We start from the raw sequence: 55,455 nt of genomic DNA on the forward strand, positions 1-55,455 counted from the left end.
ACCGCATGCGAGTCTTCGGTCACCAGCTCCAGGACCAGCACGTCACCGTCACCGGGGCGCAGCCGCACGTCACCGAGCCCGGCCGGCGCCAGCACCCCGTCGGCGAGCAGCTCCCGGCCGACGAGCCAGGTGGACTCCTGGTCGCGGGTGTGGAACCGCATCGTCACCGCGTGGGGGTCGTCCGTGCGGTAGTGGAGGTCGACGTCCATGGGTTCGACCGTGCCGTCCGGCCGGATGAACTGGACAACGGTCGCCGTCCCGACTCGGGTCTCGTTGTACATCGCCGATCCTCCTCAGCTCCGAGGTGCTGACGTGGACACGGACGCCGGCCGGGATCGGTTCAACGCGCCCGCCGGGAGTTGCCGCCGAAGCGGAGGTTGCCTGGATCTTCGTCCTGGGTACCGATGTCGCATGACCGTTTACGGCGTCCATGCGTCACATGAGCAGATCCACCCCGCCGAGCTGCTGACCGCGGTGCGCAGGGCCGAGGAGGCCGGCTTCACCGCCGCGATGAGCTCCGACCACTTCGCGCCGTGGAGCGAACGGCAGGGCCAGTCCGGGTACGCGTGGTCGTGGCTCGGTGCCGCGCTGCAGGCGACCGAGCTGCCGTTCGGCGTGGTCACGGCACCGGGGCAGCGCTACCACCCGGCGATCACCGCGCAGGCGATCGGCACGCTCGCCGCCATGTACCCCGGCCGGTTCTGGGCCGCGCTCGGGACGGGTGAGGCGAGCAACGAGCACATCACCGGTGACGGCTGGCCGCGCAAGGACGTCCGCACCCGGCGGCTGGAGGAGTGCGTCGAGGTGATCCGCGCGCTGCTCAACGGCGACGAGGTCAACCACGACGGCCTGGTCTGCGTCGACCGCGCCCGGCTGTGGACCCTGCCCCGCGAGGTGCCGCAGCTGATCGGTGCCGCCGTGAGCCCCGAGACCGCGCGGTGGTGCGCGTCGTGGGCGGACGGGCTGATCACCGTCAACGCCGCACCGGAACGCCTGCGCGAGGTCGCGGGCGCCTACCGGGACGCCGGCGGGCGCGGCAAGCTGCACCTGCAGGTGCACCTGAGCTGGGCGCAGGACCTCGACACGGCCCGCGCGATTGCGCATGACCAGTGGCGCACGAACGTGTTCCGTCCACCGGTGTGCTGGGACCTGGAGCTGCCGGAGCACTTCGACGTGGTCGCCGAGAACGTCACGGCCGAGCAGCTCGAAGGCGTCGTCAACATCTCCGACGACCTCAAGTGGCACGCCGAACGCCTGCACGACTACGCCGAGCTGGGCTTCGAGGAGATCTACCTGCACCACGTCGGCCAGGACCTGGTGCCGTTCATCGACGCGTTCGGCGAGCACGTGCTGCCGGAGGTGACGGCATGATCCGCACCTCGGACGTGTGGTGGAAGAACGCCGTCCTCTACTGCCTGGACGTGGAGACCTTCTCCGACAACGGGTTCCGCGGCGCCACCGAACGACTCGACCACCTGCACGCGCTCGGCATCACCTGCCTGTGGCTGATGCCGTTCTACCCCACGCCCGAGCGCGACGACGGCTACGACATCACCGACTTCTACGCCGTCGACCCGCGCCTCGGCTCGCTGGGCGACTTCGTGGAGTTCGTCCGCGCCGCACGGGACCGCGGCATGCGCGTCATCGCCGACCTCGTCGTCAACCACACGTCCGACCAGCACCCGTGGTTCCACGACCCCGACAAGCGCGACTGGTACGTCTGGGCCGACGAGCCGCCGGAGGACGGGCCGAAGGGCATCACGTTCCCCGACAAAGAGGACTCGCTGTGGGAGTACTCCGAGGAGGTCGGCAAGTACTACCTGCACCGCTTCTACAAGCACCAGCCCGACCTGAACGTGGCCAACCCCGCCGTGCGCGACGAGATCGCGCGGATCATGGGCTTCTGGACGGAGCTGGGTCTGAGCGGTTTCCGCGTCGACGCCGTCCCGTTCCTGCTGGAGCACCAGGAGCGGTCCGACGCGATCGAGCTGCCCGACCCGCACGACTACCTCACCGACCTGCGGGCGTTCCTCAACCGCCGCAACGGTGAGGCCGTGCTGCTCGGCGAGGTGAACCTGCCGTACAAGGACGCGATGGCCTTCTACGGCCAGGGCGTCGGCGACGAGCTGACCATGTGCTTCGACTTCGTCGGCATGCAGGCGATGTACCTGGCGCTGGCGCGGCAGACGAGCGGGCCGCTGACGAAGGCGCTGCAGGAACGCCCGCAGCCACCCCGTGACGGGCACTGGGCGACGTTCGTCCGCAACCACGACGAGCTGACGCTGGACAAGCTGCCGGTCGACGAGCGCCAGGAGGTCTTCGACGCGTTCGGGCCGGACCCCTCGATGCAGCTCTACGGCCGGGGCCTGCGCCGCCGCCTCCCCGGGATGCTCGACGGGGACCAGCGTCGCATCCGGATGGTCTACAGCCTGCTGTTCACGCTGCCGGGCACGCCGGTGCTCTTCTACGGCGAGGAGATCGGCCTGGAGGAGGACCTGTCGCTCGAAGGCCGGCTCGCGGTGCGCGTGCCGATGGACTGGGAGGAGGCGGGCAAGCAGCGCCACGACCCCGACTCGTTGCTGACGTGGATGCGCAAGCTGGTCGAGCTCTACCGCGAGGCCCCGGAGCTGGCGTGGGGGACCGTGCAGGTGCTCGACGTCGGCGATCCGACCGTGTTCGCCCACCGCGCGGACTGCGACGGTGGCGCGGTGATCGCCCTGCACAACTTCGCCGACCGGGAGGTCACCGTGCGCGTCCCGGTCGACGGGGTGCTCACGGACCTGGCGACGGGCGGCACGGTGAAGCCGGCCAAGATCGGTGCCAAGGTCGACCTGGCGCCCTACGACTGCCGCTGGTTCCGCGTGAATCCTGAATGATACTTGCGGGATCTTGACGCCTCACGTGAAGATATCTTCGAGACAGCGTCGTCGACCGAAGGATTTTCAGGTGAGCGCGTACGGACTGCACCGTGTCCTCGAACCTGCGGGCGTGTTGCCGCAGCAGGCGTGGCGGCTCGACGCGGCACCCGTGCCCGCTGACGACGAGGTCGTCGTCGCGGTCGAGCGGCTCAACCTGGACGCGGCGTCGTTCCGGCAGCTCAGGGAGGCGCACCGGAGTCCGGACGCGGTGCGGCAGGCGGTGCTCGACATCGTCGCCGAGCGCGGCAAGATGCAGAACCCGGTCACGGGCTCGGGCGGCATGCTGTTCGGGACGGTCCTGGAGGTGGGACCGTCCTCGCCGCTCGGGCTCAAGGCCGGTGACCGGATCGCGACGCTGGTCAGCCTCACGCTGACGCCGTTGCGGATCACCGACGGGCTGCAGGACTGGAGCGGCGAGGACGAGCAGGTGCCGTGCCGGGGGACCGCGGTGCTGTTCGGGCGTTCGATCGCGGCCGTGCTGCCCGACGACCTGCCCGCCGGGCTCGCGCTGTCGGTGCTGGACGTGTGCGGTGCGCCCGCGTTGACCGACCGGGTCGTGCGCCGGCACCCCGGCGGTTCCGTGCTCGTGCTCGGGGGCGGGGGCAAGTCGGGGTCGCTCTCCCTCGCCGCCGCGCGTCAGGCCGGTGCGTCGCGTCTGGTCGCTTTGGTGCCCACGGAACGTGAAGCGGCACAGGTCCGTGCGGCAGGTCTCGCGGACGAGGTCGTGATCGCGGACGCACGCAACCCCGTCGCCGTCGCCGAAGCCGTGGGCAAGCAGGTCGACGTGACGGTCGTGTGCGTGGACGTGCCGGGGTGCGAGCACGGCGCCATCCTCGCGACCGCCGACGGCGGCACCGTGATCTTCTTCTCCATGGCGACCTCGTTCAGCGCCGCCGCCTTGGGAGCGGAGGGTCTGGCCGCGGACGTCGAGATGCTGGTCGGCAACGGCTATGTGCCAGGTCACGCCGCGTTCGCGCTCGACCTCGTCCGCACCCAGGCGGGTGTGCGGGCGTTGTTCGAGCAGAGGCAGACTGCGTGACGTGAGTACGCAACTTTTGGTCGGCGGCCGCATCTACGCACCGGATGCGACGGCGATGGCCGTCACGGACGGCGTGGTCGTCTGGATCGGACAGGACTCGGTCGGGCGCGCGCTGCACCCGGACGCCGAGGTCGTCGAGCTCGGCGGTGCCTTCGTCGCGCCCGCGTTCGTCGACGCCCACGTCCACGCCACCTCGGCCGGTCTGCTGCTGACCGGTGTCGACCTGACCCGCACGCCGTCGCTGGAGGCGTTGCTGGACCAGGTCCGCAACGCCGAGGGCCCGCTCGTGTGGGGTCATGGCTGGGATGAGACGCGGTGGCCGGAGAACCGCCCTCCGACGCGTGCGGAGATCGACGAGGCGGCGGGCGACAAGAGGGTCTACCTGTCACGCATCGACGTGCACTCGGCACTTGTGTCGTCGAACCTCGTCACGGACGAAACGCGCGCGGCTGACGGCTACTCCGCCGAGGGCCCCCTCGCGCGCGCCGCACACCATCACGTCCGACGCATTGCACGCGACGCCATCACGCCGGAGCAGCGCCGCGAGGCACAGCTGGCGTTCCTGCACCACGCGGCGTCGATGGGCATCGCGTCCGTGCACGAGTGCGCCGGCCCGGACATCTCCGGCGAGGACGACCTGCGCGAGCTGCTGGCGCTGGGCGAGGGCCCGCAGGTCGTGGCCTACTGGGGAGACCACGACCTGCCCGGTGTCCCCGTGCAGGGCCTGGCCGGTGACCACTTCGTTGACGGCGCGATCGGCTCCCGCACCGCCGCGCTGGTCGAGCCGTACGCCGACGCGGACACGTCCGGTGCGCTGTACCTGACCGGCCGGCAGGTCGCCGACCACCTGGTGAAGTGCACGGAGCTGGGCATCCAGGCGGGTTTCCACGTCATCGGCGACGCGGGCATGGCCGCCGTGGTCGAGGGCTTCGCGATCGCCGAGAAGACGCTCGGCACCTCGGCGCTGGCGTCGGCCCGCCACCGCCTCGAACACGTCGAGATGGTCTCGGCCGAACAGGCCCAGCAGCTGGCCGGGTGGGGCGTCATCGCCTCGGTGCAGCCGCTTTTCGACGCCGAATGGGGCGGCCCGACCGGCATGTACGTGCAGCGGCTCGGTGCCGAGCGCGGAGTGGGGCTCAACCCCTTCTCGCGCTTGGCCGCCGCGGGCGTCGTGCTGGCGTTCGGCTCCGACACGCCGGTGACCGCCATCGACCCGTGGGCAGCGGTGAAGGCCGCGGTGCACCACAGGACCGAGGGCTTCGGTGTGTCCCCGCGCGCCGCTTTCACCGCCCACACGCGCGGTGGCTGGCGTGCGGCGGGCGTGGACGACGGCGTGACCGGCACCTTGCAGCCCGGTGCGCCCGCGACGTACGCCGTGTGGGAGACCGGTGACCTCGTGGTGGCCGGGTCCGACGCCCGCGTCCAGCGCTGGTCCACCGACCCGCGGTCGGGCGTGCCCGGCCTGCCCGACCTCACCGGGCCCGCCCCGGTGTGCGTGCGGACCGTGCTGAACGGCCGGACGATCTACGAGAGGAAGTGACTCGATGGCGTTGCTCGACCTCGACCCGAGGGTCGTCGCCACCGCGCGCGAGCTCGCCGCGCGGGCGGCCGAACCCGTGGTGTCCATCGCGAAGGCGCACACCACGGTCGCGGTCGAGCGCGCCACGCTGCGGCTGGCCGGCATCACCGGCGCGGACTCCACCCACCGCGCCGGTGACGTGCCGTGGGTCAACCGCGTGATCGACACGGTCCGCGAGCAGTGCGGCCTGGAGCACGGGGTGGTGCTGCCCGCGTTCCACGCCCTGCGGCAGCACAACCTCGCGAGCCTGACCGAGCTCGCCGAGGCCACGGCCGCCGGGCAGGTCCAGTTCACGGTCCCGGAGGGCAGGGACCGGACCGCGGCCAAGAAGGCCGCCACCTCCGCCGTCACCAAGGGCCTCAAGACGGTCGACCGCAACCGCGTCCAGCGCGAGAAGCTGGTGCAGAAGTGGGGCGACCCCGCGCAACGCCCGTGGATCTACCTGATCGTCGCGACCGGTGACATCGACGAGGACGTCGTGCAGGCGCAGAACGCCGCCCGCGCCGGCGCCGACGTCATCGCCGTGATCCGCTCCACCGGCCAGTCGCTGCTGGACTACGTCCCGGAAGGCGCCACGCACCACGGGTTCGCCGGCACCTACGCCACGCAGGAGAACTTCCGGATCATGCGCGCGGCGCTGGACGACGTGTCGAAGGAGGTCGGCCGGTACGTGCGGCTGACCAACTACGCGTCCGGCCTGTGCATGCCCGAGATCGCCGTCCTGGCCGGGTTGCAGCGGCTCGACATGATGCTGAACGACTCGATGTACGGCATCCTGTTCCGCGACATCAACCCCATCCGCACGTTCGTCGACCAGCGGTTCTCCCGCCAGGTCCACGCGCGCGCCGGCATCATCATCAACACCGGCGAGGACAACTACCTCACCACCGCGGACGCCGTCGAGGCCGCCCACACCGTGACGGTGTCCCAGCTGCTCAACGAGCACTTCGCCCACGAGGCGGGACTGCCCGACCACCTGCTGGGCCTCGGGCACGCGTTCGAGATCAACCCGAAGGTGCCGGACTCGTTCCGGCTGGAGCTCGCGCACGCGCTGCTGGCCCGCGAGCTGTTCCCGGACGCGCCGCTCAAATGGATGCCGCCGACCAAGCACATGACCGGCGACGTGTTCAACGGCTACCTGCTGGACGGGTTCTTCAACCTCGCGGGTGTCCTCACCGGACAGTCCATCCTGCTCGTCGGCATGATGACCGAGGCGGTCGTGACGCCGTTCCTGTCCGACCGCGACCTCGCGCTGCAGAACGTCCGGTACGTGCTCAACGCGGCCGGCAGTCTCGCGGAGGACTTCCGGCCGGCACCGGACGGGTTGATCGTCAAGCGCGCGCACCAGGTGCTGGGCGAGGCGGTGGACCTGCTGGAGCGCATCGTCGGCGACGGGCTGCTCAACGCGATCGCCGACGGCACGTTCGGCCTGATGAAGCGCCCGGCCGACAAGGGCAAGGGCGCGGACGGCGTGGTCGAGAAGGCTCCCGAGTACTTCAACCCGGCTTCGGACCTGCTGGAGGCCTCGAATGTCTGACGCCAAGAGGTACGTCCGGCCCTACGGCGACACGACCGGCGACGGCATGGTCCAGACGTCGTTCACGCTGCCGATCCCGTTCGGTTCCAAGGCGGACGGCGCGGCGCAGCAGCTCGCGAACAGGATGGGCATGGACCCCGCGATGGTGGTCCACTCGCACCCCATCGGTGACGACTTCACGTTCTTCGTCGTCTACGGCTCGGTCAAGCACCTCGTGGACCTCGACGAGGTCAAGGTCGTCGAGCGCGAGTACCCGCTGCTGTCACCGGCCGAGGTGAACACGACGCTGAAGAAGGTGTTGCGGCGCAAGCTGGTCGTCGTCGGCGGCTGCATCGGCACGGACGCGCACACGGTCGGCATCGACGCGATCCTCAACATCAAGGGCTTCGCCGGCGAGAAGGGCCTGGAGTACTACCGCGAGCTGAAGGTCGTGAACCTCGGCGCGCAGGTGAGCGTTCCGGAACTGGTGCGGTCCGCCCGCGCCGAGAAGGCCGACGCGGTGCTGGTCTCCCAGGTGGTGACGCAGCGGGACGCGCACATCCTGAACACGCAGGAGATGTCGGCGGCGTTCCGCGAGGCGATGGGGGACCGGCGGCCGCTGCTGGTGGCGGGCGGCCCGCGGTTCGACCCGCTGATGGCGGCCGAGCTGGGGGTTGACCGGGTTTTCTCCCGGGGTACCACTCCGGGCGAGGTCGCGAGCTACCTGGTGCACGCGATGCAGGAGAAAAAGGGGGTCGCCGCGTGAGCGGGGCTTTGGTCGAAGGTTTCACCGTGGCACACCGGCGTTACGTGCCGCACTCGCACGCGCATTACGGCGGCAGCCTCGTCGACGGTGCCTACGGGCTCGGCATGTTCGGTGACGTCGCCACCGAGATGCTCATCCACACCGACTCCGACGAGGGCCTGTTCGCGGGTTACAGCTCCGTGGAGTTCGTCGCGCCCATCCAGGCCGGCGACGTCATCGAGGCCGTGGCGACGCTGGTGCGCATCGGGAAGCGATCGCGGGAGATCGAGTTCGAGGCCCGCGTGGTGTGCCGTTCGGCGCCCGAACGCGGCCCTTCCGCGGCGGACGCGCTGGCTGAGCCGATCGTCGTAACGCGCGCCCGCGGCACCGTGGTCGCGCCGAAATCCGCGGAATAGCAACAAGAACCGCGGGTGTGGACCGACATCGAACGCCCGCACGCCCCAGCTCGACCCGGCAAGACGGCTCCTGTCCCGGCGCCGCCTTGCCGGGTCTGTCCGGCCGTCGCTCTCCGTGAAGATGAGAGCGGTCCAGCCCAATTCCGGTTCGGCCTGAATTAAACCCGCAACCTCTGCCGCCCTCGCCCGTTGGTCAACACAGAGGTAGCTACAAGCGGGGAGGAACGGCGCAGTGAAGATCGACCACCACGGGGAGACACCCCCGTACGAGCAGGTGCGTGTGCACTACGCACACGCCATCGCAAACCGCGAACTGCCGGTCGGCGCCAAACTGCCCACAGTGCGCGCGCTCGCGAAAGACCTGGGCCTTGCGGTGAACACTGTCGCTCGCGCCTACCGCGAGCTGGAGGAAGCGGGCCTCGTGGAAACGCGAGGCCGGGCGGGCACCGTGGTCAGCGCGAACGGTGACAGCAACCGCGAGCGGGTGCGTTCGGCAGCGCACGCCTATGCGTCGATGTCGGCCGAGTTGGGACTGTCGAGAGAAGAGGCGCTGGAGATCGTGCGGGCGGCGTTCCGGGCCTGATGGGGCCGGACGTGCCGGTCGGGCCACCGGCGTCGGGGTAAGGGGCCACTGGCCTCGGGTGCGGATGCCACGCGTCAGGCGGGACCTTGAGTGTCTGAAAGGACGTCAGGAGCCTAGATGCGGGTCGTGGGCAGCGGCAGTGCGCTCATCGCGTGAACGACGCGAGCGCGGGGCCCCGCCCACCCTGGGGGCAGACCGCCCACCTCCACCCACCATAGCGAGAGTCCGCGCGTGTCAAGCCCGCGGCTCGCGAACCTGTGGACAACCGAAGCCCTGTGGACAAGTCGCGAGCCACGCCCGAATCGTGCACCGGGCGTTCGGCGAGGTGTCGCCACGGGCCCGGACGAACCGCCGTGCCCGCCCGAGTCAGGGCGGGCACGGACGCCGGCGTCGACAACGCGGTGGCCGCTTGGAATGACGACATCGCGCTCACCCAGTTGAGCCGCGATGCGCCCGTCTTGCTCGACACCGCGGGTCTGGCCAGAGGTGGAACACCGCCGTCACGGCCAGTTCATCATGCTGCGGGCGCCGCGTGGCCGAGTAGTCGTATCTGTATGCCTGCCTGCTCCAAGCAGGTGATCAAAACCGCCACGAACGTGCATGCCACTCACCCGTTTGCGGACCCTCTTACCTGCCCTTATGCGGTTAGGCTGCCCCGTGAACCGCAGATAACTGACTCATCAGTCAACTTAGGGGTGGGAGATGGTGCGGACCGTCCGGGACGGCCTGCGGCGCACGGCTGAACAGGACCAGTTCGTCGAGCTCGCCAGGCGGTTCGCGGCGGAGGAGATCCGCCCGCGGGCCCGCGCCGTGGACGAGGCGGACACCGAGTCGCCGCTCGACCTGTGGGAGAAGGCGTCGCGGCTGGGGCTGACGACGTTCATGATCCCAGAGGAGTTCGGCGGCGGCGGGATCACCGACCTCACCACTCAGGTGCTCGTCCAGCAGGAGCTGTGCCACGGCGACATCGGCATCGGCAACCTGCTCACGTCCAACGGCTTCTTCAGTGCTCCGATCGACCACCTCGGCACCCCTGAGCAGCAGAAGCGCTTCCTCGGTCCACTCGGGACGGACCTGCCGCCGTTGACCGCCGTCGCGGTCACCGAGCCGGGCGCCGGCTCCGACGCGGCGAGCATCCGGACCTCGGCGCGGCGCGACGGCGACTCCTACGTCCTCAATGGACAGAAGACCTGGATCTCCAACGCCCCGTACGCCGCGATGTTCGTGATCTTCGCGACCGTTGACCCCTCCTTGCGTTCCCGTGGTGTCACGGCATTCGTGGTGCCGCGCGACACGCCCGGCCTGACCGTCGGGCCGCCGTTCCGGAAGATGGGGCAGCGGGCGATCGTGAACGCGGAGGTGTTCCTCGACGACGTGCGCGTGCCCGCCGAGAACCGGCTCGGCGAGGAGGGGCAGGCGTTCCCGGGCCTGATGCGGACGTTCGACGCCTCGCGAATCCTGATCGGCGCCGCCTGCACGGGTCTGGCACGGGCGGCGCTGGACTTCGCTTCCGCTTATGCCGCTGAACGCGTGCAGTTCGGCGTTCCGATCCTGCGGCACCAGGCCGTGGCGTTCCGGTTGGCCGAGATGGCCACGCGCGTCGACACCGCGCACCTGCTGACGCTGCGGGCCGCTGCGCTGTACGACGCGGGGGAGGCGGTCGCGCAGGAGTCCGCGATGGCGAAACTCGTCGGTTCCGAGAACGCGATGTGGTGCACGCACGCGGCCGTGCAGACGTTGGGCGGCTACGGCTACTCCCGCGAGTACCCCGTCGAGCGCTGGATGCGCGATGCCAAGCTGGAGGAGATCGAGGAAGGCACCTCGGACATCCAGCGCCTGATCATCTCGCGCGGGCTGGGTGCCAGGTGATCTTCTCCGATCCGTCGTCCGTCGCGGTGGTGGGCGCGAGTGACGACCCGGCGAAGTGGGGGCATTGGCTGGCGCGCGGTGCGTTGACCGGCAGCGACCGCCGGGCCGTGCACCTGGTGAACCGCGGTGGCGGGGCGGTGCTGTCGCGGCCGACCGTGCGGACGCTGTCGGAACTGCCAGAGGCGCCGGAGCTGGTGGTGCTCGCCGTGCCTCCCCAGCACGTCGCCGCGGTGGTGGACGAGGCTCTGGCGTTGGGAACGCGCGGTTTCGTCGGGATTCCGTCGGCGATGGACGAGTGCGTGGTCGCGCGCATCCGTGCGGCGGGGGCGCGGCTGCTCGGGCCGAACTGCCTGGGCGTGTACGACGCGGCGACGTCGCTGCACCTGGCGTGGGGGCGGTTCCAGCCCGGTTCACTGGGGGTGGTGTCGCAGAGCGGGCAGGTGGGCCTGGAGATCGCCGGACTCGCCGCGGCCGCCGGGCTCGGGGTGTCGCGGTTCGTGTCGGTCGGCAACCAGGTCGACGTGACGGCCGCGGAAGCGTTGCTGGACCTGGTTGCGCATGAGTTGACCGCTGTGGTCGGGGTGTACCTGGAGAGCTTCGGGCCCGGGATGCTGACCGCCCTGTCGGAGCTCCGGTCGGCCGGGAAACCCGTTGTGCTGCTGACGGTCGGTGCTTCCGCTGCCGCACGGGACGCCGCACTGTCGCACACCGGCGCACTGGTGTCCTCTTTGGACGTCGTGGACGCCGCGTGCCGCCGGTCCGGGGCCGTGCGGGTGGCGACGCCGGCTGCCCTGGTGGACGTTGCCGCTGTGGTGACGCGAGGGGTGCCGCGCGGAACGCGGGTCGGGATTCTCGCGGACTCCGGCGGTCAGGGGGCGATCGCGGCGGATCTCGCGGTGGGTGCGGGGCTCGTGGTGCCTGCTCTGGCCGCCGTGGGCGGGCTGCCGGCCGGTGTGTCGGCGCGCAACCCCATCGACCTGGCCGGGGCGGGGGAGCAGGACCTGGAGAACTACGCCCGTGCCGTCGAGGTGCTGGTGCGCGGTGGTGAGGTCGACTCGGTCGTGTTGTCCGGCTACTTCGGCAGTTACGGTGCGGACACGCCTTGCCTGGAGTCCACCGAGGTCGCCGTCGCCGCCCGGATCTGTTCGCTGGCAAGGGAGACCGGCGTTCCCGTGGTCGCCCACTGCATGTGCACCGACTCCGCCGCGGTTCGTGCTCTGCGAGCTGGTGGCGTGTCCGTTCAGCACACGATCGAGCGCGTTGTGGGTGCTCTCGGTAACGCTGCTCGCTTCGGCGCCTCCGCCGCAGCCGGGGCCGGGCCGTTCAGCGGTCCGGAACTGTCGGTGCCGGCTGGAAGAATTGAAGCTGGGGGACCCCCTGCAGGGGACCCCTGCGTGAGCACGCGCGAGAGACCGGGGATCGCGTACCGGCCAGGCTACCTGGCAGCTCGTGAGCTGCTGGACTTCGTCCGCTTCCCCCGCGCCCACGCCGTGACCACAGCCGCAGAGGCCCGCGCCACCCCGCTCACCGCCCCGTTCGCGCTCAAGGCCGACTGGCTGGCGCACAAGACCGAGCACGGCGGCGTTCAGACCGGTCTCACCGACCCGGCCGCCGCCTTCGAGGAGATGGAGGCCCGCTTGGGCCCCGGCACGTACGTCCTCGAAGAGATGGACACCCGCCCGAACACCGTCGAGCTGATCATCTGCGCCCGGCGTGACCACTCGTTCGGCCCAGTGGTCCTCGTCGGTGCCGGCGGCATCCACGCGGAGCTGCACCGCGACACCGCCCTCGAACTGGCACCCGTCACCCCGGCCACCGCTCACACCATGCTCAACCGCCTGCGGTCCGTACCGCTGCTGCGCGGCTGGCGCGGCGCACCACCCGTCGACCTCGTCGCTCTGACCCAGGTCATCGCGTCACTCTCCCGGCTCATCGCCACCCGTCCCGACCTGGCGGAGATCGAGCTGAACCCGGTGCGCGTCGGCCCGGACGGCGTGGTGGCCGTGGACGCGCTGATCACCCCCGCCGATGCCGCGCTGACCGAGTCAGGCGACCAGCAGGTGGCCTGATCGCCCTGTCCTGTCCGGAAATGCCGGGAGGACGCGCGGGAACAGCAGAGGTGTGGCGCGGAATAAGCGGCGCGTCGGCGACGTTGTCTGCTACAGTCCGGGTAGGCAGTGCGCCGCAGAGCGCATGTAAGCACCTACCAGCTGCTGGACCATCCGAAGTCCGCAGCGAACCAGCCCCCAGCTTCTGAACGCTGGCGGACTCACATCTGCAGCGCTTTCCCACGCACACGAGGCGGGGCGGACGAGCGCATCTGCACGCAACCCTCCCGAAAGGACAGACCGATGCACATCGGTGTACTCGACGTACGCAACAACAAGGCTTTCCTCCTCGACGGACCGGTCGTGCCGCAGCAGCTCGTGCGGCAACACGACCTGCGCAGGGGCGACCGGGTCACGGGGGAGGCGCACGACGGCAAGCTCACGTCGGTCGACACGGTCAACGGGCGCAAGCCGCACCGGCGGCCCAGGTTCGAGGAGCTGACGCCGCTCTACCCCAACGAGCGGCTGCGGTTGGAGCACGACCCCGAGGAGCTCACCAGCAGGGCGATCGACCTGGTCATGCCGGTCGGCAAGGGGCAGCGGGCGTTGGTCGTGGCGCCGCCCAAGGCCGGCAAGACGATGGTGCTGCAGCACATCGCGCAGGCGGTGGCCAAGAACAACCCCGAGTGCCACCTCATGGTCGTGCTCGTCGGGGAACGGCCGGAGGAGGTCACCGACATCCGCACCACGGTGCCGGGGGAGATGTTCACCTCGACGTTCGACGAGCACCCGCGGGAGCACATCGCCACGGCGGAGCTCGCCATCGAGCGGGCCAAGCGGCTCGTCGAGGACGGGCAGGACGTGGTGGTGCTGCTGGACTCGCTGACCAGGCTGGGGCGGGCGTACAACCTCGCGGCGCCCAGCGGCGGGCGGATTCTGAGCGGTGGCATCGAGGTCGGGGCGCTCAACCCGCCGAAGAAGTTCCTCGGGTCCGCCCGCAACATCGAGGAGGGCGGCAGCCTCACGATCTTCGCCACGGCGCTCGTGGAGACCGGGTCGGTGGGCGACACGGTGATCTTCGAGGAGCTCAAGAGCACCGGCAACGCCGAGCTCAAGCTCGACCGCAAGGCCGCGCAGCGGCGGGTCTTCCCCGCGATCGACCTGCACCAGTCCGGCACGCGCAAGGTGGAGCTGCTGGTGTCCGGACAGGAGCTCGCCATCACCAACGCCGTGCGCAGGGCCATGGCCGACCGAGACGTCGACGTGCTGCTCGACGGACTGCGCAAGACCCAGGGCAACGCCGAGTTCCTGCGCCAGATGTCGAGGTGAACCGGCCGTCGGCCAAGATGGGGGAATGAGCTTCCTGCAGGTCACGTGGACCGATCCGGCCACGGGCGCGCGCGGCTACCTCGTCGTCGACCGGTTGGTGCGCGGGGTGTGCAGCGGGGGACTGCGCATGCGGGCCGGGTGCACGCTGGACGAGGTGCGCGGGCTCGCGGAGGGCATGACGGCCAAGGAGGCCCTCAACTACGACCCCGGCGCGCGGTACGTGCCGCTCGGGGGTGCCAAGGGCGGCATCGACTTCGACCCGTACGACCCGCGGGCGTTCGACGTGCTCACGGCCTACCTCTACGCGATGTCGCCGTACATCGAGCGGTTCTGGACCACGGGGGAGGACCTGGGGCTGCGGCAGTCCACGATCGACGCCGCCATCGAGAAGATCGGGTTGCAGTCGTCCATCCAGGCCGTGTACCCGCTGCTGGACGACGAACACCAAGCGCGGCAACGACTTCAGGACGCCTTCGCGGTCACGGTCGACGGCGTCGGCCTCGACGAGCTGGTCGGCGGCTACGGCGTCGCGACGGCCGCGCTGGAAGGGATCGAACGGCTTCGGCTCAGCAACCCCACCGCGTTCGTCCAGGGGTTCGGCTCCATGGGCGGCGCCACGGCCCGCTACCTCGCCAGGGCCGGGGTGAAGGTCGTCGGGCTCGCGGACGTCCACGGGGTGGTGGCCAACCCGGCCGGGCTCGACGTGGAGGCGCTCCTGCTGACCCGCGACGCCCACGGCGGCATCGACCGCTCCGAGCTCGCCGCGGACGACGTGCGGCTCGACCGGGACCGGTGGCTCGACGTCGAGGCGGACGTGCTCGTGCCCGCCGCGACGAGCTATGCGATCGACGAGCACAACGCGTGCGAGGTGAAGGCACGGCTGGTCGTCGAGGCGGCGAACATGCCGATCACCAGGGAGGCAGAGGACCTGCTCGGCGCGCTGGTCATCCCGGACGTCGTCGCGAACTCGGCGACCAACTCGTGGTGGTGGTGGACGTTGTTCGGCGACATCGAGCCCACGGCCGAGTCGGCGTTCGCGAAGATCGACGAGAACATGCGCCGGCTGGTCCGGCAGGTCGTCGGCGCGCCCCGGCCGCGGGCCGCCGCCGCACAGCTCGCCGCTGCTGCCGTTCGGGAGATCGAAAAGCGGTTCTGAAGCCGTACACTCGGCGCATGCCCGGCCTGCAGCACACCGTGACGATCGCTGCCCCGCCCGCCAAGGTCTGGGAGGTGGTCTCCGACGTCGAACGCTGGCCGGAGCGGATTCCCACGGTCGACAGCGTCGAACGGCTCGACGCCGGCCCGCTGGCGGTCGGGTCGCGCACCCGGCTGGTGCAGCCGCGGCTGTCGCCCGCCGTCTGGACGGTCACCGAGCTGACCGAGGGCACCTCGTACACCTGGCAGTCGCGGTCAGCGGGTGTCACGGTCACCGCCGCGCACGTCGTCGAACCGCTGGCCGACGGCAGCAGGCTCACCCTCACGCTGACCATGTCAGGGCTGATGGCCGGTGTCGGCTGGCTGCTCACCCGGTCGCTGACCAGCCGGTACGTCAAGGCCGAGGCCGCCGCCGTCAAGACCGCCGTGGAGTGACGGCTCAGCCCAGCGGGCCGAACAGCCACGCACCGGGACCGTTCGGGTCGTCGGAGAAGTAGAACGCCCTGAGCGCGGCCAGCAGGTCCTCGCCGCTGACCAGTCCGTCGCCATCGCCGTCGAGCCGGGTGAACCCGGCGCGCGCGTCGGCGGGGCGCACGTTCAGCAACGCCCCACTCGCGCGCACGTACTCGTCCACGCCGAGGTGGCCATCGCCGTCGTGGTCCGCTACGGCCATCAGCGCGTCCACGAACGGCACGTACGCGTCGTCGAACACCTCGGGGCGTTCCAGCAGGCCGGCGACGAACGCCGTCTTGTACTCGGTGAGGCTGACCAGGTCGTCGTCGTTGGTGTCGGTCACGGCGGAGAGGTGGTCCCACGCGGCCAGGAGCTGCTCGCGGAACCGCTTCGCCCGCAGGTCGTCGGCGGCCAGGCCGAACTCGCCGGTCGTGCGCGCACCGGCGAGCTCGAAGTCCGCGCGTTCGACGCAACCGTCCTGGTCGCTGTCGTAGGTCTCGAACCTGCGGGTCAGCTTGCGGTCCAGGAACGGCGTGATCTCCATGCGCCTGTTTACCCGCTCAGCGCTTCTTGACGCGCGCCGGGGCCCCCACGTAGTCGGCCAGGTGCTCGCCGGTCAGCGTCGAGCGGCCGGCCACCAGGTCCGCGGGAGTGCCCTCGAACACGACCTTGCCGCCGTCGTGGCCGGCTCCGGGCCCCAGGTCGATGATCCAGTCGGCGTGCGCCATCACGGCCTGGTGGTGCTCGATCACGATGACCGACTTGCCGGAGTCGACGAGCCGGTCCAGCAGGCCCAGCAGCTGTTCGACGTCCGCCAGGTGCAGGCCGGTGGTCGGCTCGTCCAGCACGTAGACGCCGCCCTTGTCGGCCATGTGCGTGGCGAGCTTGAGGCGCTGGCGCTCACCGCCGGACAGCGTGGTCAGCGGCTGGCCCAGCGACAGGTAGCCCAGGCCCACGTCGTTCAGCCGGTCCAGGATCGCGTGCGCGGCGGGCGTACGGGCCTCACCGGAGCCGAAGAACTCCACCGCCTCCGCGACCGGCATCGCCAGCACCTCGGAGATGTCCTTGCCGCCGAACTTGAACTCCAGCACCGCCTGGTCGAACCGCTTGCCCTCACACACGTCGCACGGCGACTCGATCGTGGCCATGATGCCCAGGTCGGTGAACACCACACCGGCGCCGTTGCAGTTCGGGCACGCGCCCTCGGAGTTCGCGCTGAACAACGCCGGCTTCACGCCGTTGGCCTTGGCGAACGCCTTGCGGATCGGCTCCAGCAGCCCGGTGTAGGTGGCCGGGTTCGACCGGCGCGAACCCTTGATCGGGGTCTGGTCCACCACGATCGCGCCGGAGTCCTTCGGCATCGACTGGTGGATGAGCGACGACTTGCCCGACCCCGCCACACCGGTCACGACGGTCAGCACGCCGAGCGGGATGTCGACCGACACGTCGCGCAGGTTGTTCTTCGACGCGCCGCGGATGGACAGCGTCCCGGACGCCTTGCGCACCGACGGCTTGAGCTCCGCCCGGTCGTCGAGGTGCCGTCCGGTCACGGTGCCGCTGGCGCGCAACCCCTCCAGCGTGCCCTCGAAGCAGATCGTGCCGCCGTCGCGGCCGGCGCCGGGACCGATGTCGACGACGTGGTCGGCGATCGCGATCGTCTCCGGCTTGTGCTCGACCACGAGCACGGTGTTGCCCTTGTCGCGCAACCGCAGCAGCAGGTTGTTCATCCGCTGGATGTCGTGCGGGTGCAGGCCGATCGTCGGCTCGTCGAACACGTAGGTCACGTCGGTCAGCGCGGACCCGAGGTGCCGGATCATCTTCACGCGCTGCGCCTCACCGCCGGACAGGGTGCCGGCGGGGCGGTTGAGCGAGAGGTAGCCCAGTCCGATCTCGACGAACGAGTCGAGCGTGTGCACCAGCTTCTCGACCAGCGGCGCCACGGACCTGTCCTCCAGCCCGCGCATCCAGTCGGCCAGGTCGCTGATCTGCATGTCGCACAGGTCCGCGATGGACACACCCCTGATCTTCGACGACCGCGCGGCCTCGGTGAGCCGGGTGCCGCCGCAGTCGGGGCAGGTGCCGAACGTCGCCGCGCGGTCCACGAACGCCCGGATGTGCGGCTGCAGCGCCTCGCGGTCCTTCGACAGCATGGACTTCTGCAGCTTCGGGACCAGGCCCTCGTAGGTCAGGTTGATGCCGTTGACCTTGATCTTGACCGGTTCCCGGTAGAGGAAGTCGTGCAGCTCCTTCTTGCTGTACTCGGCAATCGGCTTCGCCGGGTCGATGAACCCGGACTGCGTGAACGTCTGCACCGTCCACTGGTTGTCGACGTTGTAGCCGGGCACCTTGATCGCGCCCTCGAGGATCGACTTCGACGAGTCGTAGACCTCGGTCAGGTCGATGTCGGAGACCTGACCGCGGCCCTCACAGCGCGGGCACATGCCGCCGGTGATGGAGAACTCGCGGCGCTCCTTGACCTTCTGGCCTGCCTTCTCGATCGTCACCGCGCCCGCGCCGCTGATCGACGCGACGTTGAACGAGAACGCCTGCGGGCCGCCGACGTGCGGTGCGCCCAGGCGGCTGAACAGGATGCGCAGCATGGCGTTGACGTCGGTCGCGGTGCCCACTGTGGAACGCGGGTCGGCGCCCATCCGCTGCTGGTCCACCAGGATCGCGGTGGTGATCCCCTCCAGGAGGTACACCTCCGGCCGCGGCAGGGTCGGCATGAACCCCTGGATGAACGCGCTGTAGGTCTCGTTGATCAGCCGCTGCGACTCCGCGGCGATCGTGCCGAACACGAGCGAGCTCTTGCCCGAACCGGACACGCCGGTGAAGACCGTCAGCCGCCGCTTGGGGATCTCGACGTCGACGTCCTTCAGGTTGTTCACCCGCGCGCCCCGCACGCGGATCATGTCGTGGGTGTCGGCCTCGTGCGCGTTGGTGGCGGCCGCTCTCCTGGAGGTCATGGCGACAAGCTAACTCGCAGACCCCCGTCCCGCGCTTCTCGATTCCTGACTGATCACTCGCGGCAGCGGTAGTGGTAGGTGCACAGCTCGCGGAACCCCGACCGCTCGTAGAGCCGGAACGCCGACTTGTTGGCCTTTTCCATCTGCAGGTACATGTGGTTCGACTCGCGTGCGGCCGCCCATGACGTCAGCGCGGCGAGCACGGACCGTGCCGCGCCTTGGCCCCGTGCGTGCGGAAGCGTCGCCATGCCGAACACGCCGGCCCACCCGTTGTCGGCCACCACACGCCCCACGGCGACCACCTCGTCGTCGACCTCCGCGTAGGCGTACGCGCTCGGTGCCTCCACACGGCTGAGCAGCTCGCGTTCGGCTTCGACGTCGCCTGTCGTCACCTCGTGCCACGCCGCGAGCCAGCCGTCGTCCGGCCGGGTCGTCACCGCACCGGCGTCCGCGTGCGCCTGGCGGAGCACGTCGGCGGTCGACGCGATCTGCAACGACATGTCGTGACCCCGCGCGTACCCGCGGCCGGCCAGCCGGGCGTCCAGGTCGTCGGCGCACACGCCCGGCGTGATCTGGAACCGCACCGGGGCACCGCGGCCCGCGCAGAACTCCTCGGCGACCTCGACCCGGTCCTCGCGGTCGTGTGGCAGGACCGCGCTCACCCACCAGGCGTCGTCGGGGGAATGGCGCAGCCACCAGCCACCGGCCTCTTCGACGTGCGCGGCCGGCTGAGCCCGTGCCGCGTACTCCTGCAGCGTCTTGAGCAGCACGTCAGTCCAACGACCCCAGCAGCCAGTTGCCGGCCGCCGCGGGGTCCTCGGAGAAGTAGAACTCCCGGATGGCCGCCAGCAGCGCGTGCGTGCACAGCAGGCCGTCGTCGTCGGAGAGCAGGTCGTGGATCATCCGGGCATCGGCCTCGGAGAGGTTCATCAACGCGCCGGTCCACTTCACGTGCTCGTCGACGGTGAGCTTGCCGTCGCCGTCCCCGTCGGCGATCGCCATCACCGCGTCCAGGAACGGCACGTACCCCTCGTCGAACGACTCCGGTGTCTCCAGCAGGCCGTCCGCGAACGCCTTCTTGTACTCGTCCACGCTGATCCGGCCGTCGCGGTCGGTGTCAGCGGCCAGCGAGAGCTGCTGCCACAACCCGGTCAGCGTCGCGCGGAACCGCACCGCCCTCGGCTCGTCGTCACCCAGGCCGAACGCCCTCGTGGTGCGCAGTCCCGCGGTGGTGAAGTCATCGCACCCGATGAACCCGTCGCCGTCGGCGTCGTAGGTGCGGAACCGACGGGCCAGCTTGCGGTCCAGGAAGGCGGTGATCTCCATGGGCATCCTTCTACCGCATTTCGAACACGCCCTCCACCACCTGCTCTTTCACGCACGACGCGACCCACGCGCCGTGCTGCTGCGCGTGGGTCTGACGAGGGCGTCGATCAATAGTCGCGGCTGGGCATGATCACCCAGAGCACGAGGTAGACGACGAACTGAGGTCCGGGCAGGAGGCACGACAGCACGAACAGAAGGCGCACCGTGCTCGCCTTCATGCCCCACCGCTGGGCGAGCCCCGCGCACACACCTGCGATCATCCGGTTGGTCCTGGGCCTGCTCAAAGCAACTGTCGTGGTCATAGCTCCACAATGCTCCCGCCGGTCCGTTCGTTGCATCAGGGACAGCCCTGGGATACCCCTGACAACTGGTCGACGAACCTCAGGCACGTGGCGCGCATGGTGTCGACGGTCATGGACCTGGACCCGGCGAGCACCTGCAGCGCCAGCCCGTCGAGCATGCTGACCAGCATGTTCGCCAGCTCCACCGGGTCGTCACCGGTCCGAATCTCCCCGGTGTCCTGGCCGTCGCGGAAGATGCTCGCGACGATCTCACGCCACTCGCCGTAGAAGCGCTCGTTGAGCTCCTGCAGCTCGGGGCTGCGGATCGCCTCGACCCACAGCTCGGCCCAGATCTTCCACGCCTCGACCGTCTCCGCGCCCTGCGGCAGGTAGGACTCGACGACCATGCGCAGCCGCGACAACGGCGGCTCGTCGGACTCGAGGATCCAGCGGCGGCGCTTGAGCGACTGCTCGAAGCAGTGCTCGAACGCGGCGTCGGTGAGCTCGCGCTTGGTCTCGAAGTAGTAGTGGACCGTGCCGCCGGACACGCCGGCGTCTCTGGCCACGTCGGACACCCGGAGGTGGCGGAAGCCCTCGGCGGCGATCACCTTGCAGGTGGACGCGAGGATCTGCGCCTTGCGTTCGGCTTCCACGCTTGGACGGGGCATCCGTCACCTCCATGACTTGCTTCGAGACCTTACCGAAGCAACGCGCGCAGCCGGCGCTTGTCGACCTTTCCCACCTGCGTCAGCGGCAGACGGGGTACGACCGTGACGCCACGTGGTGCATAGAGATCGCCCAGTTCGGCGACAACGGCCTGCTCCACCTCGTGGAGGTCGAGCTCGTGGCCGTCCTCCACCACGACGAACAGGTGCACCGCCTCGCCCCACCTCTCGTCCGGTGCCGCCACCGCCGCGGCCTGCCGGACGCCGGGCAGCGTCACGAGGAAGTCGTCGAGCAGCCGCGAGTAGACGTTGTCGGAGGTGCGGCCGGTGACGATCACGTCCTTGCTGCGGTCGTCGAGGTAGAGGTAGCCGTCCTCGTCGAAGTGGCCCACGTCGCCGGTGTTCAGCCAGCCGTCGCTGGTCTCGCTCAGCGGCGGCTCGCCCCAGTAGCCGCGCATGACGTGCGGGCCGCGCACCCACACGTCGCCGTCGCGCACCTCGACCTCCATGTCCGGGTTGGGCTTGCCGACGGTGCGCAGCGTGTGCAGCTTCGCGAGGTCGACGGCCGTCGCGGGCATGAACGCGATCGCCATGGCCTCGGTCATGCCGTAGCCCTGGTACACCACCGGCCCCCAGCGCTCGACCGCCTGCCGGAGGCGTTCCGGTGCGAGCGGGGAACCGCCGAGGCCGATGCTGAGGAACTGCGGTCCTGGGCAGTCCGGGTGGTCCAGCACCTCGTACATCATGGGCGGCACGAAGAACGTCGCGTTGACCTGCTCGTCGCGGGCGAGCCGCACGAACGCGTCCGCGTCGAACACCGAGGGGCCGAGCACGAGCTTCGAGCCGGTGACCAGGGCCCCGATCGAGGCGCCGGCACCGCTGCCGTGCGTGATGAGCGTGCTGCACAGCATGGTGAGCGACGGCGTGTGGCCCAGCGCCTCCCAGCGGCTCGTCGAGCGCGGGCCGTGGACGGCGAGCTTGGGCAGTCCGGTGGTGCCGCCGGTGTAGCTGACCGTGGTGAAGTCCGGTGCCGGGGTCCGCTCGACCGGGTCGCCGGGCAGGTCCGCGAGGTCCCAGCCGGTGAGGCGGGTGCTGAAGCCGGGGTCCACGACGACCGCCGCTACCTCCGCCTTCTCGATCAACGCCGCCAGCTCGCGCTGACCCGGCTCCGGTGGCACGTACACGAGCCGGGCGCCCAGCAGGTGCACGGCCACGGTGAGCAGCAGCGCCTCCGGGGTGTTGCCGATGAACACCGCCACGCCGTCACCCCGGCCGATCCCGCGCCGGGCCAGCCCGTCGGCCAGCCGGAACACCAGGTCACGGGCCTGGCCGCGGGTCAGGCGGGTGTCGCCGCCGATCACCGCCTCCCGTTCCTGCCCGGTCGCGAGGCGGTTGAGGACGAGGTCGACGTAGGTCATGGACCCTGTCTACTCCGGCTCCTCGTAGGCTGAACGGGTGGTAGCACCCCCGATGGCGCCCGATTCGCCAGAATCGCCGGAAAAGCCCGCCCGTCGCAAGCGGTTCAGCGGGCCCGTGCTGCTGCGCGTGCTCCTCGCCGTCGCCGGTGGCGTGCTGGTCTACCTGAGCTTCCCGCCGCGGCCGCTGTGGTTCCTGGCGCCGGTCGGGTTCGCCGTGCTCGCGTACGTGCTCTACGGCCGTCGTGCGCGCGCTGGGTTCGGATACGGCCTGTTGTTCGGTCTCGGGTTCATGGTGCCGTTGCTGCGGTGGACCGGGGAGTTCGTCGGGCTGGTCGCGTGGCTGCCGCTGGCGTTCGCGTGCGCGCTGATGATCTCGATCGGCACGACCGCGATGGCGTTCACCTCCCGGCTGCCCGCCTGGCCGCTGTGGGCGGCGTTCCTGTGGGCGGCGGACGAGGCGCTGCGCGAGGTGTTCCCGTTCGGCGGCTTCACCTGGGGCAAGATCGCGTTCGGGCAGCCGGAGGGCTGGTTCCTGCCGCTGGCCGCGCTCGGGGGCGCGCCGCTGGTGTCGTTCGCGGTCGTGCTGACCGGGTTCGGGCTGTTCTGGCTGACCAGGAACTGGAAACTCGGCCTGCCGCTGCTCGTGGTGCCGCTGGTGGCCGGGTTCGGCGTGCCGGTCGGGGTGGACGCCTCCGCGGGCACCGTCACGGTCGCCGCGGTCCAGGGCAACGTGCCGCGTGCGGGGCTGGACTTCAACGCGCAGCGCCGGGCCGTGCTCGACAACCACGTCAAGAAGACGGTCGAGCTGGCCGACGACGTGGCCGCCGGCCGGGTGAAGCAGCCCGACGTCGTCATCTGGCCGGAGAACTCCTCCGACATCGACCCGTTCCGCAACGCCGACGCCAAGGCGGCGATCGACAGCGCGGCGAAGGCGATCAAGGCGCCGATCGCGGTCGGGGCCGTCGTGGTCGACCGGGGCGACGGGCTGCCGCGCAACCAGGTGGTGCTGTGGGACCCGGAGAAGGGCGCCACGGACACCTACACCAAGCGCAAGCTGCAGCCGTTCGGCGAGACGATGCCGATGCGGTCGTTCTTCCGGCTGTTCTCGTCCGATGTGGACCGGGCGGGCGTCTTCCAGCCGGGCACCGACCCCGAGGGCTTCCGGATGGGGCCCGCGCGGGTCGCACTTGACACATGTTACGAAGTGGCGTTCGACTCAGTTGTCCGCGACTCCGTGACGGCGGGCGCGACGATCATCGCGATCCCGACGAACAACGCCACGTTCGGTCGCACGGAGATGACCTACCAGCAGCTTTCCATGTCACGGGTGCGTGCCGTGGAGCACGGCCGGGCCGTGGTGGTGGCCGCTACCTCGGGGGTCAGCGCGATCGTGCGGCCTGACGGCTCGGTCACGCAGAAGACCGGCCTTTTCGTGCCCGGCGCACTGGTGGCGGAACTGCCCCTGCGGTCACAGACTACGCTGGCGACCTGGCTTGGAGCCTGGCCCGCGTGGGTGTTGACCGCTGCGGGCCTTGTCGCGTTGGCGCTGGGCTTCACACGACGACGGAAGGACTCGAATGGCGCAGCAGCCTGACCAGGAACTCGGGCAGGTGCTGGTGGTGATCCCGACCTACAACGAGCGGGACAACATCGGAAAGATCGTCAAGAGGCTGCACGCGGCACTGCCCGACGTGCACGTCCTGGTGGTCGACGACGGCAGCCCCGATGGCACCGGCCAGCTCGCCGACGAGATGGCGGCCGCTGACCAGCGCGTCCACGTCATGCACCGCACGGAGAAGGCCGGCCTCGGCGCCGCCTACGTCGCGGGTTTCCAGTGGGCGCTCGACCGCGAGTACGGCGTCGTGTGCGAGATGGACGCCGACGGCTCGCACGCCCCCGAACAGCTGCACCGGCTGCTGGACGCGCTGCCGCAGGCCGACCTGGTGATCGGCTCGCGCTGGGTGCCCGGTGGCGAGGTCGTCAACTGGCCCGTGCAGCGCGAGGTGCTCTCCCGCGGCGGTTCGCTCTACTCGCGCATCGCGCTGGGGGCGAACATCCGCGACATGACCGGCGGGTTCCGCGCCTTCCGCGCGGACACGCTGCGCAAGCTGAACCTGGCCTCGGTCGCCTCGGCCGGCTACTGCTTCCAGATCGACCTGCTCTGGCGCACGATCGAGCTCGGCTTCCGCGTGCGCGAGGTGCCGATCACGTTCCGCGAGCGCGAGTACGGCGAGTCGAAGATGAGCGGCAACATCGTCCGCGAAGCGCTCATCAGGGTGACCAAGTGGGGGCTGCGGCGGCGCGGCAACCAGCTCAAGGAGCTGTTCGGCGGCAAGAAGAAGTGAGGCGGGCCCGTCCGGAGTGGACGGGACCCCGACGGCCCCCGGCGTCGCGCCGGGGGCCGTTTTCGTGTCCGGGGCGATACGATTCAGAACCGATGCGACGGGACGTGGGGTGAGTGGTGGAGTGGAGTGCGGGCGCGGTGGCCCGGATGCTCGGCGTCTCGCCGACGACCCTGCGCACCTGGGACCGCCGGTACGGGCTCGGTCCGAGCACACGGGCGGAGGGCAAGCACCGCCGGTACAGCGAGAACGACGTGGCACGGCTGCGGCGGATGGTCGAGCTGACCACGTCCGGTGTCGCGCCGGCCTCTGCCGCGGCGACCGTGGTGCCGGCGACGTCGGACGACCTGGACTTCGAGGGTGCCGCGACCAGGCTCGACGCCGTGGAGATGCGCCGCGTCGCGGTCGACCTCATCGCCCGGCACGGCGTGGTGCACGCGTGGGACGTGGTGCTGGCGCCGTTCCTGGTGGAGCTGGGGAAGCGGGTCACGGCTTCGGCGTCGGGGGTCGAGGTCGAGCACTTCGCGAGCGCGAGCATCGGTGACGTGCTGCGGGCGTCCGCGGTCGCCGGTGCGCCGTCGGCCCTGCTGGCGTGCGCGCCGGACGAGCAGCACAGCCTGCCGCTGGACGTGCTGGCGGCGGCGCTCGCGGAGCACGGGCACGCGGCGCGCAACCTGGGGGCGCGGGTGCCGGGGGACGCGTTGACGAGCGCGGTGGAGGTGCTGAAGCCGCGGGTCGTCTTCGTGTGGGCACACGATCGGGTGTATGCCGAGCAGGTGCCCCTGGCCGAGCTCTCGGCGGTGCCGGTGCTGGTCGGCGGGCCGGGGTGGGCCTCGATGACGCTTCCGCCGGGCGTTCAGCGGGTCGACACGCTGGCCGCCGCGGTTGAAACGATTTTGAATCGAATCTAGTCTGGTCGGCGTGAGCCTCGCCGATCGCATGATCCGTCTGCTGTGGGCGGCGGGTGACGAGGCCGTCGCCGAACGGGTCGTGCGCGCCCACTGGCGCGCGTTGCCCTCCGACGACGAAGCCGGGCGGGCCCTGCGGTCGCGCCTGGTTGAGGCGCTGCTGCGGGAGGTACCCGGCAAGGGCGCCGAGATCCGGCGCGCGGTGCTGGCCGACGAGGTGTCGCTGCTCGGCGCCGCGGAACGGGCGGCCCCGAGCCGCGCGACCGTGCTCGCCATCGTCCGCGCCCTGCCTGTGGGGAGTTGTTGATGACCGCTCTGCCCGTGCGCCACCACCCCGTGCGCGTGCTGCTCGTGTTCGTCGCCGCGGTCGTGGTGACCGCCGTCGTCGGCTCGCTGTTCTCCGTGTCGGCGGGAGCGGACTACCAGGCCCTGCAACGGCCGTCGTGGGCGCCGCCGCCGTGGCTCTTCGGTCCGGTGTGGACGGTGCTCTACGGGCTGATCGCGCTGTCGGGCTGGCTGGCGTGGCGCGCCGGTGCCGGTCGCGGCGAGCTGACCCTGTTCGGCGTGCAGCTGGTGCTGAACGCACTGTGGACGCCGTTGTTCTTCGCGCTCGGCTGGTACGCGGTGGCGGTGGTGGAGATCGCGCTGCTGTGGCTGTCGATCGCCGCTCTCGTCGTCGTGTTCTGGTCGCGCAGCAGGGCCGCCGCGCTGCTGCTGGTGCCCTACCTGGCGTGGGTCAGCTTCGCGGCGGCCCTGAACATCGCCATCGCCGTCGCGAACTAGCTGGTGGGCGTGTGGCCCGCGGAGGTGTGGTCGCCGCGGGCCCGTTCCCCGATGGTGAGACCGATGGCCAGCAGGACCATCGCGGCACCGAGGCCGAGGTGCAGCCAGTTGTCGGCGGTGTTGACGGGCAGGACGTTCGCGCGGGTCTGCTCGCCGACCGCGGAGCCGTAGACCCACAGCAGGACGTAGATCCCGCCGCCGACCACCAGGAACAACCGGGCGGCACCCGCCGTCCTCGCCATCAGCAGGCCGATGATCCCGAACGCCAGGTGCACCAGGTTGTGCAGCACGGACACGGCGAACAGCCCGAACAGGAGCGCGCCCGAGTGGTGGCCGGCGAAGGTCAGCTGGTCGTAGTGGCTGGTGATGCCGGGGATGAACCCGAGGACGCCGACGAGCAGGAACGCCCCGCCGACGACCCTGGCTGCCGTTTGCACAGGTTTCATGTGCCTGACTACCCCGCCACCGCCGGAACGAACTCGTGCGGCACCTCCGTCCTCCGTGGGTGCGGGAGCGCCGGGGCTGTGGAGCCCCACCGATCCTGAGCGATCACTTCACCATCAACTATGACCGCCATCACATCGCTGGTGGCGGTCACGGTCGTGAATTGAGACACGGGGCTCAAGTGAAGCTGTGCTGAGGACCTGGTGCCTTGTTGGTTTCATACAAAGCACGCTGCTCAACTCGCTTCGCTCCAGCGGTTTTGTTACCGGGTAGTAGACGAGAGTGTGTACATCGATTGGGCGGCGACTGCCGCTGAGGTTGTCTGTCCGCGAGGAGAGAAGTCGTTGTTCAGTCGTGTAGCGATCGTCAACCGCGGGGAAGCCGCTATGCGGCTGATCCACGCCGTCCGTGAGCTCGCCGCCGAGTCAGGGGAACGGATCGAGACCGTTGCCCTGTACACCGATGTCGACAAGTCGGCGCCCTTCGTGAGGGAAGCCGACCTCGCCCACAACCTCGGCCTGGCGGCCGATCGTCCGTACCTCGACCTCGGGGTGCTGGAGAAGGCGCTCGTCGAGACCGGGGCCGATGCCGCGTGGGTCGGCTGGGGCTTCGTCGCCGAGATCCCCGAGTTCGCCGAGCTGTGCGAGAAGGTCGGGGTCACCTTCGTCGGTCCGTCGGCCGATGCCATGCGCAAGCTGGGCGACAAGATCGGCTCCAAGCTGATCGCCGAGGAGGTCGGCGTCCCGGTCGCACCGTGGTCGCGCGGTGCCGTCGAGAACCTCGAACATGCCCTGAAGGTGGCCGAGGAGGTCACCTACCCGCTGATGCTGAAGGCGACCGCGGGTGGTGGTGGCCGCGGCATCCGCAAGATCACCTCGCCGGAGGAGCTGGAGGAGAACTTCGACCGCACCAGCATGGAGGCCGAACGTGCGTTCGGCTCCGGCGTGATGTTCCTGGAGCGCCTGGTCACCGGCGCCCGGCACGTCGAGGTGCAGGTCATCGCCGACGGCCAGGGCACGGCGTGGGCGCTGGGCGTCCGCGACTGCTCGGTGCAGCGGCGCAACCAGAAGATCATCGAGGAGTCGGCCTCCTGCGTGCTCGCGCCGGAGCAGGTCGACGAGCTCAAGACCTCGGCCGAGCGGCTCGCGAACGCCGTCGGCTACCGCGGCGCGTGCACCGTCGAGTTCCTCTACCACCCCGGTGAGAAGCTCTTCGCGTTCCTGGAGGTCAACACCCGCCTGCAGGTCGAGCACCCGATCACCGAGATCACCACGGGCTTCGACCTGGTCAAGGCCCAGCTGCACGTGGCGGGCGGCGGCAGGCTCGAAGGCGCCAAGCCCGCCGAGCTCGGCCACGCCGTCGAGGCCCGCCTCAACGCCGAGGACCCCGACCGCGACTTCGCGCCGTGCCCCGGCCGGATCGTCCGCCTCGAACTGCCCGCCGGTCCCGGCATCCGCGTGGACACCGGTGTCGCCGAGGGCTCGCAGATCCCCGCCGACTTCGACTCGATGATCGCGAAGATCATCGCGTACGGCCGCGACCGCGACGAGGCGCTGGGCAAGCTGCGCCGCGCCATGGCCGAGACCACGGTCATCATCGAGGGCGGCACGACCAACAAGAGCTTCGTGCTCGACCTGCTCGACGAGCCCGCCGTGGTCGACGGCTCCGCCGACACGTCGTGGATCGACCGGGTCCGCTCCGAGGGCGGCCTGATCTCGCACCGCCACTCCGCCATCGCGCTGGCCGCCGCGGCCATCGAGGTGTACGAGGACGAGGAGCAGATCAACCGCACCGAGCTGCTCGCCTCCGCGCACGGCGGCCAGCCGCGCACCAACCACGAGGGCGCGCGCAAGCTGGAGTTCGTGCTGCGCGGCCAGCCCTACGTCGTGACCGTGGCCCGCGCCGGCGCCACCAGGTACCGCGTCGGCGTGTCCGCGGCCGACTCCGACGTCGTGCTGTCCGCCGACGTCGACGTCGAGCGCTTCGACCACCACGTCGGCCAGATCACCGTCAACGGCACCCGGTTCCGCGTCGTCACCGGCACGTCCGGTGTGGTGCACCAGGTCGAGGTCGACGGCGTCACCCACCGCGTCACCCGCGACGAGGGCGGTGTGCTGCGCTCGCCGATGCCCGCGCTGGTCGTCGCCACGCCGCTGGAGGTCGGTGCCGAGGTCGAGGCCGGCGCTCCGGTGCTGGTCCTCGAGGCGATGAAGATGGAGACGGTGCTGCGCGCGCCGTTCCGCGCCCGGCTCAAGGAGCTGAACGTCGTCGTCGGCACCCAGGTGCCCGCCGGTGGCGCGCTGCTCAAGCTGGAGGAGGTCGAGGACGACGCGGGCGCCGTGCAGGTGCAGAAGCCGGAGTCCGCGGTCGAGCTGGAGATGCCCGCGCCGCAGACCGGCGTCCCGGCCGAGCAGCTCGCCGCACGGGGCCTCGACGACCTGCGCAGCCTGCTGCTGGGCTTCGACACCACCGCCGCGGACACCGAGCGGGTGCTGGCGGGCTACATGAGCGCGCGGGAGGACCTGGCGGAGCGGCCACTGGTCGCGGAGGCGCAGCTGCTCAGCATCTTCGCCGACCTGTGCGACCTGTCGCGCAACCGCCCGGCCGGCGAGGAGACCAAGCCGGAGAACCACATCCACTCGCCGCGCGAGCACTTCCACACCTACCTCAAGACGCTCGACGCCGACCGCGCCGCGCTGCCGGCGACGTTCCGCGAGCGGTTGCAGCACGTGCTGAGCCACTACGGCATCACCGAGCTCGACCGCACGCCGGAGCTGGAGCAGGCGGTGTTCCGCATCTTCGTCGCGCTGCGCCGGGGTGTGTTCGACGCCGCCGTCGCGACGACCCTGCTGCGCCGCTGGGTGGAGGAGGCGCCGCCGGTCGAGTCGGAGCGGGTGCGGGTCGGCCTGGTTCTGGAGCACATCGTCGCCGCGACCCAGGTCCGCTACCCGCAGGTGGCCGACCTCGCCCGCAGCGTCGTGTTCACCTGGTTCGCGCAGCCGCTGGTGCGCCGCAACCGCGCCCGCGTGCACACCGAGGTCCGCAGGCACCTGATCCACCTCGACGCGCAGCCGCAGGCCGCCGACCGCGAGGACCGGATCGCCGCGATGGTCGCGTCGGCCGAACCGCTGGTGCGCCTGCTCGGCCAGCGCATCGGCAAGCCCGGCGCGGACAACACCCCGCTGCTGGAGGTGCTGGCCCGCCGCTACTACACCAAGAAGGCGCTGGAGAACCCGCGCGTGGACGGCGCGTTCTTCCTCGCCGAGAACGAGCCGGAGCAGACCCGCCTGGTCAGCACCGCCGTCGAGTTCTCGTCGCTGGTGGACGCGATCGGCGACATCGTCAAGCACGCCGACGGCAACCCGGTCGTGGCCGACCTCTACGTCAACTGGCCCGACGGTCCGTCCGAACAGGACGAGCTGGCCGCCGGTCTGGGTGCCGCGGTGGCCGCGCACCAGCTGCCGCCGACGATCACCCGCATCACCACCACCGTGGCCGGCCGCCGCGGTGAGTCGATGCACCACCACTTCACGTTCCGCCCGTCCTCGAACGGGTTCGCGGAGGAGAGGCTGGTGCGCGGGCTGCACCCGCGCATCGCCGAACGCATGCAGCTGGAACGCCTGCGCGAGTTCGACCTCACCCGCCTGCCGTCGGTGGACGAGGACGTCTACCTGTTCCGTGCGGTGGCGAAGACGAACAAGTCCGACGAGCGCCTCGTCGCGCTGGGCCAGGTCCGCGACCTGACGCCGCTGCGCGACGACGAGGGCCGGATCGTGGCGCTGCCCGCGGCCGAGGACGTGCTGGCGACGTGCCTGGACGGCATCCGCCGGGCCCGTGCGCAGGCTGGTGGCCGCACCCGCCTCGCGACCAACCGCGTGGTGCTCTACGCGTGGCCGCCGACCAACCTGCACTCGGCGGACCTGGACGCGATTGCCTCGCGCGTGCTGCCCACGACCACGGGCCTGGACCTGGAGGAGGTCCTGTTCCTGGCGCGGCGCAAGGACAGCGAGACCGGTGAGCTCACCGACATCGGCGTCCGCATCGCCACCGACGCGGGCTCGGGCGTGCGGTTCTCGTTCGTGCAGCCGCCGACCGACGCGATCCAGCCGCTCGACGACTACCGCCAGAACGTCCTGCGCGCCCAGTCGCGCGGCACGATCTACCCGTACGAGCTGTGCGACATGCTCGCGGGCGAGGGCGGTTCGTTCGTGGAGCACGACCTCGTCGACGGCGCCCTGGTGCCGGTCGACCGCCCGCGCGGCGGCAACAGGGCGGGCATCGTCGTCGGCGTGGTGACCACCCCGACCCCGGCCTACCCCGAGGGCATGAAGCGCGTGGTGCTGCTGGGCGACCCGACCAAGTCGCTGGGCGCGCTCGCCGAACCCGAGTGCTCGCGGGTGATCCACGCCCTGGACCTGGCGTCGTCGCTGTCGGTGCCGCTGGAGTGGTTCTCGCTCTCGTCGGGCGCGAAGATCTCGATGTCGTCCGGTGTCGAGAACATGGACTGGGTCGCGGCGGCGCTCAAGCGCATCGTCGAGTTCACCCAGGACGGCGGCGAGATCAACATCGTCGTCAACGGCATCAACGTCGGCGCCCAGCCGTACTGGAACGCCGAAGCCACGATGCTCATGCACACCAAGGGCATCCTGGTCATGACGCCGGACTCGGCGATGGTGCTGACCGGCAAGCAGGCGCTGGACTTCTCCGGCGGCGTGTCGGCGGAGGACAACTACGGCATCGGCGGCTACGACCGCGTCATGGGCCCGAACGGCCAGGCGCAGTACTGGGCCCCGAACCTGCGGGCGGCGTTCGCCGTGCTGCTGGCGCACTACGAGCACACCTACGTGGTCCCGGGCGAGCCGGGCCCGCGCCGGGTGTCCACTTCGGACCCGGTGGCGCGCGACGTCTCGTCGTACCCGCACGTGGCGGGCGACAGCCCGTTCACGACGGTCGGGGAGATCTTCTCGGCCGAGGCGAACCCGGACCGCAAGAAGCCGTTCGACATCCGCACGGTGATGCGCGCGTTGTCGGACCAGGACCACGTCGTCCTGGAGCGCTGGGCGGGCATGGCCGACGCGGACACCGCCGTGGTGCAGGACGTGCACCTGGGCGGCATCCCGGTGACGCTGCTGGGCATCGAGTCCCGCGGCGTGGCCCGCGCCGGTTTCCCGCCCACCGACGGCCCGGACACCTACACCGCGGGCACGCTGTTCCCGAAGTCGTCGAAGAAGGCGGCCCGCGCGATCAACGCGGCCTCGGGCAACCGCCCGCTGGTGGTGCTGGCGAACCTGTCCGGCTTCGACGGCTCACCCGAGTCGATGCGCCTGCTGCAGCTGGAGTACGGCGCCGAGATCGGCCGCGCGATCGTGAACTTCCGCGGCCCGATCGTGTTCTGCGTGATCTCCCGCTACCACGGCGGCGCGTTCGTGGTCTTCTCGAAGGCCCTGAACCCGTCCATGACCGTGCTCGCCGTCGAGGGCTCGTACGCCTCGGTCATCGGTGGCGCACCGGCGGCCGCGGTCGTGTTCGCCCGTGACGTCGACGGCCGCACGGCCAACGACCCGCGGGTGAAGAAGCTGGAGACGGCGGTCGCGGAGGCCTCCGGTGCCGAACGCGCGGCCCTGGCCGCCGAGCTGGCGTCCACGCGGCAGTCGGTGCGCACCGAGAAGCTGAACGAGACGGCGGCGGAGTTCGACCGGGTGCACAGCGTGCAGCGGGCGGTGGAGGTCGGGTCCGTGGACGCGATCATCTCGGCTGCCGAGCTGCGGCCGGCGATCATCAAGGCCGTGGAGGCCGGTCTGGCCCGCTAGTGCTTGGATGGAGGGGCCCCGGCGAGCTCGCCGGGGCTCTTCTGCGTTCTGGGGGGTGGTCGTGCGGGACATCGCGGAGCTGACCGAGGTGGACGACCCCGGCTGGCCGGTGGTGGCGGAGGCGGTTCCCGCGTCGTGTGCGGTGCTGCCACCGGAACCGGGTGCCTGCCGGGCTGTGTTGCTGCAGCTGCAGGTGACCGTGCGGTCGTTGCTGGGCGCGGTGGTGCTGAACACAGGCGGTATGGTGCTGCACCACGGGTGGTTGCGCGTGTACGGCGGCTCGGGCGGTGCGTTGCCGAGCCTCGGAGAGGTCAACGGGTTTCCCGAGACCGTGGACCCGTCGTGGGCGCCTGCCGGCGGGCTGGTGCTCGCCCACGACGTGCTGGGTGGCGTGTTCGCGTTGAACGGCGCGGACTGCGGGCGGTCCGGCCGGCCAGGGGAGCCGGGGCAGGTCGTGTACTTCGCGCCGGACACGCTGGAGTGGGAGACCTTCGACGGCGGACACGGCGCGTGGCTGATGTGGATGCTCGACGGTGGGGTGGAGCGGTACTACGAGGGCATGTTCTGGCCGGGGTGGGAGGCGGACGTGGCGGCGCTCGGGCTGCGCGAAGGCATCACCGCGTACCCGCCGCTGTGGTCCGGGGAGGGCGCGACCGACGTCGCCGGGGCCACGCGGTCGCCTGTGCCGATGAGCGAGCTGCTCTCGTTCACCGCGGACGTGTGCGGGCAGCTCGGCATCGCCGATCCGGGGCCGCTCGGCAAGGTGGCGGAGTAACCCGCGGGCGACGGAGGCCGGCTGCCCCACGGTGCTGACGTTGGTCGTCGAAGAAGACGTGGGGCTTGGGCGGCATCGAGCACCTTGCGCTTCTCGATGCCGCCCAAGAAGAAGGCGTCGTTGACGGCGGTGATGCCCCATTCGTTCAGGCTGTTCAACGCACGTTCGTGTGCCGGGGCGTTCCTCGCCGTCACGATCGCGACGCGAAGTCTGACCCGGTACTCGGGCTCCTTCGCGCGTCGTTCTTCCTCCAGCAGCCGGATCCGGTTGATGTTGACCATGAAGTTGTGCAGGGGTCCTGGGTGGTGCGGACTGACCGCCCTGGTGACCTCATCTCGGCTGCCGAGCTGCGGCCGGCGATCATCAAGGCCGTGGAGGCCGGGCTGGCGAAGTAGCCCGCGCACGAGGGAGCCCGGTCACGCTGTGGCCGGGCTCTTCTCGTTCGGTGGCACCGGCACTGCGCGCGGTCAGGCCGCGTCCAGCTTGAACGGGTCGTGCTCCGCCAGCAGCTTGTCCAGCCGCGCCCGGTCCACGCGGCTCGCGATGTAGGTGTCCTCCTGCCGGTCCCGGATCACCTTGGCCAGCGTGAACGCCGACGTGACCGTGTAGAGCATCGCGATGCCCAGGAACGCCCGCACCCAGCCGTCGACCGGCAGGAACACGACCCCGAGGCCGACCGCGGTCAGCGACAGGCCGAAGGACAGGACCGCCTGCACGTAGAAAGCGCCGGAGGTGGGGGTGCTGGCGGGCTTGGTGGTCATGCCGTTCAGCGTCCTGGGTCACACCGGGCCTGTCATGAGTACGGCTACTCATCCGAGCGGGACGGGGGCGAACCAGCGGAAGTTTTTCTGGTACGGTCGTACTAATGTACTGGGTGGTGCTGGTCGCGTCGGGAGTGCTGGAGGCCGTGTGGGCCACGGCGCTCGCCGCGTCGCGCGGTTTTCGCCGGCCGTGGCCGGTGGTCGTGTTCGCCGTGGCGATGACGTTGAGCGTCGCCGGACTGGCGTGGGCGATGCAGGGCATTCCCGTCGGCACCGCCTACGCGGTGTGGGTCGGGGTGGGGGCCGTGCTCACGGTCCTCGTCGCGGTCGCGCGGGGTGAGGAGAAGCTCGGGGTCGCCAAGGCGGTGCTGCTGGCCGCGTTGATCGGCTGCGTCGCCGGGCTGAAGGTGGTGAGCTGAGTGCACTGGGCCGTGTTGCTGGTGAGCGCCGTGCTCGAAGCGGTGTGGGCGACCGCGTTGTCCGAGCAGTCCTATGTGGTCTTCGCGATGGCCACGACGCTCAGCATGGTGGGGCTTTCCGTTGCGATGAAGCGGATTCCGGTCGGCACGGCGTACGCGGTGTGGGTCGGGGTCGGTGCCGCGCTGACCGTGACGTGGGCGATGATCACCGGTGTGGAGGCCGTCTCCGCCTGGAAGGTCATCTTCCTCACCGGGATCATCGCCTGCGTCATCGGGCTCAAGTTCCTGAAGGGCTCAGGCGTTGAGCGTCCACCGCTGGTTGGCGGTGGCGGCGCAGTCCCAGAGCTGGAGCCTGGTGCCGTCCGCCGAGCTGGGGCCGGTGGCGTCGAGACAACGCCCTGAGGCCGCGTTGCGCAGCTGGCCGTTCGACTCGGCGGTCCACTGCTGGTTGCCGGCGCCCGTGCAGTCCCAGAGCTGGGTCACGGCGCCGTTGGCGGTACCGGACGCGTCGAGGCACTTGCCCAGTGCGCGCAGCGTCTGACCGGTGCGGGTCCACTGCTGGGCGTTGGTGCCGTTGCACGTGTACAGCTGCACCGCCGTGCCGTTGGCCGAGCTCGCGCCCGCCACGTCCACGCACTTGCCGCCGTAACCGGTGATCGTGCCGCCGGTGGGCGGGTTCTGGGTGCCACCGCTCGCGGCCTCCCAGATCGCGTTGAGCAGGCTGGTGCTGCCGGTCGTGTCCTGGGACAGCTCCCAGTTCATGATGCCGCCGGCGTTCGACAGCGCCCACGTCGTCTTGCGCTTGATCGTGGGGATGCCGTTGTAGTAGTTGCCGTTGTAGCTGTCGCGGTTGGCGTTGGCCGGGTCCTGCGCGACCAGGTCCCTGTAAGCGATGTAGGTCGGCCGGCTGTAGAACGGCACGCCCAGCACTGCCTTGCTCGCGGGCAGGCCGCGGCCCTTCCAGAAGTTGACGCTGTTGATCGACCAGTCGTAGTTCGCGTGCGGGTTGCCGCCGTCGTAGGCCATGATGTTCAGCCAGTCGACGATGCCGAACACCGCGGGCTGCACGCCGTTGGCCGTGCCGCCCTCGGAGACGACGGCCGCGGTCAGCAGCTTGCCCCGGCTGTGCAGCGCGTCGCCGAGCTGGCGCATCAGCAGGGTGTAGTTGTCACCCTCGGCGCCGGGGTCCGGGTACTCCCAGTCGATGTCGACGCCGTCGAGGTTGTACTGGTTCACCAGGCCGACCAGCGCGTTGACGAACGTCGTGCGGCCGTTCGCGCTCGCGGCGAGGACCTCGAAGTTGTCGTCGTTGCCGTCGTTCCAGCCACCGACCGCGATCGAGACCTTCACGCCGTTCTGGTGGCCGAGGCTCACCAGCTGCTGCAGCTTGCCGGGGTCGGGAACGCCTTGGAGCGTGCCGTTCGAGTTCGGCAGCACGAACGAGTAGTTGATGTGCGTCAGCTTGCCGTACTGGATGGAGCTGACGCTGCCGGACCACGACGGCAGGTAGCCGACGCTCTTGAACCCGGCCGGGTAGGCGGCTTGCGCGGCAGGCGCCGTGACCGTGATGGTCGCCGCGGCGGCGGCCAGCGCGAGGCAGGCCGAACCGAGGCGAGAGCGGAGTGAACGCATGTGCAGGGTTGCCTTCCACTAACGTCGAGCGCCCACAGCGACGGTAGTGGTCTAGACCGGTTGCCGGGAAGGTCGGCAGCCGACCGGAACTGGTTCCGGTCGTGGCAGCAGGAGATCAGCGCAGGTACGAGGCCCCGTTGACGTCGATGACCGTGCCGCTGGCCCACGTCGCGGCCGGGGTCGCGAGCCACGCGACGGCCGCCGCGACCTCCTCGGGTTCCGCCACCCGCCCGAACGGGCTCTGCCCGCGGATGGCGTCACCGGCGGGCCCGGCCAGCAGGTCCGTGACCATGTCGGTGCGCACGAACCCCGGCGCCACCGCCGCCACCGCGATCCCCTGCGGTGCCAGTGACTGCGCCAGCGACTGGGTCAACGCGTGCAGCCCCGCCTTCGCCGCACCGTAGGCGGGCGCGTCGGGTTCGCCCCGGAACGCGCCGCGCGATCCCACGTTGATGATCCGCCCGCCCTCTGGCAGGTGCCGCACGGCGTGCCACGCCAGGTCGGCCGGCCCGTACAGGTTGAGCTCGACCGTGCGCCGCCACGCGTCCTGCCACTCGGCGAAGCTCGTCGCGGTGATCGGGTGCAGGAAGTACACGCCCGCGTTGTTCACCAGCACGTCGAGCCCGCCGAGCCGCTCGACCGCCTCGGTGACGACCTGCTCGGCCTCACCCGCGGCGATGTCGCCCCGCACGGTCACGTGGCCGTCGCCGGGCAGGCCCGCAGCCACCTGCGCGGCCTGCTCCGGGTCGCTGCGGAAGTGCACGGCGACCCGGTGCCCGTCGGCGGCGAGCGCGTGGGCGATGGCCGCTCCGATGCCCCGGGAGGCACCGGTCACGAGTGCGCGCCTGGTCACGGCGACTGACTGTCGATCATCCACTTGCCGTTCACCTGCACCAATGTGTACGTGTTGCGCTCGGTCGTCGTGACCGCCCCGCCCTTGCGGTACGTGAGCGTCGCTGCCACCACGTTGTCGCCTTGCGGCGCGAAGTCGGACAGGTCGACGCTGCTGAACTGGCCCCACCACTGCTGGTATTCCTGGAACGTCGGCGTCCTGGTCGCCTTGAACCTGTCCGTCAGCGTCGCGTACCCGGCTTCGAGGTTGCCGGGGATCAGCGCGTAGTACGCCGTCAGCGCTTCCTGCGCCGTGCCCGGCGTCGTCGCGGGCGGCGGGGTCGCGGTGTTCGGCGGGACGACCGGCGTGGTCGTCGTCTCCTGCGGGGTCGTGGTCTCCGCTGCCGTGGTGGTCGGCTGCTGTGACTGGGACTGCTGCGGCTGCTGCTGGGACTGGCTCGCCGCCGGCGGGTTCGCCGAGCCGGTCGGGTCGTTCCCCGCCTGCTCCCGGTCCCCCTTCGGCCACAGCAGGAACGCGCCGACACCCACCGCGATCACCAGGACGATGATGCCGAGGAGGGCGAGCGGGTTCCTGCGGCGTTCCTCCTCCTGGGCGGACGGGACGGGCGCGGCCGGGGTGGCGGGCTCGGGCCGTGCCGGCGCCGGAACGGGCTGGGCGGGTTCGGGCTGGGCGGCCTCCGGCGTGGTCGCTGCGACCGCGGTCTTCTCCGGTGCCGCAACGGGTTCCGCGGGGGGCGCGGCAGGCTCCGCGGGGGGCGCGTCGGCGGTGTCCGCGGGCGGCGGCTCCACGGCGGCGGCTGCTTCCGGCTCCCCGGCTGCCGCGGCGGCGACCGCTGCCTCCGGCTCGCTCGCCTCCGCACCGGCGTTCCCGGCTTCGTCAGCGCCGGCCTCGTCAGCGCCGGCCTCGTCAGCGCCTGCCTCGTCAGCGCCTGCCTGGTCCGCGTCGGCCTTCTCCTGCTCGGCATTGGCCTTGCCCGGCGCCGTCAGACCCGCTGCCTCCGCCTGCGCCGCACCGGCCACGAGCCCGGCCGCCGCCGCACCGGCCGCCGCGGCGCCCGCCTTCTTCTGCTGCTTGGCCTTCTCCTCCGGCTGCGCCTCGACCGGCAGCTCCACCGTCGCCGGGATGACGACCGTGGCCTCGGACGCCTGCGGCGTCTCGTTCACGACGGCGGCCAGCAGGTGCACGGCCTCCTCCATCGTGGGGCGGCGCTCCGGGTCGGTGGCCAGCAGGCGGAACAGCACCGGCGAGAGCAGCGGGCCGGCGTTCGCGGGCGGCATGATCGAGCCGCTCGCCACGCGGTGCAGCATCGCGATGTGGTTGTCGGCCGCGCCGAACGGCGGCGTGCCCTCCACGGCGTTGTAGAGCGTGGCGCCGAGGGAGAAGACGTCGGACGGGAAACCGGCTTCCTCACCGCGGGCGATCTCGGGGGAGAAGAACGCGGGGGTGCCGACCGTGCCGGTCGCGGTGGCGGTGCCGTCGTCACCGGTGGCGCGCGAGACGCCGAAGTCGGTGATCTTGACCTCCTGGTCGCCGATCAGCACGTTGCCCGGCTTCACGTCGCGGTGCTGGATGCCGTTGCGGTGCGCGGCGGCCAGAGCGGCGGCGGTGTAGCAGCCGATGCGGGCGACCTCGCGCGGCGGCAGGGTGCCCTGCTCGGCGATCACCGCCGCGAGGCTGCGCGAGGGGAGGTACTCCATGATCAGCCACGGCTGGCCGTCGTCCTCGACGGCGTCGTACACGCGGATCGCGTTCGGGTGCTCCAGCCGGGCGGCCAGGCGCGCTTCGCGCATGGCCCGGTGCTTGGCGCGGTCGATCTTGGAGTCGTCGAGCCCCGCCAGCACGAGCAGCTCCTTGGCTGCGACGACGCGGTGCAGGTTCTCGTCATAGGCCTGCCACACGACACCCATGGCGCCCTGGCCGACTTTCGTCCTCAACCGGTATCGGCTCCCGATGAGCCGTTTGTTCTCCTCCACGACGTGTGCTCTCCCTGTCCCCTCGATCACCTACAAGTGTGACGGGCGACGCGATGTCGGTTGACTGTAACCCCTATTGGGGGTACATGTGGGGTTATGCCAAAAGTCAACGTGTACCTGCCGGACGACCTGGCCGAGACCGTCAAAGACCTCAACATCCCGGTTTCCGCGATCTGCCAGCGTGCACTCGAAGGTTCCGTCAAACGCATAGCCGCCATCCGGGCGGTGAAACCCGAAGACCTGGTGAGAGGGTCGGACCGGATCGAGAGCTTCACCCAGCGCGCCAAGGACGCCCTCCGGCTCGCCGTCGAGGCTGCGGGCGGACAACCGAGCGTGACCAGCGAACACCTGGTGGAGGGACTGCTGCGCGAAGGGGGGAACCTCGCGCTGGACGTCCTGCAGGCCATCGACATCGATCCCGCGACCCTGCGCCACACCTCCGCCTCCGAGGGCGCCGCTCCTGCCGGGCTGGCGGCCGACGCGGCGAACGCGCTGGAGCTGGCCGTCGTCGAGGCGATCGCACTGGGCCACAACTACGTGGGTTGCGAACACCTGCTGCTCGGTCTGGTCGCCGAACCGGAGGGGGCGGGCGGTCAGGTGCTGCGGGACCGCGGTGCCGACCTCAAGTCCACCCGGCGCGCGGTGCAGACGGCGCTCGCGGGCATCGTCCACCTCAAGAAGCAGCAGCAGAGCACGCCGGACGCGGCGAAGGTCCTGGAAATGATCATGAGTCGGCTGGCCCGGCTGGAGCGGCACGCGGGTATCGGCTGACCAGCTCCGCCCCGATGGCGGCCAGGTGGTCGCGGACGGACTCGGGCGACTCGACGGTGACCAGGCCGCCCCAGCCGGCGACGGTGCGCGCGAGGTCGAGCGGCCGGGGCGCGGTCAGCTCGACCCGCGTCCGGTCGCCGAGCTCCGCCACGACCGTGCAGTGACGGCCGTGCTGGTGCCGGAAGACGTCGAGGAACCGCGTCGGCACCACCAGCACGGCCGTGGTCTCCGCCCGCCTGCGCTCCACCTCCGTGACGACCGAGTCCCAGGCACCGGCGAGCTCGAAGCCGGCGGGACGGCTCGCCTGCTCGTCGGTCAGCGCCGCTTCCCGCACCCGGTCCAGCCGGAACGTGCGCTGACCGTCCGGCGTCCCGGCCACGAGGTACCAGGTGCCGTCCTTGTCGACGAGCCCCCACGGGTCGACCACGCGCTCGCTCGCCCCGGCACCGCGCTTCGCGTAGGTCAGCCGCACCTTCCGCTGCCGCACCACGGCCTCCTGCAGCGCCGTGACCAGCGCCGGCCGGTCGCCGGCGTGTTCGCCCCAGGCCGCGGTGTCGACGACGACCGCCTCCGCTGCCGCCTGCGCGTCGGCCCGGAACGTGCCCGGCAACGCCCGGACGAGCTTGCGCAGCGCCGACCTCACCTGCGGCGCGACGGCCGCCGCCGGTCCGGCGACCAGGAACAGCGCCTGCGCCTCGGCCGCGGTGAGCCCGCTGAGGTCCGTGCGCGCGCCACCGACCAGCGACCAGCCGCCGCCCCGGCCCGGCTGCGGGTACACGGGCACTCCGGCCGCGGACAACGCCTCCAGGTCGCGCCGGGCGGTGGCCGTGGAGACCTCCAGCTCCTCGGCGAGCTCCGCGGCGGTCACCCGGCCACGGGCCTGCATCAGCAACAACGTGGCGACGAGCCGGTCTGCGCGCATGTCGACAGCTTCCCGGTCAAAGTGCTCAGAAGATGAGCACTTCACAGCCGAAGCTGGGGGACATCAGCAAGTCGGACCTGCGAAGGAGAACGAGATGTTGCGAGGCATGTCGACCGTGTCCTACTACGCCGACGACCTGGCGGAGGCGCGCGCCTGGTACACCGAACTGCTGGGCGTCGAGGCCTACTTCGAGCGCCGCACACCGGACGGGCTGCTGGCCTACGTCGAGTTCCGCATCGGCGACCACCAGGCGGAGCTGGGGCTGGTGCACCGCGGTTTTGAGGTCACGCCGTCGGACGGGCCGTCCGGGGCGGTCCTCTACTGGGCGGTGGACGACCTGCGGGCGACGCTGGACCGGCTGTTCGAGCTGGGGGCGGAGGTGCACGACGAACCGCGGGTGCGCGGCGAGGGGTTCGTGACGGCGTCGGTGGTCGACCCGTTCGGCAACGTGCTCGGCGTGATGACCAACGTCCACTACCTCGCGGTGCTGGCCGGGCAGGGGTGAGCCGGGACCGGTCTTGCGCGGAAAGGCCCGCTGTGCTGCTCGGACACCTATGCTGCAGGGATGACGACGCAGCTCGCCATCACGGGGCACCGGGGGCTCTCCGCCGAGCTGGAGGCGGAGGTCGACCGGATGATCCGGGCCGCCGTGACCGCGGACGACGACGTGGTCGGGGTGTCCTGCCTGGCCGACGGCGCGGACGCGGTGTTCGCCCAGGCCGTGCTGGACGTGGGCGGCGAACTGGTGGCCGTGCTGCCCGCGGTGGAGTACCGGGCGTCGCTGCCGGAGGAGTTCCGGCCCGTCTACGACCGGTTGCTCGCGGAGGCGGGCCGGGTGGTGCAGCTGCCGTTCGTGACGCCCGACCCGACCGCCTACATGGAGGCGGGCAAGCGGATGGTGGACGAGCTGGGGGAGTCCGCCGCCCTGCTCGCGGTGTGGGACGGGCTGCCGGGGCGCGGCCCTGGCGGCACGGCGGACGTGGTCGCCTACGCGCGGTCGCGGGGCGTGCCGGTCACGGTGCTGTGGCCCGAGGGCGCGAGCCGGTGAGACGCGGTCACCGCGCACACGCCGTCGGCGCAGCTCCTGGCGCGGGGGCTGGTGGCGGTGCACACCGGGCGCGCGGACGCTGCTGGTATACACGGCGGTGCTCATGGTGTCGTCCGGCGTCGTGCCGGCCGTCGCCGACCAGCTGACGTTGAGCTCCCGGCGCCGGTGGTGTTGCTGTCCGGTGACGCCGGCCGAGCACCATTTGGGGGGAAGTTCGTGAAGACGGTTCAGCTACCGGACGGCGCCGAGGTGACCGGTCGCGGCCTGCGCGACGGCAGGCTCGTCGAGCCCGCCCCTGCCTACGGCCTCTACCTCCAGGCGCGCGCGGTCGACCTGCCGTGGGAGCACGACTGGGTCGAGTGGCCTGACTTCCGCCTGCCCCGCGACCCCGCGGCGGCGATCGGGTTCATCCGCGCGCTGCACCGGCGCGCACTGGCCGGTGACAGGGTCGAGGTGGCGTGCAGCGGCGGTGTCGGCCGCACCGGCACCGTGATCTCGTGCCTGGCGGTGCTCTCCGGGGTGCCCGCGGACGAGGCGGTGGCGTGGACCCGTGCCCACTACCACCGCCGTGCCGTGGAGACGCCGTGGCAGAAGCGCTGGGTGCGCCGGTTCCCGGTCAGCTAGCGGGCTCCAGCACACCGAACCACTGCTCGGCGCCGAAGGCGTCGAACCGCTCCACCTCGGTGAACCCCAGCCGCTTCGCGAGCCGCAGCGAGCTCTCGTTGGCCACCCGGGTCGTGAGCACCAGCGGCTCACCGGGCAGCGCGGCGGCGAACCACCCCAGTGCCGCCGCGCACGCCTCGGTGGCGTAGCCGTTGCCCCACGAGGCGGGCAGGAACAGGTAGCCGAGCTGGTGCTCGCCGCCTTCTGGCCGGTAGTGCCCCGCTGGTCGGGCGGCCGCCGGTCGAACGTGACCATCCCGATCGTCTCGCCGTCCAGCTCGACGGCGAAGAACCCGAACCGGCGGCCCGGCACCTCCGGGGCCGCGGCCTCGACCTCGGCCCGCGGCTTCGAGCCGCCGATGTGGGTGCCGACCTCGGGTGAGGAGAACAGCTCGACGAACGCCGCGCGGTCACGTGCCTCGGACTGGCGCAGCACCAGCCGTTCCGTCTTGATCGGGGAAGGCGGCCACCCTGGTTCGGTCATGATCTCGAAGCTACCCGTCCGAGGGCACCCGGCTCGCCGCGATCTCCGGCGACAGGTCGATCACCGTCCGCCGGTGCACCAGTTCGAGGACCTCCGGCGGCACCGCGTCGCCCGCCTCCAGCAGGCGGGGCAGCAGGGCGGCCTCCGTGGTGATGGCGCGCAGGAACAGCTCGACCGTGACGTCGTGGCCGGGGCGGTGCACGACGGTGATCTCGTCGCCGGGCGCGACCAGGCCGGGTTCGAGGACGCGGAAGTAGGCGCCGGGCCGTGCCTCCTGCGTGAACCGCTTCACCCAGCCGGGCTGGCCGAGGAACGTCGCGAACGTGCGGCACGGCACGCGCGGACCGGTGACCTCCAGCACCGCGGTGCCGACGCGCCAGTGTTCACCGACGCGCGCGTGGGTGTGGTCGATGCCCTGGGTCGTGAGGTTCTCGCCGAACTGGCCGTTGTCCAGCTCGACGCCGAGCTCGGCCTGCCACCAGTCGAGGTCCTCGCGGGCGTAGCCGTACACCGCCTGGTGGGCGCCGCCGTGAACCGTCCAGTCGCCGATCTCGTCGCCGGCCACGCCGCTGCCGGCCGAACCCTTGGGGCCGACCGGGCCGACCCGCAGCGGCCCGTCGACCGGGCGCTTGTCGATGCCGGTGGTGCCGGCGCGGGCGTAGTCGACCGGGACGGTCTTCGAGGCGACGTTCAGCGAGAGCACTACTGGCATGGCATCGACATTATTGGCCGACTGCCCTCGATGCGATCGAATTGACGTAGTCCTCGTATTTGCCCACCTTGTAGGTGATGAGGTCCAGGCACTCCTGCAGCCGCACCATCTGCTCGCGGACCCGGTCCTGGTGCTCCTTGAGGATGTCGAGGCGCTGCAACTCGTTGCCGTCGCCCTGGCGGACCAGCTCGGTGTAGCGGCGGATCTCCGGGACGGGCATTCCGGACATCCGCAGCATGATGCACATGCGCAGCCAGTCCACGTCCTGCTGCGTGTACACCCGGCGACCGCCCGGTCCTCTGTGGACCTCGTGGGCGAGGATGCCCTCCTTCTCGTAGAACCGGAGCGCGTGCACGCTCAGCCCGGTGTGTTCGGCGACCTCGCCGATGCTCATCCCCATGCCCCGAGCATAGGTTCTTGACCTAGAGGCGGCTCTAGTTCGTACGTTCTCGCTCATGACGATGCGCTATCGCGTACTTGGGGGAACGGGCATCGAGGTCAGCCACCACTGCCTCGGCGCCATGATGTTCGGGAACGTGGCCAACGCCGACCACGGGGAGGGCGTGCGGATCATCCACCGCGCGCTGGACGCGGGGATCAACTTCGTCGACACCGCCGACATGTACTCGGCAGGGGAGTCCGAGGAGATCGTCGGCAAGGCGCTCGCCGGCCGCCGCGACGACGTGGTGCTGGCGACGAAGGTGCACTTCCCGCTGACCGACGGCCGCAACCGCAGCGGCAACTCACGGCGGTACATCATGCGCGCGGTCGAGGACAGCCTGCGCCGGCTCGGCACCGACTGGATCGACCTGTACCAGGTGCACCGGCCGGACTACTCGACCGACGTCGAGGAAACGCTGTCCGTGCTCACGGACCTGGTGCGGGACGGCAAGATCCGCGCGTTCGGGTGCTCGACGTTCCCGGCGGAGGAGATCGTCGAGGCCCACCACGTGGCGCTGAACCGCGGCTTCCTGCGGTTCCGCACCGAACAGCCGCCCTACTCGCTGCTGGCGCGCGGGGTCGAGCGCTCGGTGCTGCCCACGGCCCAGCGGCTCGGCATGGGCGTGCTGGTGTGGTCGCCGCTGGCCAGCGGGTTCCTGTCGGGCAAGCACCGCAGGGGCGCGGCGGCCGAGGCGTTCCGCGCGACGCTCACGCCGGACAGGTTCGACGAGTCGCTGCCGGGCAACGCCGCGAAGTTCGACGCCGTCGAGCAGTTCGCGAAGCTCGCCGACGAGATGGGCGTGACGCTGCCCGCGCTCGCGATCGCGTTCGTGACGACGCACCCCGCCGTGACCTCGGCGATCACCGGGCCGCGCACGATGGAGCAGCTGGAGTCGCTGCTGGAGGGCGCCGACCTGGTGCTGACCGACGACGTGCTGGACCGCGTCGACGAGATCGTGCCGCCCGGCACCGACACCTACGACGTGCACGGGTTCTGGAAGCCCGCGTCGCTGGTGGACGTCCACCAGCGACGCAGGCCCCTGGACCTCCGCTAGGCAGGTTGCCAGCTGTCATGCCTTCGCCCCCTGGCTCTGCTGGCGTCTGCAAGCACCACCAACTCAACATCCTTGGGAAGCAACGAGGGGTCGGGCAAGGCTTCTGGCCAGGGGCTCAGCTCACCACGCCTGGGTCGTGAGGCCCAGGCCGAGGTAGACCTGGTCGAACCCGTTGCCGTCGTTGTCGTCGGTGTAGACGACGCTGACGCGGCCCCACGGGTCGACGCCCACGGCCGGTTCGTCCTGCCTGCCGGTGGCGGTCGAGACCGTGAGCTGCCGCGGCGGCCGGCCCGTGGTGGTGCCGTCCGGGTTGTAGACCACCGTGTGCACGTCCTGCGCCTCGGCCGTGGTCACCGCGACGCCGCGCTGGTCGTCGACCCCGATCTGCGGGTCGGCGCCGGTGGTCTGCGCGGTCGTCCCTGTGGCCGCACCGGCCGCGGTGAACGACTGGGTCCGCACCCCGGCGCTCTCCCACGCGACCGCGAAGTCGCCGTTGAAGTTGGCCGCCACGGCGGGACGTTTTCCCGTTCCCGTCGTGGTCTGCGCCTGCTTCACGCCACCGGACGGGGTGAGGATCTTGCGGGCCACGGTCGCATCGGCCTCCCACACCACGACCGCGTTCGCGGCCGCACCCATGGCGACCTGCGGCTTGGCGTGCGTGCCACCGGCGTTGTTGACCTGGGCCTCGTAGGTCTTGCTGGTCAGGGACGCGAACCCGGCGATCCGGACGGTCGACGGGTTGGTGCCCTGCTCGTCCTCCCACGTCACGGCGAAGTGCGCGGTGTCCGGGTCCGCCGCCACGCTCGGGAAGTGCTGCTGGCCGTCGGCGCTGGCGTTGGCGGTGCCGGAACCGGAGACCGTCCCGGTGGCCGACACCTGGCGGACCGCGATGTTGTAGTAGCCGTTGCCGTCCGGGTCCTCCGACCACACGACGACAGCGCTGCCGTCCTCGTGCAGCGCGACGTCGGGCTGCCAGTGCCGCCAGTCGCCGGTGCCGCCGGTGCTGAGCTTCTTCTCGTAGACCGGCGTGCCCTCCCGGTAGAGCCGGATCCAGACGTCGGAGTGGACCGGGTCCTCGGGGGTGGCGGTGTCGCGGTCGTCCTCCCACACGACGGCCGTGTAGCCGTTGCGGGTGGCGGAGACGGCGGCGTTGTCCTGGTCACCGGTCGAGTCGCTGTTGACCGTGGACCACGTCATGGGGGCGGGGGCGAGGAGCAACGAGGCGATCAGCAATGTCTTCACGGCGCCTGCAATCCGGGGTTGTCCGCCTCGACCACGTAGCTCTGCACGGTCTTCACCGGGTAGTCGCGGACGGTGACCTTGTCGACGGCGCGGAAGTCGACCCGCATCTCGGTGCTCGTGGTGCGGGTCTTCACGTAGCCGCGCAGGTTCTTGAAGAACTTCACGTGCGGGTTGAGCGTCGGGTTGAGGCTGTTGTCGGCGGCGTTGCCGTCACCGCCGGAGGTGACGGACGTGGTCACCAGCTCGGTGCCGATGATCCGGTTCTGCGACTGGTAGGACTGCATGAGGTTCGCGGCCCAGCTGCGGTGCACGTCGCCGGTGAGCACGACGGTGCCCTTGTTGCCGTTGGTGTCCCACGCGTTCTGGATGCGCGTGCGGTTGGCGGTGTAGCCGTCCCAGGCGTCCATGCTCTTCGACCCGTCCGCAGCGGCCAGCCGTTGCGCGAAGAACACCTGCTGGCCCAGGAAGTCCCAGGTGCCGAGCTTCTGCCGCAGGCCGTCGACCAGCCACGACTCCTGAGCGGTGCCGGTGAGCGTGCGGGCCGTGGCGTCGGCGTCCGGGCAGACCTTCGTGCCGTCGCCGCACGCCTGGTCGTCGCGGTACTGGCGGGTGTCGAGCAGGTGGAACGTCGCCAGGCTGCCCCAGCGGACCCTGCGGTGCAGCAGCATGTTCTCCGCGCTCGGGGCCTGGGCGGAGCGCAGCGGCATGTGCTCGTAGTACGCCTTGTACGCCGCCGCCCGGCGGGCCTTGAAGTCACCGGCAGGGCTGGAGTCGTTGCGGACCAGGTTGGCGTAGTTGTTCTCGACCTCGTGGTCGTCCCACACGACCAGCCACGGCGCGGTCGCGTGCGCGGCCTGCAGGTCCGGGTCGGTCTTGTACTGCGCGTGCCGCACCCGGTAGTTCGCGAGCGTGCTGATCTCGCCGGCGGGTGCGAACTTGCGGACCTTCGTGGTGGTGGCCGCGCCCTCGTAGATGTAGTCGCCCAGGTGCAGGATCAGGTGCGGGTGCTCCTCGGCCATCCTGCGGTAGGCGGTGAAGTAGCCCTCCTCGTAGTGCGAGCAGGACGCGAAGAGCATGGACAGCTCGGGGGAGGTGCCGGCGGCCGGTGCGGTGACCGCGCGGCCGACGGGGGAGATGTGGCCGTCGGCGCGGAAGCGGTACCAGTACTCCCGGCCCGGTTCCAGGCCGGTCAGCGTGACGTGGACGGAGTGCGCACTCGCCGGCACCGCGGTGACCGTGCCGGTGCGGGCGATGCCCGTGAAGCGCTCGTCGGTGGCGACCTGCCACTCGACGGAGGTGGTGGTGTTCGGCATGCCGCCGAGACCGTCGGCGTTGAGGGGGGTGGGGGCGAGGCGGGTCCAGATCACGAACCCGTCGGCCGCCGGTTCACCGGACGCGACGCCCAGGGTGAAGGGGTAGCCGATCGCGTTGGCCAGCCGGGGCACGAACACACCCGCGCTCGCTCCGGCGAGACTTCCCACGATGAAGGTGCGTCTCCGTAACGTGGTCATGCCTCGCAGGCTTACCCGGCGCGAGTAAAGGACCGCCTAACGGCGGTGGTATGCGGTCTTAATGTGCTCTCCCACCACGAGAACGCGTCGCGGTGGTCGCGGTGCAGGTCGAGTCCGTCCGCCAGCGCCTCCGCCGAGCTCAGCGGCAGCCGTGTGTCCCGCACGGCCCGGTGGAGCAGCGCCACGTGGTCGCGTGACCAGGCGTCGAGGCGCAGGCCCGGTAATCGCTCCGCCTGGCAGCAGGGTTGCGCGCACACGACGATGTCGAACCACTCGTCGTGACCGGGGAACGCGACGGTGACGCCGAACCGGTCCGGGCACAGGGCGGTGACCGGGTCGTGGCGGGTCTCGTAGTGCAGCGGGTGCGGCAGCGCGGCGAGCCGGCGGGCGGCGTGGCGGTCCGGTCCGAGCACCGGCATCGGTTCCTGCCGCACGCCGTGGTCCAGGACGACGACGTGCCAGTCGCTGCGGGCCAGCCGAAGAGCGGTCGCGAGCCCGGCGGTCCCGGCTCCGACGACGAGTGCTGTGGCCATGACCTGCCCCTTCCCCCTAGGATTGAGGCTAGCGAACGTTCAGAAATTTCTGAAGACTGGGGCACTGTGACGGGCGAGACAGACCGCAGGCAGGTGGCCGAGCACCTGGCGCTGACGCTGGTCGGCGCCGGGATGCAGCGGATGGCCGCGCGCGTGCTCGCCGCGTTCTTGTTCACCGACGAGGACTCGCTGACCGCGGGCGACCTGAGCGAGGAGCTCGGCGCGAGCGCGGGGTCGGTGTCCGGCGCGGTCAAGATGGTCATGCAGATGGGGCTGATCGAACGCGTGCCGGTGCAGGGCAGCCGCCGTGAGCACTACCGGATGCGCGACCGGGCGTGGACGACGCTCTACGGCCGCCAGCACGCCCCGATCGACGACATCCTCGACGCCGTCGCACTGGGCGTGGAAGCGGTCGAGCCGGGGCCCGCCCGTGAGCGGCTGGTCTACATGCGGGACTTCTACGAGTTCCTGCTCAGCGAGGTGCCGGCGCTGGTGGAGCGGTTCGAGCAGCGCCGAAGCGAATCCCGTCCATGACGAGGTCGAGCATCCTGCGGGCCTGAGCCGGGTCGTCGTTCTGGGCGACGGCCACGAGCATCGCCATCACGTCCGCGGGCTCGTTGCGGGCACCCAGCGGTTCCAGCAGTTCCCGCAACGCGCCGACCATCTTCGCGCGGCTGTGCTCGAACGGGTTCACACCGCTCGCGATCACCGCCTGCAACGCGTCCTTGAGGTCGCGCTTCGTCGCGATGTAGGCGGTGAAGCGGTCCATCCACGCCCGCAGCGCCTCCTCGGCCGGCAGGCCGGCGAGCGGGGCCAGGTCGCAGAGCTTCTCCAGCTCCGCGCGGTAGACGGCCTCGATCAGCGCCTCGCGGGTGGGGAAGTGCCGGTACAGCGTGCCGATCCCGACGCCCGCCTTCTTGGCGACGGCGCCGAGCGTCACGTCCTTCCCGTGGGTGAACGCGTCGAGCGCCACCTCGAGCAGCAACGCCCGGTTGCGGGCGGCATCAGCACGCACTTCGAACACTCCCCGTGGGATCACTTGCTAACCGGAGGGGCCTCCGGTTAGTGTGGAACTCGAACCGGAGGAACCTCCGTTTCAGTGTACGACAGGTTGGGGAAAGCAGATGACGGAGCGCATCACCACCCCGTTCGGCTTCGAGACCACCGCTCTCGAGGTCGTCGAGGGCGTCGACCTGTCCAGCCGCCGCGCCGTGGTCACCGGTGGGGCGTCGGGCATCGGCGTCGAAACCGTGCGGGCACTGGCCGCCGCCGGCGCCGAGGTCACCATCGCGGCCCGCAACGTCGAGGTGGGCGGGCGCGTGGCCGCGTCGCTCGCCGAGTCGACGGGCAACAAGAACGTCCTCGTGGCGCCGCTGGACCTCGCGGACCAGGAGTCGGTCAAGGCGTTCGCGCGGTCCTGGGACGGGCCGCTGCACCTGCTGGTCAACAACGCCGGCGTCATGGCCACGCCGCTGACCCGCACGCCGGAGGGCTGGGAGATCCAGTTCGCCACCAACCACTTCGGCCACTTCACGCTGACGCTCGGGCTGTTCGACGCGCTGCGGGCCGAGGGCGCACGCGTCGTGAACGTCAGCTCAGCCGGTCACCTCTCGAGCCCGGTGGTGTTCGAGGACATCCACTTCGAGCGCCGCGAGTACGACCGCTGGCAGGCCTACGGCCAGTCCAAGACCGCCAACATCCTGTTCGGTGTCGAGGCCGGGAAGCGCTGGGGCGCCGAGGGGATCACGATGAACACGCTGATGCCGGGTGCGATCCTGACGAACCTGCAGCGGCACATCACGCCGGAGGAGCTGGAGGAACGGCGCCGGCTGCGCGGCGGCGACCGGCCGGTGCGGCTCAAGACGCCGGAGCAGGGCGCGGCCACCACGCTCGTGCTCGCCGTCTCGCCGCTGGTCGACGGGCGGTCGGGGCTCTACTTCGAAGACTGCAACCAGGCCTTGCCCGCCACCGGTTCGGCCGGGCTCGCCGCATACGCACACGACCCGGAGGCCGCCGCACAGCTGTGGAAGGTCTCCGAGGACACGCTCAACGTTGGGGAACAGTGATGAACACCAGGTTCGAGACCACCGCACTGGACGTCGTCGAGGGCGCTGACCTCTCCGGCCGCCGCGCGGTCGTGACCGTCGGGGCGTCGGGGATCGGTGTCGAGACCGTGCGCGCGCTGGCCGTCGCGGGCGCCGAGGTGACCATCGCGGCACGTGACCTCGATGCCGCGCAACGGGTGGCCGTGGAGCTGATGGTGGCCACCGGCAACAAGCGGATCTCAGCCGCACGGCTGGACCTCGCGTCCCAGCAGTCGGTGAAGGCGTTCGCGCGCGACTGGGACGGCCCGCTGCACCTGCTGGTCAACAACGCCGAGGTGCGGGCCACGCCGTTGACCCGCACCGCCGAGGGCTGGGAGCTGCAGTTCGCGACCAACCACCTCGGGCACTTCGCGCTCACGCTCGGGCTGTTCAACTCGTTGCGGGCCGACGGTGCGCGCGTGGTGAACGTCAGCTCGTCCGCGCACCTCAAGAGCGATGTCGTGTTCGACGACCTCCACTTCGAGCACCGCGAGTACGACCGCTGGCAGGCCTACGGCCAGTCCAAGACCGCGAACATCCTGTTCGCGATCGAGGCCGGCAAGCGGTGGGCCGCCGAGGGGATCACGACGACCGCGGTGCTGCCGGGCAGCTACCACGGCCTGGCCCCGTACGCGCAGGACGAGGAGTCAGCGGCACTGCTGTGGAAGGTCTCCGAGGAGACCCTGGGTGTCTACGACCTGCAGGCCGCCCTGCGCTAGGCGTACGCCGTGACGGCGGTCCGGACCAGCGAGCTGATCAGCGGGTTCGGGTCGCCGTCCTGCCACGCCACGACGACCCGGCTCGGTGCCATGTCGGTGAGCGGCACGACGGCGAGCTCGGCCGGTGGGGTGTGTCCCAACGGGGTCATGCCGACGGTTCCGTTCCACAGCACGGCTTGGAGGCACTCCTGGACCGCGCGCACGACCGGGCCCTCGCGGGGCTCGCCGCCGTGCCAGTAGTCCTGCCAGGCCGGGTCGGTGCCCTCGGGGAACCGGAACCAGCGGCGGTCCGCGAGGTCGGCGAGCCGCAGTTCTCCGTGCTGTGCCAGGGGATCGTCCGCGCGCAGCACGACGCCGACCGGGTCGCCGCGCAGCTCGTGGGTGCTCAGCCCGGTCAGGTCGAACGGCGCCCTGGTCAGCGCCACGTCCACGAGCCCGGCCCGCAGGCCGCAGGTCGGGTCGGTGAGGTCGGTCTCGCGGACCAGCACCTCGACGTCCGGGTGCTCGCGCCGGAACGCGGCCGCCAGCCGGGTCGCGCCCTGGTCGGAGCTGTCGGCGAGCACGCCGATCGTGAGGGTGGCCGCGCCCGCGACCCGGTCGCGCAGGCGGTCCGCCCGGTCCAGCAGGTCGCGCGCCTCGCGCAGGAGCAGGCGACCGGCCGGGGTGAGCGCGACGCCCGCGGGGGAGCGGTGCAGCAGCACGGCGCCCAGGTCGTGCTCCAGCTGCTTGATCGCCCGGCTCAGCGGCGGCTGGCTCAGGTGCAGTCTCGCGGCGGCGCGGCCGAAGTGGAGCTCCTCGGCGACGGCGACGAAGTACCGCAGGGTGCGCAGCTCCACGATCAGCGACGATACCGGCCCGGTATCGGGTGTGCGGAGCCGGTCTTGGACAGCGCGCGGTCCCGCGGGTGAGCTGGTGGTCATGGAGCTCATAGACCCGGTCGTCCGGGTGGAGGGCGCGGTCGAGATCGCCCGCGACCTGCTGGTGGTGCCCGGCGAACGCGTGCCGCTCGTGCCGAACATCGGTGTGATCGGCGGTTCCGCGGCGGTGCTCGTCGTGGACACCGGCTTGGGCGTGGAGAACGCCTCCGCCGTGCTGGCGTTCGCCCAGGAGGTGGCGCGCGGTCGTCGGATCTACCTGACCACGACGCACTTCCACCCGGAGCACGCGTTCGGCGCGCAGGTGTTCGCGGGGGAGGCCACGTACCTGGTGAACCGCGCGCAGGCCGCGGATCTGGACCGCAAGGGCGCCGGTTATCTGCAGATGTTCCGCGGGCTGAGCGACGTGGTCGCGCGCCGGCTGGAAGGCGTCGAGGTGCCGGTGCCGGACGTGGTGCACGACTCGTACGACCTGGACCTCGGTGGCCGGGTGGTGCGGCTGCGGGCCACGGGGCGCGGTCACACGCTGGGCGACCAGGTGGTCGAGGTGCCCGACGCCGGCGTCCTGTTCACCGGCGACCTCGCCGAGACCGGGCAGTTCGCGATCTTCCCGTGGTTCCCGCCGCACGACACCGACGTGTCCGGCCTGGGCTGGATCGACGTGCTGGACCGGCTGAGCGCGCTGCGGCCGTCCGTCGTGGTGCCCGGCCACGGCGACCTCGGCGGGCAGGAGGTGCTTGCGGACGTGCGGTCCTACTTGGCCGAACTGCGCGACGAGACGTGGCGGCGCCGTGGTTCCGAGCTGGTCGCGGAGGAGGTGCGGGAGCTGATGATCGCGCGGCACCCCGAGTGGGAGGGCCGCGAGTGGATCGAACCGGGCGTCGCGTGCCTGTGCGCCGAACATGCCGCCTAGAGGTCTGGACCATTTCGTGCTTGAATGACAGCGGGTCGCCGCCTGAACGCGAAAGGTGAGCGAATGTCCGCACGTTCGGTGTTGACAGCCCTGCTTCTGCTCATGACCGCCGTCCTGGTCCCGTCGACCGCTGCCCAGGCGGCCGACACGTGCGCCCTCAAACCCCGGCCGGCCGGAAAAGTGCTGCACGGCTACTGGGAGAACTGGGACGGTGCCTCGAACGGCGTGCACCCGCCGTTCGGCTGGACCCCGATCAACGACAGCCGGATCGCCCAGCACGGCTACAACGTGATCAACGCGGCCTTCCCGGTGATCCGCTCCGACGGCACGGTGCTGTGGGAGGACGGGATGGACGCGACGGTGAAGGTCGCGACGCCGGCCGAGATGTGCGCGGCGAAGGCCGCGGGCGCCACGATCCTGCTCTCGATCGGCGGCGCGACGGCCGGCATCGACCTGAGCTCGTCCGCCGTCGCGGACCGGTTCATCGCGACCGTCGTGCCGATCCTGAAGAAGTACAACTTCGACGGCATCGACATCGACGTCGAGACCGGTCTGGTGGGCAGCGGCAGCATCACCCAGCTGTCGCCGTCGCAGACCAACCTGATCCGGATCATCGACGGGGTGCTCGCGGCGATGCCCGCCGGGTTCGGCCTGACGATGGCGCCGGAGACGGCGTACGTGACCGGCGGCAGCGTCGTCTACGGCTCGATCTGGGGCGCGTACCTGCCGATCATCAAGAAGTACGCCGACAACGGCCGCCTGTGGTGGCTGAACATGCAGTACTACAACGGTTCGATGTACGGCTGCTCCGGTGACAGCTACTCCGCCGGCACCGTGCAGGGGTTCGTGGCGCAGACCCAGTGCCTCAACAAGGGGCTGGTCATCCAGGGCACCACGATCCGGGTGCCCTACGACAAGCAGGTCCCCGGCCTGCCCGCACAGCCCGGTGCCGGTGGCGGGTACATGTCGCCCTCGCTGGTGGGGCAGGCGTGGAACAGCTTCGGTGGCCAGCTCAAGGGCCTGATGACCTGGTCGATCAACTGGGACGGCTCGAAGGGCTGGACGTTCGGCGACAACGTGAAGCGCCTGCAGGGCCGGTAGCGCACCGCTGCTCGGGCCGGAGGCCTGCACCTCCGGCCCGAGCGGCGGTCACGACCGCGGGAGCACGCGCGACTCGTAGGGCTTCGGCTGGTACCGCGGGTCGAAGAAGCAGCCGGAGCCGTACGTCTCGTCGTTGCGGGGGCACCTGGCCGCGACGGAGAACGGGTTCGGCCGCAGCCCGGTCCGCTCCCAGCGCTCCAGCGACTGCACCGCCGAGGCGTACTCGGAGTCGCTGAGCGCGCTGTGCTCGGACTCGGTGGTGAACGTCTGCACGAGGTTCCACCACCGCCCGGCCTTGAGCACCTGCTGCTTGTAGGCCGACTCGTGCTCGACGAACGCCGTGGGATCGCCGATCGCGTGCAGCGAGAGCACCGGGATGTCGATCTTGCCGGTGAGGTCGCTGTCGTAGGCCAGTTCCGCGCGTGCCTGCGGGTCCGGCGAGAACCGCTCGACCCCGGCGTTGAGCGCGGCGTCGTCGTGCGAGCCCTGGTACCGCACGCCCGCGTTGCTCCACGGGTTCCGGCCGCCCAGCCGGTTGTGGACGATGTCGCGGAACGTGAACGTCGCGAAGTTCAGGTGCGAGTTCAAGGTGGACTCGGGGATCTTCGTGACGGCCAGGACGTCATTGAGCTTCTGCTGCTGTTCAGCCGTGCGGTTGCCCGCGGTGCCCAGGCACTCCTCGATCCGGCTCCGCAGCCCGGCCGTGGTCATCGTGGAGTCCTTGCGCAGCCCCATCCACAACGGGTACTGCTCCTCGGTGGGGCGCGGGTGGTTGCCGCAGTAGTACTGGTAGACCACCCGCAGGTCGACCCGGTAGTCGTAGCCCTTCGACCCGCCGGCCATGACCCCGCTGGTGAGCAATGCCGCGTCGTAGCCCTTGTACAGCTCGATGGTCTTGGCCGCGACGTTGCCGCCCCACGACTGCCCGTGCAGGTACACCTTGCGCGGCTTCAGCGTCGAGCTGACCATCCTGCGCAGGTTGTCCGTGTCCTCGGCGGCCATCCGCGTGCCGTACCCGCCCCGCCGGTAGGACGTGCCGGCCCACGCGTAGCCCTCCTTCACCATGACGGCCCAGCGGTTCAGGTCGTCACGGGTGCGCTCGGGCGTGGGCTCGCCGAGGTCCGGACCGCCGTGCGAGTGCACGACCAGCGTCTTGTTCCAGTGCTTCGGCACGGCAACGGTGTAGTAGGCGCCGTTCGCGTCCCGGCCCTCGTAACAGCGGGTGTCGGCCGGGACGTTCGCCGGGCACGGCGCCGTGGGCGGCAGGTGCACGGGCGTCGTGACGCTCGCGGCGGTGAGAGCGAAAGCCAGCAGGACGTTCATGGCTGGGAATCGTGTGCCCACCGCCGGCTGTGGTCCAGTTCACCCGCACAAAC

The 55,455-nt window shown here is 70.8% G+C and carries 54 protein-coding genes and 2 pseudogenes (1 of these 56 only partly in view); 32 read left to right on the plus strand and 24 right to left on the minus strand.

Annotation, left to right across the window (positions count from 1 at the left end; genetic code table 11):
- Positions 1-281, minus strand: partial view of an SsgA family sporulation/cell division regulator gene (locus tag ACVDFE_RS21650; RefSeq protein WP_458431624.1) — the 5' portion only. The gene continues 115 nt to the left of window position 1, outside the view; 281 of the gene's 396 nt are visible here — the first part of the coding sequence; it begins with the start codon at positions 279-281; its stop codon lies beyond the left edge, outside the window.
- Positions 282-411: 130 nt separating this feature from the next.
- Here ACVDFE_RS21650 and ACVDFE_RS21655 point away from each other — a divergent pair, with 130 nt between their 5' ends.
- The 13 genes and pseudogenes from ACVDFE_RS21655 (at position 412) to ACVDFE_RS21715 (ending at position 15,632) form a co-directional block, all read left to right on the plus strand.
- Positions 412-1,371: a TIGR03885 family FMN-dependent LLM class oxidoreductase gene (locus tag ACVDFE_RS21655; RefSeq protein WP_458431625.1), complete on the plus strand. Its 960-nt coding sequence runs from the start codon at positions 412-414 to the stop codon at positions 1,369-1,371.
- Positions 1,368-2,876, plus strand: coding sequence for an alpha-amylase family protein (locus tag ACVDFE_RS21660; RefSeq protein WP_458431626.1), 1,509 nt, complete (start codon positions 1,368-1,370; stop codon positions 2,874-2,876). The genes ACVDFE_RS21655 and ACVDFE_RS21660 overlap by 4 nt, the downstream gene beginning before the upstream one ends.
- 70 nt (positions 2,877-2,946) lie before the next feature.
- On the plus strand, positions 2,947-3,957 hold the full coding sequence (kdd, locus tag ACVDFE_RS21665; protein WP_360393623.1) for an L-erythro-3,5-diaminohexanoate dehydrogenase: 1,011 nt from the start codon (positions 2,947-2,949) through the stop codon (positions 3,955-3,957).
- Positions 3,950-5,497, plus strand: a complete 1,548-nt coding sequence (locus tag ACVDFE_RS21670; protein WP_458434372.1) for an amidohydrolase — start codon at positions 3,950-3,952, stop codon at positions 5,495-5,497. The genes kdd and ACVDFE_RS21670 overlap by 8 nt, the downstream gene beginning before the upstream one ends.
- Before the next feature lie 4 nt (positions 5,498-5,501).
- Positions 5,502-7,073, plus strand: coding sequence for a lysine 5,6-aminomutase subunit alpha (gene kamD / locus ACVDFE_RS21675; RefSeq protein ID WP_458431627.1), 1,572 nt, complete (start codon positions 5,502-5,504; stop codon positions 7,071-7,073).
- Positions 7,066-7,818: a lysine 5,6-aminomutase subunit beta gene (gene kamE / locus ACVDFE_RS21680; RefSeq protein ID WP_458431628.1), complete on the plus strand. Its 753-nt coding sequence runs from the start codon at positions 7,066-7,068 to the stop codon at positions 7,816-7,818. Before kamD ends, kamE begins: the two co-directional genes overlap by 8 nt.
- Before the next feature lie 26 nt (positions 7,819-7,844).
- The gene (kal, locus tag ACVDFE_RS21685) at positions 7,845-8,213 is read left to right on the plus strand and encodes a 3-aminobutyryl-CoA ammonia lyase (protein WP_360393630.1); all 369 of its coding nucleotides are present in this window, start codon (positions 7,845-7,847) and stop codon (positions 8,211-8,213) included.
- Positions 8,214-8,445: 232 nt separating this feature from the next.
- Positions 8,446-8,796 (plus strand): GntR family transcriptional regulator, encoded by a 351-nt coding sequence (locus ACVDFE_RS21690; RefSeq protein ID WP_360393632.1) that lies wholly within the window; start codon positions 8,446-8,448, stop codon positions 8,794-8,796.
- Positions 8,797-9,498: 702 nt separating this feature from the next.
- A complete protein-coding gene (locus tag ACVDFE_RS21695; protein ID WP_458431629.1) occupies positions 9,499-10,665 on the plus strand; it encodes an acyl-CoA dehydrogenase family protein in 1,167 nt (388 codons plus the stop codon).
- Positions 10,662-12,734, plus strand: a complete 2,073-nt coding sequence (locus ACVDFE_RS21700) for an acetate--CoA ligase family protein (protein ID WP_458431630.1) — start codon at positions 10,662-10,664, stop codon at positions 12,732-12,734. The genes ACVDFE_RS21695 and ACVDFE_RS21700 overlap by 4 nt, the downstream gene beginning before the upstream one ends.
- 222 nt (positions 12,735-12,956) lie before the next feature.
- Positions 12,957-14,042 (plus strand): annotated as a pseudogene (gene rho / locus ACVDFE_RS21705) (transcription termination factor Rho); the annotation flags it as partial.
- 25 nt (positions 14,043-14,067) lie between these two features.
- Positions 14,068-15,198 carry a Glu/Leu/Phe/Val dehydrogenase dimerization domain-containing protein gene (locus ACVDFE_RS21710; protein WP_360393640.1) on the plus strand — a complete coding sequence of 377 codons (1,131 nt, stop codon included), beginning with the start codon at positions 14,068-14,070 and terminating at the stop codon, positions 15,196-15,198.
- Between the two features lie 17 nt (positions 15,199-15,215).
- The gene (locus ACVDFE_RS21715) at positions 15,216-15,632 is read left to right on the plus strand and encodes an SRPBCC family protein (RefSeq protein ID WP_360393643.1); all 417 of its coding nucleotides are present in this window, start codon (positions 15,216-15,218) and stop codon (positions 15,630-15,632) included.
- A gap of 4 nt (positions 15,633-15,636) precedes the next feature.
- Here the strand turns inward: ACVDFE_RS21715 and ACVDFE_RS21720 are convergent, their stop codons facing one another.
- The 7 genes from ACVDFE_RS21720 to ACVDFE_RS21750 form a co-directional block, all read right to left on the minus strand.
- Positions 15,637-16,194: an EF-hand domain-containing protein gene (locus ACVDFE_RS21720; protein ID WP_360393646.1), complete on the minus strand. Its 558-nt coding sequence runs from the start codon at positions 16,192-16,194 to the stop codon at positions 15,637-15,639.
- A gap of 16 nt (positions 16,195-16,210) precedes the next feature.
- Positions 16,211-18,616 (minus strand): ATP-binding cassette domain-containing protein, encoded by a 2,406-nt coding sequence (locus ACVDFE_RS21725; RefSeq protein ID WP_458431631.1) that lies wholly within the window; start codon positions 18,614-18,616, stop codon positions 16,211-16,213.
- Positions 18,617-18,669: 53 nt separating this feature from the next.
- Positions 18,670-19,386 (minus strand): GNAT family N-acetyltransferase, encoded by a 717-nt coding sequence (locus ACVDFE_RS21730; RefSeq protein WP_458431632.1) that lies wholly within the window; start codon positions 19,384-19,386, stop codon positions 18,670-18,672.
- Between the two features lies 1 nt (position 19,387).
- Positions 19,388-19,942: an EF-hand domain-containing protein gene (locus ACVDFE_RS21735; protein ID WP_360393655.1), complete on the minus strand. Its 555-nt coding sequence runs from the start codon at positions 19,940-19,942 to the stop codon at positions 19,388-19,390.
- A 107-nt stretch (positions 19,943-20,049) separates the two neighbouring features.
- A complete protein-coding gene (locus ACVDFE_RS21740; protein ID WP_458431633.1) occupies positions 20,050-20,244 on the minus strand; it encodes a PspC domain-containing protein in 195 nt (64 codons plus the stop codon).
- Positions 20,245-20,279: 35 nt separating this feature from the next.
- Positions 20,280-20,891 carry a TetR/AcrR family transcriptional regulator gene (locus ACVDFE_RS21745; protein WP_360393661.1) on the minus strand — a complete coding sequence of 204 codons (612 nt, stop codon included), beginning with the start codon at positions 20,889-20,891 and terminating at the stop codon, positions 20,280-20,282.
- A gap of 29 nt (positions 20,892-20,920) precedes the next feature.
- Positions 20,921-22,306, minus strand: a complete 1,386-nt coding sequence (locus ACVDFE_RS21750) for a class I adenylate-forming enzyme family protein (protein ID WP_458431634.1) — start codon at positions 22,304-22,306, stop codon at positions 20,921-20,923.
- A 115-nt stretch (positions 22,307-22,421) separates the two neighbouring features.
- On the opposite strand from ACVDFE_RS21750, the gene lnt reads away from it, so the two are divergent.
- The 5 genes from lnt to ACVDFE_RS21775 all read left to right on the plus strand — a co-directional run bounded on the left by lnt (position 22,422) and on the right by ACVDFE_RS21775 (position 26,339).
- A complete protein-coding gene (gene lnt / locus ACVDFE_RS21755) occupies positions 22,422-23,900 on the plus strand; it encodes an apolipoprotein N-acyltransferase (RefSeq protein WP_458431635.1) in 1,479 nt (492 codons plus the stop codon).
- Entirely contained in the window at positions 23,884-24,651 is a 768-nt protein-coding gene (locus ACVDFE_RS21760; RefSeq protein WP_360393670.1) for a polyprenol monophosphomannose synthase, read from the plus strand. The genes lnt and ACVDFE_RS21760 overlap by 17 nt, the downstream gene beginning before the upstream one ends.
- 113 nt (positions 24,652-24,764) lie before the next feature.
- The gene (locus tag ACVDFE_RS21765) at positions 24,765-25,559 is read left to right on the plus strand and encodes a MerR family transcriptional regulator (RefSeq protein ID WP_458431636.1); all 795 of its coding nucleotides are present in this window, start codon (positions 24,765-24,767) and stop codon (positions 25,557-25,559) included.
- Positions 25,560-25,569: 10 nt separating this feature from the next.
- Positions 25,570-25,863 (plus strand): hypothetical protein, encoded by a 294-nt coding sequence (locus ACVDFE_RS21770; RefSeq protein WP_360393676.1) that lies wholly within the window; start codon positions 25,570-25,572, stop codon positions 25,861-25,863.
- Positions 25,863-26,339, plus strand: coding sequence for a TspO/MBR family protein (locus ACVDFE_RS21775; RefSeq protein ID WP_458431637.1), 477 nt, complete (start codon positions 25,863-25,865; stop codon positions 26,337-26,339). Before ACVDFE_RS21770 ends, ACVDFE_RS21775 begins: the two co-directional genes overlap by 1 nt.
- Here ACVDFE_RS21775 and ACVDFE_RS21780 read toward each other — a convergent pair.
- The gene (locus ACVDFE_RS21780) at positions 26,336-26,785 is read right to left on the minus strand and encodes a DUF4383 domain-containing protein (RefSeq protein ID WP_458431638.1); all 450 of its coding nucleotides are present in this window, start codon (positions 26,783-26,785) and stop codon (positions 26,336-26,338) included. The genes ACVDFE_RS21775 and ACVDFE_RS21780 overlap by 4 nt on opposite strands.
- Before the next feature lie 342 nt (positions 26,786-27,127).
- Between ACVDFE_RS21780 and ACVDFE_RS21785 the strand changes: the two genes are divergently transcribed.
- Complete coding sequence (locus ACVDFE_RS21785) at positions 27,128-32,593, plus strand: ATP-binding protein (RefSeq protein WP_458431639.1); 5,466 nt, start codon at positions 27,128-27,130, stop codon at positions 32,591-32,593.
- A gap of 61 nt (positions 32,594-32,654) precedes the next feature.
- Positions 32,655-33,368, plus strand: a complete 714-nt coding sequence (locus ACVDFE_RS21790) for a DUF2625 family protein (RefSeq protein ID WP_458431640.1) — start codon at positions 32,655-32,657, stop codon at positions 33,366-33,368.
- 122 nt (positions 33,369-33,490) lie between these two features.
- On the opposite strand, the pseudogene ACVDFE_RS21795 reads toward ACVDFE_RS21790, so the two are convergent.
- Together ACVDFE_RS21795 and ACVDFE_RS21800 are read right to left on the minus strand one after the other, a co-directional pair.
- A pseudogene (locus ACVDFE_RS21795) lies at positions 33,491-33,649 on the minus strand (5'-nucleotidase); the annotation flags it as partial.
- Positions 33,650-33,835: 186 nt separating this feature from the next.
- A complete protein-coding gene (locus ACVDFE_RS21800; protein WP_458431641.1) occupies positions 33,836-34,129 on the minus strand; it encodes a YiaA/YiaB family inner membrane protein in 294 nt (97 codons plus the stop codon).
- Positions 34,130-34,233: 104 nt separating this feature from the next.
- Here ACVDFE_RS21800 and ACVDFE_RS21805 point away from each other — a divergent pair, with 104 nt between their 5' ends.
- Positions 34,234-34,548 carry a DMT family transporter gene (locus tag ACVDFE_RS21805; RefSeq protein ID WP_360393694.1) on the plus strand — a complete coding sequence of 105 codons (315 nt, stop codon included), beginning with the start codon at positions 34,234-34,236 and terminating at the stop codon, positions 34,546-34,548.
- A gap of 42 nt (positions 34,549-34,590) precedes the next feature.
- The gene (locus ACVDFE_RS21810; protein ID WP_458434373.1) at positions 34,591-34,950 is read left to right on the plus strand and encodes a DMT family transporter; all 360 of its coding nucleotides are present in this window, start codon (positions 34,591-34,593) and stop codon (positions 34,948-34,950) included.
- Here ACVDFE_RS21810 and ACVDFE_RS21815 read toward each other — a convergent pair.
- The 3 genes from ACVDFE_RS21815 to ACVDFE_RS21825 form a co-directional block, all read right to left on the minus strand.
- Positions 34,843-36,180 carry a glycosyl hydrolase family 18 protein gene (locus tag ACVDFE_RS21815; protein WP_458431642.1) on the minus strand — a complete coding sequence of 446 codons (1,338 nt, stop codon included), beginning with the start codon at positions 36,178-36,180 and terminating at the stop codon, positions 34,843-34,845. The genes ACVDFE_RS21810 and ACVDFE_RS21815 overlap by 108 nt on opposite strands.
- A gap of 115 nt (positions 36,181-36,295) precedes the next feature.
- The gene (locus ACVDFE_RS21820; protein WP_458431643.1) at positions 36,296-37,033 is read right to left on the minus strand and encodes an SDR family NAD(P)-dependent oxidoreductase; all 738 of its coding nucleotides are present in this window, start codon (positions 37,031-37,033) and stop codon (positions 36,296-36,298) included.
- On the minus strand, positions 37,030-38,967 hold the full coding sequence (locus ACVDFE_RS21825; RefSeq protein WP_458431644.1) for a protein kinase domain-containing protein: 1,938 nt from the start codon (positions 38,965-38,967) through the stop codon (positions 37,030-37,032). Before ACVDFE_RS21825 ends, ACVDFE_RS21820 begins: the two co-directional genes overlap by 4 nt.
- A 135-nt stretch (positions 38,968-39,102) precedes the next feature.
- On the opposite strand from ACVDFE_RS21825, the gene ACVDFE_RS21830 reads away from it, so the two are divergent.
- Entirely contained in the window at positions 39,103-39,777 is a 675-nt protein-coding gene (locus ACVDFE_RS21830; RefSeq protein ID WP_360393706.1) for a Clp protease N-terminal domain-containing protein, read from the plus strand.
- Here the strand turns inward: ACVDFE_RS21830 and ACVDFE_RS21835 are convergent.
- On the minus strand, positions 39,731-40,699 hold the full coding sequence (locus ACVDFE_RS21835) for a helix-turn-helix transcriptional regulator (RefSeq protein WP_458431645.1): 969 nt from the start codon (positions 40,697-40,699) through the stop codon (positions 39,731-39,733). The genes ACVDFE_RS21830 and ACVDFE_RS21835 overlap by 47 nt on opposite strands.
- A 94-nt stretch (positions 40,700-40,793) precedes the next feature.
- Here ACVDFE_RS21835 and ACVDFE_RS21840 point away from each other — a divergent pair, with 94 nt between their 5' ends.
- From ACVDFE_RS21840 to ACVDFE_RS21850, 3 genes are all read left to right on the plus strand, one after another.
- Entirely contained in the window at positions 40,794-41,204 is a 411-nt protein-coding gene (locus ACVDFE_RS21840; protein WP_360393712.1) for a VOC family protein, read from the plus strand.
- Between the two features lie 60 nt (positions 41,205-41,264).
- On the plus strand, positions 41,265-41,747 hold the full coding sequence (locus tag ACVDFE_RS21845) for a hypothetical protein (protein WP_360393715.1): 483 nt from the start codon (positions 41,265-41,267) through the stop codon (positions 41,745-41,747).
- A 216-nt stretch (positions 41,748-41,963) separates the two neighbouring features.
- On the plus strand, positions 41,964-42,371 hold the full coding sequence (locus tag ACVDFE_RS21850) for a protein-tyrosine phosphatase family protein (protein WP_360393718.1): 408 nt from the start codon (positions 41,964-41,966) through the stop codon (positions 42,369-42,371).
- On the opposite strand, the gene ACVDFE_RS21855 is transcribed toward ACVDFE_RS21850, so the two are convergent.
- From ACVDFE_RS21855 to ACVDFE_RS21865, 3 genes are all read right to left on the minus strand, one after another.
- Positions 42,364-42,588, minus strand: a complete 225-nt coding sequence (locus tag ACVDFE_RS21855; protein WP_458434374.1) for a GNAT family N-acetyltransferase — start codon at positions 42,586-42,588, stop codon at positions 42,364-42,366. The genes ACVDFE_RS21850 and ACVDFE_RS21855 overlap by 8 nt on opposite strands.
- Positions 42,589-42,903: 315 nt before the next feature.
- Entirely contained in the window at positions 42,904-43,605 is a 702-nt protein-coding gene (locus ACVDFE_RS21860; protein ID WP_458431646.1) for an MOSC domain-containing protein, read from the minus strand.
- A gap of 10 nt (positions 43,606-43,615) precedes the next feature.
- Positions 43,616-44,005 (minus strand): MerR family transcriptional regulator, encoded by a 390-nt coding sequence (locus tag ACVDFE_RS21865; RefSeq protein WP_458431647.1) that lies wholly within the window; start codon positions 44,003-44,005, stop codon positions 43,616-43,618.
- Positions 44,006-44,066: 61 nt separating this feature from the next.
- On the opposite strand from ACVDFE_RS21865, the gene ACVDFE_RS21870 reads away from it, so the two are divergent.
- Positions 44,067-45,101, plus strand: a complete 1,035-nt coding sequence (locus tag ACVDFE_RS21870; RefSeq protein WP_458434375.1) for an aldo/keto reductase — start codon at positions 44,067-44,069, stop codon at positions 45,099-45,101.
- Positions 45,102-45,221: 120 nt separating this feature from the next.
- On the opposite strand, the gene ACVDFE_RS21875 is transcribed toward ACVDFE_RS21870, so the two are convergent.
- The 3 genes from ACVDFE_RS21875 to ACVDFE_RS21885 are packed head-to-tail and all read right to left on the minus strand — an operon-like array spanning position 45,222 to position 48,387.
- On the minus strand, positions 45,222-46,343 hold the full coding sequence (locus ACVDFE_RS21875) for a hypothetical protein (RefSeq protein WP_458431648.1): 1,122 nt from the start codon (positions 46,341-46,343) through the stop codon (positions 45,222-45,224).
- Positions 46,340-47,854: an alkaline phosphatase D family protein gene (locus ACVDFE_RS21880; protein ID WP_360401200.1), complete on the minus strand. Its 1,515-nt coding sequence runs from the start codon at positions 47,852-47,854 to the stop codon at positions 46,340-46,342. Before ACVDFE_RS21880 ends, ACVDFE_RS21875 begins: the two co-directional genes overlap by 4 nt.
- Before the next feature lie 11 nt (positions 47,855-47,865).
- The gene (locus ACVDFE_RS21885) at positions 47,866-48,387 is read right to left on the minus strand and encodes an FAD-dependent oxidoreductase (RefSeq protein WP_360401203.1); all 522 of its coding nucleotides are present in this window, start codon (positions 48,385-48,387) and stop codon (positions 47,866-47,868) included.
- A 66-nt stretch (positions 48,388-48,453) separates the two neighbouring features.
- Between ACVDFE_RS21885 and ACVDFE_RS21890 the strand changes: the two genes are divergently transcribed.
- Entirely contained in the window at positions 48,454-48,921 is a 468-nt protein-coding gene (locus ACVDFE_RS21890) for a GbsR/MarR family transcriptional regulator (RefSeq protein WP_458431649.1), read from the plus strand.
- On the opposite strand, the gene ACVDFE_RS21895 is transcribed toward ACVDFE_RS21890, so the two are convergent.
- Positions 48,860-49,402, minus strand: a complete 543-nt coding sequence (locus ACVDFE_RS21895; RefSeq protein WP_458431650.1) for a TetR/AcrR family transcriptional regulator — start codon at positions 49,400-49,402, stop codon at positions 48,860-48,862. The genes ACVDFE_RS21890 and ACVDFE_RS21895 overlap by 62 nt on opposite strands.
- Before the next feature lie 109 nt (positions 49,403-49,511).
- On the opposite strand from ACVDFE_RS21895, the gene ACVDFE_RS21900 reads away from it, so the two are divergent.
- Positions 49,512-50,453 carry an SDR family NAD(P)-dependent oxidoreductase gene (locus ACVDFE_RS21900; RefSeq protein ID WP_458431651.1) on the plus strand — a complete coding sequence of 314 codons (942 nt, stop codon included), beginning with the start codon at positions 49,512-49,514 and terminating at the stop codon, positions 50,451-50,453.
- On the plus strand, positions 50,453-51,190 hold the full coding sequence (locus ACVDFE_RS21905; RefSeq protein ID WP_458431652.1) for an SDR family NAD(P)-dependent oxidoreductase: 738 nt from the start codon (positions 50,453-50,455) through the stop codon (positions 51,188-51,190). Before ACVDFE_RS21900 ends, ACVDFE_RS21905 begins: the two co-directional genes overlap by 1 nt.
- Here the strand turns inward: ACVDFE_RS21905 and ACVDFE_RS21910 are convergent.
- Positions 51,187-52,026, minus strand: a complete 840-nt coding sequence (locus ACVDFE_RS21910) for a LysR substrate-binding domain-containing protein (RefSeq protein WP_458431653.1) — start codon at positions 52,024-52,026, stop codon at positions 51,187-51,189. The genes ACVDFE_RS21905 and ACVDFE_RS21910 overlap by 4 nt on opposite strands.
- Before the next feature lie 82 nt (positions 52,027-52,108).
- Between ACVDFE_RS21910 and ACVDFE_RS21915 the strand changes: the two genes are divergently transcribed.
- Positions 52,109-52,978 carry an MBL fold metallo-hydrolase gene (locus tag ACVDFE_RS21915; protein ID WP_458431654.1) on the plus strand — a complete coding sequence of 290 codons (870 nt, stop codon included), beginning with the start codon at positions 52,109-52,111 and terminating at the stop codon, positions 52,976-52,978.
- A 102-nt stretch (positions 52,979-53,080) separates the two neighbouring features.
- A complete protein-coding gene (locus ACVDFE_RS21920) occupies positions 53,081-54,079 on the plus strand; it encodes a chitinase (RefSeq protein WP_458434376.1) in 999 nt (332 codons plus the stop codon).
- Positions 54,080-54,127: 48 nt separating this feature from the next.
- Here the strand turns inward: ACVDFE_RS21920 and ACVDFE_RS21925 are convergent, their stop codons facing one another.
- The gene (locus ACVDFE_RS21925; RefSeq protein ID WP_458431655.1) at positions 54,128-55,402 is read right to left on the minus strand and encodes a hypothetical protein; all 1,275 of its coding nucleotides are present in this window, start codon (positions 55,400-55,402) and stop codon (positions 54,128-54,130) included.
- Positions 55,403-55,455: the final 53 nt, after the last annotated feature.

This window comes from Lentzea chajnantorensis (assembly GCF_054300775.1).

Coding starts and splice junctions, on each gene's coding strand:
- ACVDFE_RS21835 (WP_458431645.1), bottom strand. CDS start 40,699: ATGCGCGCAGACCGGCTCGTCGCCACGTTGTTGCTGATGCAGGCCCGT.
- ACVDFE_RS21695 (WP_458431629.1), top strand. CDS start 9,499: ATGGTGCGGACCGTCCGGGACGGCCTGCGGCGCACGGCTGAACAGGAC.
- kamE (WP_458431628.1), top strand. CDS start 7,066: ATGTCTGACGCCAAGAGGTACGTCCGGCCCTACGGCGACACGACCGGC.
- ACVDFE_RS21845 (WP_360393715.1), top strand. CDS start 41,265: ATGACGACGCAGCTCGCCATCACGGGGCACCGGGGGCTCTCCGCCGAG.
- ACVDFE_RS21925 (WP_458431655.1), bottom strand. CDS start 55,402: ATGAACGTCCTGCTGGCTTTCGCTCTCACCGCCGCGAGCGTCACGACG.
- ACVDFE_RS21740 (WP_458431633.1), bottom strand. CDS start 20,244: ATGACCACGACAGTTGCTTTGAGCAGGCCCAGGACCAACCGGATGATC.
- ACVDFE_RS21865 (WP_458431647.1), bottom strand. CDS start 44,005: ATGGGGATGAGCATCGGCGAGGTCGCCGAACACACCGGGCTGAGCGTG.
- ACVDFE_RS21885 (WP_360401203.1), bottom strand. CDS start 48,387: ATGGCCACAGCACTCGTCGTCGGAGCCGGGACCGCCGGGCTCGCGACC.
- ACVDFE_RS21780 (WP_458431638.1), bottom strand. CDS start 26,785: ATGAAACCTGTGCAAACGGCAGCCAGGGTCGTCGGCGGGGCGTTCCTG.
- ACVDFE_RS21715 (WP_360393643.1), top strand. CDS start 15,216: ATGCCCGGCCTGCAGCACACCGTGACGATCGCTGCCCCGCCCGCCAAG.
- ACVDFE_RS21655 (WP_458431625.1), top strand. CDS start 412: ATGACCGTTTACGGCGTCCATGCGTCACATGAGCAGATCCACCCCGCC.
- ACVDFE_RS21880 (WP_360401200.1), bottom strand. CDS start 47,854: ATGACCACGTTACGGAGACGCACCTTCATCGTGGGAAGTCTCGCCGGA.
- ACVDFE_RS21900 (WP_458431651.1), top strand. CDS start 49,512: ATGACGGAGCGCATCACCACCCCGTTCGGCTTCGAGACCACCGCTCTC.
- ACVDFE_RS21805 (WP_360393694.1), top strand. CDS start 34,234: ATGTACTGGGTGGTGCTGGTCGCGTCGGGAGTGCTGGAGGCCGTGTGG.
- ACVDFE_RS21840 (WP_360393712.1), top strand. CDS start 40,794: ATGTTGCGAGGCATGTCGACCGTGTCCTACTACGCCGACGACCTGGCG.
- ACVDFE_RS21815 (WP_458431642.1), bottom strand. CDS start 36,180: ATGCGTTCACTCCGCTCTCGCCTCGGTTCGGCCTGCCTCGCGCTGGCC.
- ACVDFE_RS21915 (WP_458431654.1), top strand. CDS start 52,109: ATGGAGCTCATAGACCCGGTCGTCCGGGTGGAGGGCGCGGTCGAGATC.
- ACVDFE_RS21750 (WP_458431634.1), bottom strand. CDS start 22,306: ATGACCTACGTCGACCTCGTCCTCAACCGCCTCGCGACCGGGCAGGAA.
- ACVDFE_RS21710 (WP_360393640.1), top strand. CDS start 14,068: ATGAGCTTCCTGCAGGTCACGTGGACCGATCCGGCCACGGGCGCGCGC.
- ACVDFE_RS21760 (WP_360393670.1), top strand. CDS start 23,884: ATGGCGCAGCAGCCTGACCAGGAACTCGGGCAGGTGCTGGTGGTGATC.
- ACVDFE_RS21775 (WP_458431637.1), top strand. CDS start 25,863: ATGACCGCTCTGCCCGTGCGCCACCACCCCGTGCGCGTGCTGCTCGTG.
- ACVDFE_RS21870 (WP_458434375.1), top strand. CDS start 44,067: ATGCGCTATCGCGTACTTGGGGGAACGGGCATCGAGGTCAGCCACCAC.
- ACVDFE_RS21735 (WP_360393655.1), bottom strand. CDS start 19,942: ATGGAGATCACCGCCTTCCTGGACCGCAAGCTGGCCCGTCGGTTCCGC.
- ACVDFE_RS21920 (WP_458434376.1), top strand. CDS start 53,081: ATGACCGCCGTCCTGGTCCCGTCGACCGCTGCCCAGGCGGCCGACACG.
- ACVDFE_RS21800 (WP_458431641.1), bottom strand. CDS start 34,129: ATGACCACCAAGCCCGCCAGCACCCCCACCTCCGGCGCTTTCTACGTG.
- ACVDFE_RS21745 (WP_360393661.1), bottom strand. CDS start 20,891: ATGCCCCGTCCAAGCGTGGAAGCCGAACGCAAGGCGCAGATCCTCGCG.
- kamD (WP_458431627.1), top strand. CDS start 5,502: ATGGCGTTGCTCGACCTCGACCCGAGGGTCGTCGCCACCGCGCGCGAG.
- ACVDFE_RS21860 (WP_458431646.1), bottom strand. CDS start 43,605: ATGCCAGTAGTGCTCTCGCTGAACGTCGCCTCGAAGACCGTCCCGGTC.
- ACVDFE_RS21660 (WP_458431626.1), top strand. CDS start 1,368: ATGATCCGCACCTCGGACGTGTGGTGGAAGAACGCCGTCCTCTACTGC.
- ACVDFE_RS21720 (WP_360393646.1), bottom strand. CDS start 16,194: ATGGAGATCACGCCGTTCCTGGACCGCAAGCTGACCCGCAGGTTCGAG.
- ACVDFE_RS21725 (WP_458431631.1), bottom strand. CDS start 18,616: ATGACCTCCAGGAGAGCGGCCGCCACCAACGCGCACGAGGCCGACACC.
- ACVDFE_RS21830 (WP_360393706.1), top strand. CDS start 39,103: ATGCCAAAAGTCAACGTGTACCTGCCGGACGACCTGGCCGAGACCGTC.
- ACVDFE_RS21905 (WP_458431652.1), top strand. CDS start 50,453: ATGAACACCAGGTTCGAGACCACCGCACTGGACGTCGTCGAGGGCGCT.